A 57,671-nucleotide genomic window follows, 5' to 3' on the forward strand; every position below is an offset into this window, starting at 1 on the left:
AACTTTTGGGGGTCACTTCAATCCGCGGCTTCATTTACCCTATATGTTTTCGTCCCCAACAACACCTGCATGAGCAGGCTACCGTCCAGCCAAGGCCAAAGTTGTATCCAAATGTCCTAAGGCTACTCACCCGTTCCCTTCAACCCTTCATGAACTCCGATATCATGACTTTTCGTCCCGTCTTGGCACTCTCAAGGGCAGCCAGCACCATCGCCATGCTGTAGACGTTGTCACTGCAATCCGTCTCCGGCTTGATGCCGGCTTCGAGAGCATGAAACATATTTTCCAGGCAGCCGTGATGTCCGGTCTTCTCCATTTCGGGCAGCGTCCCTTCAATCCGTTCATACTTCCGGATAAAGTTTCCTGATTGATCCCCTTCCGCCACGATCTCCGCATAAATATCATCATGGCCGTCCCAGATTGCCGTTCCTTTCTCTCCCGTTACGCGCCATGCGGCTTCCCAGGAGGTCTGGGCGCCTTCGGCACACCAGGAACCGCGGTAATTGAACACGGAGCCGTCTGACATTTCATAGATGCATATCGCCATCGCGTTACCGGCATACCAGGAACCCGGCGGGTTAAACTCCTGGCAGTACACGGATACCGGATCGGCTCCGCTGATCATTCGAGCCTGATCGAAGGTGTGGATGGCCATATCGAGCAGCAGGGGACTGTCCATCAGGTCCCGAAACCCGCCAAAATGGGCGCCAAGAAAGAAATCCGCCCCTATGAATCCGGGTTTTCCAATCGTGCCACTGTCTATCAATCCCTTGAATGCCCTTATTCGCGGATCAAATCGGCGGTTTTGCATGACGGCATGAGTTCTGCCTGCCGACTCTGCGAGCCTCACGATATCCAAGCATTCCGTCATCGATTCCGCTAACGGTTTTTCGCTGAATACATGACACCCGTGCTTAAGTGCTGCCGTACTGATCCCATAGTGGCTGGCGGGAATGGTCACATCAAAAACGATATTCGCTTCGCTTGAAGTAAGGGCCTCCGTAATATTGGTATATAGGGGACAAGAAAGTCCATGCCGATCGCCAAAAGCCTTTGCAAACTTCTCTTGGATATCTACGAGGCCTACGATTTCAACATCCTCTCGTCCTTTTGCATAATCCGCCCATGTATTCGCCATACTGCCGCATCCTGCTATCACAACTTTAAATGTCGTGGTCATGCCGCTAACTCCCCCTGAGTACGTCTAATTGTTCTAAATCGCTTACCATTCTTCTTCCTAAACCGTTGTCATCATTCCGATATTGGCTTATTGTATATGAAGCAACTTCATTATAATGGCGAAACTCAACAATTTCTCTATACAACCTTGTGCATTACCACTCTTATCTTGCGGTCCGAGGTGATTTCGCGTGTCCAATCCGAGAGAGCTTCATGAGAATACGAGACTTGACTATAAAGCCTATCCCGTGCAGGTATTTAATAACTTCTGCTCCCATGCCAAAACGAAAGACTGTATCCTGTATCTCCACTGGCATGAGCACTTTGAGATCATTAGCATGCGGCAAGGACACGCGGTATTCCATATTGATACAACTCCGTATGAAGTAAAGGCTGGAGAAGTGATCATCATCCCCGGCGGGAGCCTGCACGTGGGATATGCCCTTGAGGATGGAGACATCCGATTTGACTGTGTTGTGGTGAATGCATCCCTCTTTAACGATTTTCTCCATGACCCGATTCATGCGCGTTATGTCGCTCCTTATATGGAAGGTCGGCTCCGTTTCCCGGTCAAGCCTGCCGAGAACCACCCTGCTGGCGCAGACTGCTACCCGCTGCTGGATGAAGTCATTGAAGAGCTTGTTGCCCGCCGTCCGGCCTATGAGCTCATTGCCAAGTCTAAGCTGTACACGCTGTTCGTTCTGCTGGCGCGCACATTCATGCCTGCACAATTCACGGAGAAAACGGCCGAGCCGTATTTTGCGAATCGGGATCGTTATAAAAAACTCATTCAACACATCGAGAGTAACATCGGTGAGAAATTGTCGGTCGAGACCGCTGCTGCGGAGGTCGGTTTGAATCCGTTTCATTTTTGCAAAATGTTCAAGCGCTTAACAGGGCGCACATTCGTGGATTACGTCAACCTGACCCGGATGAATGAAGCGGAGAAGCTGCTTCGTGAACGGTCGTTAACCATCACCGAGATTGCCGGCATCGTCGGCTGCAGCAACCCGAATTATTTTACCAAGCTGTACAAACAGTACAAGGGCATGACTCCTTCTCAGGCTAGACTGTTATAGACCCAGATTTCAGAATCAATCCTTAGCGAACCATTTCCGGCCATGATCTCTACGATAACGCTAGCTGAATCATGACCATTGTGACGAATATGCCAAAAAAAAAGGCTCAACATCCAGCAGCTGTCGCTGAAGTTGAGTCTTTTTTGAGAAATCCGGATCGATTCAGCGCCTCTAAGACTTAATATGCCTTAGGCACTTCAACCTTTCGTGTGTTCCCATCTTCATTCGTGAAATAAATATGAACCCCATGGTCCTGATCGTCCAGGAAATACGAGACGTATTTACTCTCATTCGCCCTCATAGGAACCAGGAGGGTCGCAATGCGATGGCTTGCGGCTGATTTGCTCTCAGCATGAAGATGCCACTGATTATCCAGCCCATCGATTTCTTCGGGATCGACATCAGTGAATTGATTATGCTGATTCAGCGACAAGTCGCCGGATGAACTGTACACGAATCGCCCTTCCATTTCCGCTTTGCTGCCCATCACCCGAAACGTCTGCCCCGACAGCTTCATCCGGTTCAGAGTATGAAACAACCATTCAATGCTGGCTGGCTTGGCAAGATCCACCGTATCCACGAAAACAAAATAAGATTCGTCAAAAAAATAGATTTCGCGCACATACCGCTCAAGATAAGGGACATTCTCCAGGTAGGCCTGCGTAGCGTTCATTCGGGTGTATCCATAACCCGGTGACGCATCGACTTGCTCGACCTTTCCGCTGGCTTCGATACAGAGCACCTTATCTTTTCCCGCATACTGACCATGGCCATCGATGAGAATATTGTTCGTGGAACGCGTCTGCCTCCGCCAATTCATATGCATCGTGCTTCCAAAAGCGATGTAATATCCACTCTCAATAGCGAGGGGTTCACCATACGCGTGCAGCAGGAATCCATTCTGGTCACCGTGACTGTGGCTCATGGAACCGTAACGGCTGCTCTTTGCAAGCAGCATAATGTGCTCATCCGGATCATCCATGCGGTGATGCATCGCCACCCAGTCAATATCGCGGAACCATTTGACGGCTTGGATGGTTCCATCCTTCGCTTCCGTTCCGTTATCTATAGAAAACGGAACGGTAACAGAAGGAGAAACAGCTTCCACCTGAGGGTAATCATGCCGATACAGCATATCGTCAAAGCGGAAATCCCACCAGCCGTAATTGTAAAACTTGGAGTCGGCGTCCGTATCCGCCTTAGCTACTTGTTCATAATACCACTGATATAATCCATTCCCTGTAATGCCTGCAAACTGGCGAATATTGAAAGCCGTCTTCAGAGAAACGGGTTCGCCGAGATAGGACTGGTCCCCGAAGCTGGCCCGAATCGTATCCGGGCTGCTGCAGTAGAGTGGAAAATCGCCCGTGCGCCCAAAGAAGGGCCGTCTATAGAAATCAATCGAGACGTAGTTGCGAATGAGATTAAGCGCATCGATCACAAACGCCATGCCGGTTGTCCAATAGAGCGGCCCCTCGGCCCAGCCTCCATCTTCTCCGCCCCAAGGCGAATAGAGGCAGGCGTAGTATTCCAGCGTGTAATCCAGCCATGTCTGTGCCTCAGCCTCTTCATGAAGCATGGCAATGCAGGCCGGAACAAGCACGGAGGACAACGAACGAACAGCATGGCTGTCATAAGGGACATGATGGATTTTCGAGCGCTCCATCACATGGAAGGCCACCTGCTTCGTACGCCGCAGAAGAGCTCCTCTGACGAGATCAATCTCCTCTGTGCTAAGGTAATTGTGGAGCCAGTCGTATCCCCATGCGAGTGCACCAACCATCCGAAACGCGGCTTCATCGTTATAATCTCTGGACGTTGTACCTTCCGTATCCCAACGGGCCGCGTGAAGCAGCCACGTCTTCGCTTTGGCGATCAAAACATCATCCCGCAAAATGACGCCTGCCACGCTTAAGTGCCGGATAACATATAACATTTCTTGGCAATCCATATACATTTTTCTCCATAGCTTAGCGACACGCTTATTGCCAGGATAACGTTCCGGTTCCGGAATTAACGGCTTATCCAACCACGGAAGGACCGATTTCTCGTAAAAAACGCGCCAGCCGCAGTAATCATCATCCTGACTTAAATGTTCACGGAACGCTGCAATCCCCTTCTCATCAAGCCATAACCGCGGATGCCCGGTATGCGTTCGATCATACCGCTCCTCTCGGTCAGGCAGAGGAGTCTCAGGCAGGCCCTCTGGAACATGAAACATTCGGGATTGGCTCCATGAAGAACGATTATGGGCAATGTCCCCCGTATCCTCCCCTTGTTCCCTCGTCAGCAAGGCATAGCGCCAATAATAAGTACCAGGCTCCAGAGCGTGATTCGGCGTGTATAAGTTATAGGGAATCGGTGCGATCGTCGTTGTCGCTTCCGTTTCATACGAGGGTGAGGTCGAAATCTGGAGTATATAACGGTCCTTCTCCAGCTGTCCCGGCATCCAGGTAAAACGGGGAGGATTCTCAAGCAGCTTGCTTTCTTCATCCGGTTGATATGGAACGGACAACAATCCGCTTTTCGGTTCAAACAAGGTTTTCATCGAGTACCCTCTCCTTCAACCCGTTGTTGGTCATCGTGAAGATTCTCACGGTCATTCCATCGGACACGCTGAGCCAGTTCCCATCCTTTGACCGTTTCCATTCCAATGTGAGCGGCTCGGTGCCGGTACGGTAAACGGCAATGAAGCGGGCTTGCGAATCTGACTGATGAAGCCGTAATCCCTCCATCAATCGGCTGGGATCGTCCGCAATTCCAGGAGACTCTACCTGTGAGCATTCCATACCCTCGAAGGCGATAAATGAGGTTACCGCCAGCGGCCCTGACGCATTGGCAATGTGAAGATTGAATTGCAATCCATCCTCGGGCAAGACGTGGGTGCAGCTCTCTTTTACATAGGCGTATCCATCTTCGTTTCCAAGATCCGGTATAACATGGCCCTGATCAGCAGTTGGAAGTCCGCTCAGCTTGCCCTTGCCAACGTAATGAAACCACCAATCCACAGCTGCCGGCTCTTCCAATTCCACTTCGAACCAATCCAGCAGCCAATCTTCGGTCAATATCAGGTGCCGGTCCAGGACGCCCTGTTCATAAGCCTGATCGGAACGAACCCAGAGATAGGAAAATTTCGAATCCGATTCATACCGAATGCATTTCCCCTCGGTCGCATTCTGGGAGCGTCGTCCAACCGAGACGGTATTGTGACAGACGGTATGGGGATACCACTCCTTCTTCAGAATCGAACCGTATGGTACGGTTCCACGGTCTGGCGAAAGTGGCCGGTTTCCGACATGAATCATCAAATTCAGTTTATCGAAGTGACCATGTGATCCACCATGAGGGCCAAAATCAACCAACGCCTGAAGCCCATTCGAATGCTGCGACTTCAACAGGGCAAATCCACTGTGAGGAAGAAAGACGGAAGAAGTAGACAGATTAGGGGAACCGTCCTCGTTTCGGCCTTCGATGTGACATGCTTCATTACCTTCAAGTTCATGACCTGCTTGGTTTGCATGTTCTGCATCGCCTGCTTCTTGGACTTCTCGTGTAACTCGTACTTCGATGATGTCCCCTACTTCCCATACTCCTCCCGCTGTCTCCTTATGAGAACCCTTCGTCTCAGAAGCTGCCACTCCGGATCTTCCATCCCAATGGCCTGTTCCGTATAACAGAGCTTCCAGCATGCCAACCCGGCCGGCTTCTCCATTCAATTCACGATATACATTGTCCAGCAGTCGTTGATAGCTCTTGTCTCCAAATACGGATAAACCGATTTCCGCAATCTCGGCAATTTCTCGCGCATAAGGAGCCCTGCAATAAGGACCGTCGTGAAGTGCGGGCAGGAAGCCGTTTGGGTCTGCCAATCGAACCAGTACCGTTAGCATGCCCTGCATGGATTGGCCTTGCTCTCCTCTCAGGGAAAAAAGCTCTTCACCAACCCTGGCCCCCATTTCCGCAGCAATCAGGTAAGCACGGAGTACGAATACGTGGTAATACATGCTGCCTTCGAATTCAAGCTGATCCGGCCTGACGGCAATGCTGAGATGATGCTGCAGGCCGCCTTCCTTCACGACCAGTTGCCGCAGCTTCTCCGTTTCGTCTTGTACCGCGTAGATACTGAACAGCGCGGCGATCAGCCAGGCGGTATAGTTGTTCTCGGGATTTCCGCGCTCCCGGGTCAACACATGATGATATTCCGTCATGCTGCTCTCGAGCATGTGCAGGAACCGGTCAATCTTCTCAAGATCCACCTCTTCAAACACCACGCCGGCATCCTGCAGTAGCAGGAATCCGCGAAGAAGCGTCGTTGCCCAGATGGCTTCGGTTAAAGCCTGATGGAATGCCCGCCCTTTCAGCATCCAGGGCTGGGCATCGGGATGAACCGGGTAAAGCGGAAATTGCTCCGCATAGCGGACAATCAACTTTTTTCCAAGATCGGCGTAGGTCTTCTCTCCGGTACCAGCATAGACGGCGGCAGATTGCAGGACGTATCGGGCCATGGACTGGTGCTTGAATACCAGCCACGCCCCCCTGTACGGTTCTCCTTCCACTTCGCAACCATACGGACAACGAAAAGTGCTGCAGTCCGCCTCCAGTGGATCAAACACCAGTTCTGTATGATGTTCGGGACACACGTATTGGTGCCACCAACCGCCTGGATCAACGGGAACATCCAGCCCTTGATCGATGACTTGATCGAGCTCGGCCTTCAGAATATCGATAGTGCGTTCACTCCACGGATAGAATTTGGACTTCGCGTTAACCTTCATCCAATCTCTCATCGCATGAACATGCCGCCGTTAATTTCGATCGTCTCCCCCGTCAGATAAGAAGACAGCTCCGAGACGAGGAACAGAACAGAGCCGGCAACATCGTCCGGGGTGCCCTCTCGGCCCAGTGGAATGCCCTTGATCGTTGCTACTCGCGCGTCATCCGGGGTAAAGGTGGCATGAAATGCTGTTTGTCCGATAAAGCCTGGCGATACGGCGTTTACGTTAATACCGCTTGCAGCGAGCTCCTTCGCCAGCCCTTTGGTAAAGCTCAGGACGGCAGCTTTGCTGGCTGCATAAATGCTTGCGCCGGGCCCGCCGCCGTTATGTGCCGCAACGGAGGTCATATTGACAATGCGACCTTGACCTGCGGCTTTCATACCCGGAATGACGGCTTTGCTCACGAATACCGTGCTTTTCAAATTCACATCCATGACCTTGTTATAGAGCTCCTCGTTCATTTCCGCATTTGTCAGACGCTCAACCAAATGCCCTGCATTATTAACCAGAATCGTAACCGGGCCGCCGAATGCCTTCTCTACTTCAGCTACAAGCGCCTCTGCTTGCTCCACTTGCGTAACGTCTGCTTGAAATGCATGAGCCTCACCGCCAAAACCTCGAATCTCCGCCACAGCTTTCTCAGCAGCATCCTTGCTGCTCAGATAGTTTAGGGCTACCTTTGCCCCGCTTCTTGCCAGCTTCAATGCAACTGCACGACCAATCCCTCCACTCGAACCTGTGACTAAAGCGATGTTACCCGATAAGTTAATATGCATGTTGATCCCTCCTGATTAGGTTTGCAGCTGTTTCAGTCTGCTTTTTTGTTCACGCGCTCTTTCCATTCGCGGCATCGTCATGACAATGCTCGTGCCCTGATCCGGCGAACTATGCACCGTAATCCCGTACTCTTCGCCGTAAACCATCTGAATTCGCCGATGGACATTGACGATACCGATTCCGCCCTTACGCCTAACATGTATTCCGTCATCGTCTTCGACCAGACGGTTCTCCTCGAGCCGCTTGCGCAGTTTATGAAGGTTACGTTCCGCTATACCTGCCCCGTTGTCCTCGACGATAACGAGCAAGTTGTCCTGTTCTATTCTCGTGTCGATCCGAATGTAGTGCCATGCTTCGATCCCTTCCGGAAAAGCATGCTGAAAAATATTCTCGACAATCGGCTGCAAGGAGAGCCTGACCATCTTCTCCAATAGAAGCTCGGGTGGCGTTGCCACCTCGATCTCGAAATCGCGCCCGATTCGATGCTTCAAGATCATCATGTAATGGCGTACATGATTGAGCTCGTTCGCGATCGTAATTTCCTCCAGATTCGTCTGGATGGAGTATCGAAGCATGAAAGCCATCGACTCTACCATGTCCGAGATCTCGTCGGAATCCTGAACGATCGCATAACAATTGATAGTTTCCAGCGTGTTGTAGAGAAAATGCGGATTGATCTGTAATTGTAGCGCCTGGAACTCTGCCCGCTGGCGCTCCAGTTGGATGTCCTGCAGTTCCAGCTGCGTTTTCTGATTGTGGAGCTCCGTGTCGTATACCTGCTCGATCATGTCGGACAAACGGCTGACCATGAGATTGTAGCTATGGATCAATCCGCCGATCTCGTCCTCCCGCGGCTTCACGTCAGTGATATGCGTCCAGTTTCCCTTCTCCGTCTGCCTCATCCCGTTCTTCAGATTGCGAATGGGATTCACGATTGATCTGCCGAATCGATAGGCGAGAATGAGCGCAATAATCAGTGTAACGAAGCCCACAATAATGGTGGTGGACCGGACCCCTGAAATTGGTGCCCGAAGCTCATCCAGCGGCATCATAATGACGAGGCTCCAGCCTGAATACTCCGACTGGCGCGTAATGATCATCGTTTTGTCTCCAAGCACCGGTTCAATGAATCGGTGATCCCCTTTGGCGATAATACGTGCCGGCAGGTCGGTCGATGTAATACCGTCCATATCCACGTGCTCAGGAGCATAGACGACCTCTCCTTCCCGATCCAGGATGAAGAAGAAGCCCTGCTCCCCGAGATCAACGCCGTTCCATAAACTCGACAGCTGGTCTTCATTGAACTCAACCGCGAGCACGCCTTTCACGTCGTACGAGTTCATGCCCCGGATTTTGCGCGCTACCGTAATGACGTTGTCCCGATCCTTCTCCAGCAAGCTGGTCTTCAATATGACGATCTCCCCGTTCTCCGGCGTCTTCTCCGTGAGTTCGCGAAGGCGGCCTGACGGATCAATCGACATGGCGGAGAAACTCTGATTCTGATCAAAAATCGCCCTGCCATGAAACCCGAGTATATACATCATGTGAGTCTGCGTCGGATATTGTATAAAGATTTTCTGAAAGACATCCTTGCGGATAAGATTGGTAAATCGATAATGCTCATAACTGTCGCTTGGGTCCATATCCAAAAAAAGTTTGACCGAATCCTGCAGCAAAATCGTATTGCTGATCCGCTCGAATATCTGCAGTTGGTTATCCGTTTGCCTTGCCGCGTTCGTGATGACGGTGGTCATATACTTCTCGACCTGTTCATCAATCGCTTCGGATGATTTGATATAGAAGAATACACCGACCGTAGAAAGCGAGAACAATATAACGATAAAGAAGTACAAGAAGATTTGACGAGACAGGCTCTTGCGCATCATTCGATCCCCAGCAGCTCCCGGTATTCGGAAGGGGTATAACCGGTGACCTTCTTGAAGGTCTTCGTAAAATGGGGATGATCCGCATACCCTACTTCAAACGAAATATCCGTGATTTTATAATGCGGAATGGCGAGAAGCTTCTTTGCTTTCTCCATTCTTTTCTTGATCCGGTAATGGACAAAGGTCTCATCCGTCATCTGTTTAAACAGCTGACTGAAATAGGACGGGTTGAGCCCAAGCATATCGGCAACCTCATCCAGTGAGAGATCACGGGACAAGTTTCGCTCTATATAAGCCTTCGCTTCTTCTACAGGCTCCTTGGCATTTCCTTTCCGCTTGTCGCGTATGAGCTTCACCGTCTGATCCACGGCTTGACGAAATCTCTCGAAGTAATGATGGTTCCCTCCGGGCGCAGGCCCCGAAATGCCTGTCATGCGCACGAACGAATACACATCCCGGCCGTTTAACTGCTTGATCAGTTTCGCATACATTTCATCCAGCAATTCCTGAAGCTGAATCGATTCGAGCCTGCGCTCGTTGCAGTAATCCTCGATTTCTTGCAGCTTGTTCTGGATATCGTTCATTTGTAAATGCCATACGGCCAGTTCCAGCTGCTCCAGCCAATCCTCCAGCTTGGAGAGCGGAAAATAGATCCGCTGCTTCTCCTGCATGGACTTTCGATCCGCCATCAATTTATTCATGGTGTTATGTACCACCGATTTGGTCACAGGCTTGAGCAGATACTCCTTAACCCCATACGACATGCATTTCTGGGCGTATTCGAAATCACCGTAACCGGAGATGACGACAACCGTGATATCGCCGTATTTTTCATAGAGCTGCCTGCTTAGCTCCAAGCCGTCCATCTTTGGCATTTTAATATCTGTAAAGATGAAATCCGGTCGTGTCGTCTGGATCGCTTCCAATGCTTCCATGCCGTTGCCGGCCGTTGCCGCTTGAATCATAGCCGGATCCGTCTGCGTGATCAGTTTCGCCAGGCCCATTCTTATCATAGGTTCATCATCAACGACCAGAATGCGGTACATCACCCATTCTCCTTTCGAGACAGCGAGAGTAGTTTAGTATCTCTAGCAAGATACTCCTCTGCCAGATCAAGCAGAGGAGTCATTCTTCAACACTATACTAAAACATGCTCCACTTATTCGAAAGCGTTTTCTTTATCGTTATATCGTTTCGTTGCTTCCTCGATAATCTCGTTGCCGCCTTTGGACAAGTATTCTTCCAGCACCTTATTGTAGTTATCGATAGGCTCCCTTCCGTATACCATGCGCAGGACATGTTCCAGGATCAGAGGCGGCAGTTCATCCGATTTCGGATTCAGCTCCGGATATTTCACCATTGCCTCCAGTCGCGGATCGAATTCAATTCCACGGCGACCCTCATTCGAAAGCATGTTATCAAAAGCATCGATCAGCTCTTTGCCGGAATCGGATAGCTCGGATACGCGCTTGTTGTACGTTGTATCCTGCACAAGCCACAGCCAGTAGTTCAAATACCGCATTTTATCCGCGCCGGCGGCATCCGTCGGAACCTCAAAGACCGGCTTGCCATCGGTCACTTGATAATCCTCACCTTCAATCCCGAAGCTGAAGAACAATTCCGCATCTTCACTGACCATCCAGTTGAAGAACTTCACGATATCCTCCGCCTTATCCTTCGCTTTGGCGTTAATGAAGAAAGAACGGGTAACCGGATTATAATGGGCATAGCCCCCCTTACCATCAGGTCCTACCGGAGATGGAATCAGAGCTACTTTGGCATCCGGTACATTCTCGGTGAGCTGGGTTCCCCAGATCGGAAGCTCATTCGCATTCATGGACCACATGCCAGCTTTGCCGCTCGTTACGATGGACTTGAAATCAGCGCTTTCAATGGTCGCGAATTCCTTGCTGATCAAACCTTCTTCGTGCATCGTTTTATAGATCCCAATGGCTTGCTTCATGTTTTCTTCATCGAAGAAGGTAGGCTTCACCTTCCCGTCCGGGAACACTTTGAACTGGTTCAGATAGCCCAGTACGTCATAAGCGCCGAAGAAGGTATCGGCATATTTGAAGTTCTGGCGACCGGCATAAGGCTGCTCCACCCCGGCTTCCTTGAACGCGCGCAGAACATCCATCGTCTCTTCCACCGTTTTCGGGATCTCCTTGCCTACCTTTTCCAGCAGGTCGGTCCGAATCCATGTGGCCCGTCTGGATGGATTGGAGAGAATTTCGGGAATCCCGTAAATGTTGCCTGTCTTCGAGTCCGTCATCCGCTTCCAGGCTTCCTCCGGGATAAACTTGAGCAGATCCTGCCCGTGCTCTTGCAGAAGATCGTTCAGCGGCAGAAACACTCCGTTTTCGACAGCGCCAGCCAGCTCAGGACCGCTGATTCCGCCAGTTCCCTGCACCACATCCGGTATGTCGTTCGTTGCAAACATCTGCACCATTTTATCCTGGTACTCATTATGCGGAATGAGACGGATATCAAGGTCCGTATTCGTCTTTTTTTCCAGCTCCAGCACATATTTATCCTTGTTGATATCCGCATTCTTCTCCACATAGGATACGTTGAGCGTCCGCATCGAGATGGAGAATTTTGTTGCTCCCGCTGTTTCCCCGCCTTCTGTTTTACCGCCACCGGCATGGGTCCCGGCGTCGCCTCCATTGTTACCCGCACAGCCAGCAAGCATGGTCAGAACGAGACCTGCCGTAAGCGCGCGCGTCCACCTTTTTCTCATGAATACCCCTCTTTTCAAGCTAATATAGTCGCTCATAGTAGCGCTTTCAAACTTAATATCAGTATAGAGAGCCGTCAAGGCGGGAACAAGGAATGTCTTTGGCTCGGTTTGTCGTTTTTTTAGGATCACGCTTTGGACTACTCACTGAATTATTCTTTGATCGATCCGATCATCATCCCATGAATGAAGAACCGCTGAAGAAACGGATACAGGAGAATGATGGGCACCGTGGCTACCAGAATAACGGCCATCTGGATGCCTTGCACGGACTGGGAGCTTGCTTCAAACGCAAGGTTGCCTGTATCGGTCAATCCTTCGTTCACGAGCAGCTCTCTTAACTTCACCTGAAGAGGATATTTGGCTCGATCGTTGATATAGTAGAGTGCATCCATGTATTTGTTCCAGTTGGTCACCGAGTAGAATATACCTACCGTCGCCAATGCCGGCTTCGACAGCGGAAGCACGATGCTCCATAATGTGCGGACCTCGCTGCATCCGTCAATACGGGACGAGTCGATCAGTTCATTCGGAATCTGGGTGAAGAAGGTTCGAAGCACAAACAGATTGAATGCACTGATTGCTGTTGGCAGCATCAACGACCACAGCGTGTTCACCAGATTCAGCTCACGCATCAGAATAAATTGCGGTATTAGCGGCGCCGTGAAAATCATCGTCATCAGGATGATGATCATGATCGTTTTTCTGCCTACATACTCGGGTCTGGACAGTGGATACGCCAGTGAGGCAGTAGCAGCCAGATTAATGAAGGTACCGAACACTGTAATATAAACACTGATTCCAAAAGCTCTCCAAATGGAGACGTCATTGAATACATGCTGGTAGTAAGCGAACGTAAACTCCACCGGCCAGAACATGACCTCTCCCCGGTCGATAGCACCTGGGCTGCTGAACGACTGAGCGATGACGTTGAGAAAAGGGAACAGCATGGTGAGTGCAAGAAATGTAAGGATAATATAGTTGCATACAAGAAACATTTTTCTGCCTGCACTGTCATATTTCACGTTGGATGTCACTCCCCTCTAATACAGCGACTCGCCGGTCGCTTTCTTGCTGATGGTGTTCGCTATCGAGATTAGGAACAAGCCGACAACGGATTTGAACACCCCGATGGCTGTTGCATAGCTGTACTGAAGCTGCTGCAGGCCAGCCTTGTAAATGTACGTATCCAGAATTTCGCTGGATTGAATGTTGAGCGGATTCTGGAACACAAAGACGCGTTCAAATCCATAATCCATGAAATCCCCAATCTTGAGCAGGAACAGGATCGTAATGACAGGAAGCAATGCCGGCAGCGTAATGCTGAGGGTCTGACGCCATCTGCCCGCTCCGTCAATATCGGAGGCTTCGTAGAGATCCGGGTTGATACCTGCAAGTGCCGCAAGATAGATGATGGTCCCCCATCCGACGTCTCTCCATAATCCGGAGCCCACCAGCACAGAGCGAATATAGGAATCCTCCCCAAGAAAATAGATCGGCTCCATGCCGAACCAGCCCAGCATCACATTCACGATCCCGGATGATGGAGACAGAATGCCTACAAAGATACCGCTTACAATTACCCATGACAGAAAATGCGGCGCATAGAAAATGGTCTGCACAATCTTCTTGTAAACGACTTGGCGAACCTCATTAAGGAGTAATGCCAGAACAATAGGTGCTGTAAAAGCAAACAAAATGTCGTACGTGCCCAGTAGAAGCGTATTGCGTAATATTTTCAAGAAATCGTAATGCTGGAACATCCGTTCAAAGTGCTCGAGACCCACCCATGGACTTTTGGTCACGCCGGCAAACAGATTGTAATTCTGAAATGCGATGACGGAGCCCATGAGCGGGACATACTTGAACAATCCGAAGAACAGAAGACCCGGTAGCGATATGAAATACAGTGCCCTGTATTTCCACATGAAGCCTAATATGTTTTTGCGCTTAGTATGTTTTCCCGGCAGCGCCTTGCTTACTGCTTTTGTTGGTTCGGCCATCTATGCTCACCTCTTGTTTCTCAAATTGGCCGGTGCATGATCATCTATCGGAATTTCGTCAAACTGGATGCTGATGAATTCGGGTTCACGATCAATAATACGGGACAACTCTCTTGTGAAAACATCAACGATTTCGCTCTTCTGCTCATCCGAGCGTCCCTCATACATTTTAATCGTAATTTGCGGCAACGGCTTTCGCCTCCTTATGAAATGAATGTGATGAATATCCTTATCCTATAAGTTTTCAGGTCCGAGCAGCAATGGAAGTTGATCGCTTCCCTTGTGTTTTTTTTAGGTGCTTCGAAAGGCTTGTGTTTTTTTAAGATCGACTTGTTATTTCAGTAGTTCTTAAGCTGTGAATGTAGAATTTGGCAGCATTCTATGGAACAATGGATCAAAGCAGTTGCGATAATTAGCCAAACAATGACATAAGTACAGGGAGGTTAACGATGAACGGACAACATCAGGAAACGATAACGCCTTATTCGTTATTATGGGGTCAATTAGAAAAGAAACTGTCGCGTATGACCGGACAGCTTCAGGGCAAAGTTCCTCATGCAACAAAGAACGGAATCTATGATTCCACCCGGATCGACTGGTGGACCTCCGGGTTTTGGCCGGGTATGCTCTGGATCATGTATGATATGACCAAGCAGCCGCAGTATAAGGAATGGGCTTGGGAATGGGATGTTCGGCTTGAACAAGCGCTTATCGGGGACAGTAATTTTCATCACGATGTCGGCTTTCAATTTCTCCCGACAGCTGTCATCAAATATAAACTGACCGGCGATCCGGATGCCAGGCGGAGAGGACTGTTGGCCGCTACATTGCTGGCTGGGAGGTATAACCCGGTCGGGAAATTCATACGTGCTTGGAATCAGGTGAAACCAACCTCATGGAATCATGGGAATGAAGGCTGGTCCATTATCGACTCCACCATGAACCTCTCCCTTCTATTCTGGGCTTCCGAGGAGAGTGGCGACCCGCGATTTGCACATATCGCCAGAGAGCAAGCCAATACGGTCGCCGAGTTTTTCATAAGACCGGACGGCTCCGTTCGGCACATCTGCCGATTTGATCCGTTAACGGGAGATTTTATCGAAGCGCTGGGAGGACAAGGCTATGGTCCGGAATCTGCGTGGAGCCGGGGAGCGGCCTGGGCATTGCATGGCATGGCTAACACTTATCGCTATACCCGCGATATTCAGTATCTTGAAGCCGCCAAGCGGGTTGCCCATTTCTTCATAGCTTCCCTTGAGGAGGATTCCATCCCCCGCTGGGATTTCCGTGCGGAGCGCAAGGAGATGGAACCTTCCAATCGTGAAGAGCCGGAATCATCCCTGGTGACTTCCGAACCCCGGGATACGTCAGCAGCATCCTGCGCTGCTTCCGGTCTTCTTGAAATCGCGGACCTCGTGCCTATAACCGAAAGCGCTCTGTACCGTGAAAGTGCCCTGCGCATCATCGACTCCTTGACGGCCCATTACGCCGAATGGGATGACCCCGCGTATGAAGGCATACTGAAGGAAGCCACGGGACATCTGCCAGCCGGGCAAAATATAAACGTTTCGCTAATCTATGGGGATTACTATTATGTAGAGACCGCTGCCAAGCTAATGGGATGGAAAAACCGGATCTTCTGATCCGGTTTTTGGCATGTCCATTCATCTATTCTTCCTTAGGAATCCGAATATAGAAGCAGCTGCCGCCGGCATGTTTCTCTCCGCTCTCAGCCCATACCTGACCACCATGCGCTGATACCAGCTGCTTGACGATGGCAAGCCCCATCCCGCTCCCACCACTTAAACGATTCCTTGACTTATCGCCCCGATACAGCCTTTCGAAAATATACGGCAGATCGGAGGAAGAGATCCCCTGACCTGAATCCTGTATTCGGATCAGAGCAGTTGCCCCCTCGTCCACGAGCTCGGCTAGTACGGTTCCCCCAGCTGGCGTGTAGTGCAAAGCATTACTTAACATATTGATTAGAATCTGAAGCATTCGGTCGGCATCCACCTCGGCTAGGATCGGCGAACCGCTGACATATCGCAGGTCCACCTTTTTTTCATGATACATTGCTGCCGCCAAGGTGATAGCCCTCTCCATAATGTTGCCAAGCTCCTGCTTGGATCGGGATAGCTGAAACTCAGGCGATTCCATATCGTGTAGATCCTCAAGCTCCGTTACGAGCTGAATCAATCGATCAATCTCTTCAAGGCACGTTTGAAACCGAGCTGCAGTCGGCTCCCATACCCCATCCTCTAGTGCACGGGTGTGACTCTTTAATGTGGTTAAAGGCGTTCGCAGTTCATGCGCGATATCTTGAGTCATACTCCTGCGAAGCAACTCCTGCTTCTGTAACTGCACAGCCAGTTCGTTCAGCGAAGAACCGAGTCCCGCAATTTCATCGTACCCTTTGGTTGTCACACGAATGTCCCAATTCCCCCGCGTCATCATCTCAGCTGCTCGCTTCATCTGGACGAGGGGAGCCGATATTCTCTTCGCAACATATATGCCTATTACGGAAGCAATCGCAATTGATAGGAGACATGTCAAAATGATGGATTGCATCTGCGCCTGCTCCAAATGATAATTCAGCTCAGCCATTCCATGATGCACGGATGATTGCTGCTGGAACATGGCGATATGATAATGGTTGGTCACAATATTGATCACGGTAAACATGATCAGAATCCCTGCCGTGATACTGATAATGATGGCGGCAAGCCTCAGGTCCAGCCGATGCTTCAAGCCCCATCACCTCCAAAACGGTATCCGAATCCGTAAACGGTGATGATATACTTGGGCTGTCTGGGGTCGGATTCAATCTTTTGCCTCAGATTCTTGATATGCTGATCAATAATTCGGATGTCGCCAATAAAGTCATAGCCTAACACCCGGTCGACCAGTTCTTCGCGCGAAAAAATGCGCTGGGGGTACTTGGCCAACAGAAGCAACAGTTTGTATTCGCTTGGTGTCAAGTTTACAACCTGTCCATGGCAGGTAACTTCGTGTTTCATCGAATGAATGGCCAGCGCTCCCTGGTGATACACAATAACGTCCGCCAGGAGCTTGCTGTCATCTCCCCTTCTCAAGACGGCCTTGACTCTGGCCACTACCTCCCGAGGGTCGAACGGCTTCACGATATAATCGTCGGCTCCGAGAGCAAACCCGCCAATACGGCTGCTCTGGGCCACCTTAGCCGTTAACATGATAATAGGTACCGAACTGAACGTTCGAATTTCCTGGCACACCCGCTCGCCATCCATATCTGGGAGCATGAGGTCCAGTATGACAAGATCGACGGATTGCTCTCGCAGGAAATCGAACGCTTCGGCACCGTTGGCCGCTTCCAGCGTCAGATAATGTTCTTTGTTCAGATAGGATACAAGAACTTCTCGAATATTCGGTTCATCATCCACGATTAATATAGTCTTCATTCTGGTTTCTCCTTATTGAATCCTTCATCAGTACAAGTCAACTTTAACATAAGACTCCATTGTAACTGAAACTTGTGAAGATTCGATGAGGATAGGGAGGCCAAAAGATCTTAGATCTAACGGGATGCCCCCTTTTTCTGTTAGAAGACGCTCCGTGTACGAATCGTTCCTCCCAGTCGCTGTTGCCCCCAAATTTCTTGGAATGGTTCTAAGCAAGGAAGAAATTCGGGGACAAAGGCGACCGCTCTCGCTTGTCCGGAATCGTTTCGTCCTCTCCGCTACACCGTACATGTGCTCGACTTTTTATATGCAAAGAAACGTTCTGCAGAAAGTAAGCCTGGAGGTCGGATGGCTTTACTTGCCCACAACTCGCTTAAGAAAGCGGCGGTTGAGCATAAAAACAGAAATGGCGATGCAGGAATGACTTCCCTGACACCGCCATTTCATTTTTTTTTCATAACGTGGCATGTATAAGAGCCTTCAGATAGGAGACACATTGGGGCACTTCACGCTCATACAATCCATGAAGAATAAGCGGTCCCTGGAAAAGATAAGCGCGCAGGAGCTTAATGTATGCTTCGTAGTCCAGTCCACCGGTTCCGGCTGCCTTGTACTGTAGTCCGTCTACCGTCGAATAATCCTTGGCATGGGCAATAATGACATGTTCACTGAGCAGTGACAGCGCTTGATCGATAACCTCTGTCAAGGGCCTACTCTCGGTCGGACTGAACAAATTCGCTGCATCCAAGACTACTTTTAACCGGGGAGAATCCATCGTATCCAGCAGCCGCCTGGCTTTGACCGCATCGCTGATCACATTGGCCGGCTCAGGCTCAATGGCCAGTTCAAGCTCGAACTCCTCTGCAATATTCACCAATGCCTGCATGGTGCACAGCAGGTCATCCCACGCTTCCGATGATTCGTTGTCCCGATGTTTCCTCCACATGTTGTTCTTATCCCTTGTGCCGGTGCAGAGGGTAATGACCGACGTCCCCATCGAATGGCACATGGCTGCCAATTGACGAAATCGTCGAATGTCATCCCGCACGCGCTGCCGGTCCGGGTGAATCATGTTGAAGGTTCCGGAAACTGCGGCCATATGAAGATGCCGTTTCTTACATTCTTCTCTTATATGCTCCGCGGTTTCCAGATCGATCTCGTCCGGCAGTGATGAGAGACCCGCGCAGGAAAGATTGAATTGGATCACATTCAGTCCGGTTGCTTTCACTGCGTCCAAATTTCCCTCCAACGTAGGTCGTTCAAACGTCTTGGAGAAAATGCCCAGCCTCATGCCTCATACACCTCCCGTTACGTCAGCCAGCTTCACCGTATCCCCGCTCTCCACCGATCGTGCAATCGCCGCCATGGCACGCATAGCTGCAACTCCATCCTCAAGATTGGCCCCTCTCATCGGTGCCTGCTCCAGAATCGTATCCGCAAAGGCTTCAACCTGCAGCTTGAAGAAATGCGCATCTTCCCCGAGCGGACGATGATAACAACCATCCCGTGCCGAGAATACCTCTACGTCGCTGGACTTAAAAAGCCAAGGATTATACGTCTTGCCAACAACGCTTCCGTGTTCACCGTAGATCTGAAAGCCCTCATGCCAGTCCATCCGCACGGCAACCGTGAGATCCAGATGTCCTACAGCGCCCGAAGCATACTGCACCGTGACAAACCAGTTATACGCTCCGAACTTCTGCGTGTTCCAGGCTGTAACGCTATCCATCTCTCCGCCTAAAAAGCGAGCCGTATCCACCAGATGGCTGCCATGCGTCAGCATGAAGTAACGCAGCTTATCCAGCTTTGGATTGCCTTCCGGTCTTAAGGCATTGGGACTTAGCTGCACTAGCGGCTGTACGTTCTCGGTGACCGTATACCGGTAGGTTGAGTCGCAGTACCATGCTTTCAGTGCCAGTATCTCACCCATTTCTTGATCAATAAACTGCTTGGCATACGCGATGCCCGGGTCAAAGCGCTTCATATTTCCGATTTGGACAATACATCCGGAATGCCGTGCCTTCCGCTGCAATTCTTCACACTCTTCTACGCTGACGCCTAGAGGCTTTTCAACTAGGACATGTTTGCCTGCAACTATGGCTTTAAGGGCAGCTACCACGTGGAATTGATCCGCGATACCGATGATGACAGCCTCCACCCCGGGATCGGCGAGCATTTTATCATAATCATTGTAGATCTTGGTTGGCTGGTGGATTTCGGCCATGCGGCCCAGCAAATCCTCCGCGACATCGCATATCGCGTATAGCCTGGCATTGCGCGCTCTCCGGCAAGCCTCGAAATGTCCGTACTGCGATATGGGACCGCAGCCCAGCACGCCGATATTTAACACCTTCTTAACCATCAAGACAGCACCTCCTGTAATGGATGATTATAAGAAAAACCTCTATCGATGTACTTTCTCGGAAGACAGACCGCAGTTAGAGGAAGTTTTTCTTGCGATATCAGGAAGGCCCAAGCCTCGAAGTTTATACTTCCTGATATCTAAAGAAAAACCTCTATCGATGTACTTTCTCGGAAGACAGACCGCAGTTAGAGGATGTTTTTCTTGCGATATCAGGAAGGCCCGTGCTTCGAAGTATATACTTCCTGATATCTAAAGAAAAACCTCTATCAACGTACTTTCTCGGAAGACAGACCGCAGTTAGAGGAAGTTTTTCTTGCGATATCAGGAAGGCCCAAGCCTCGAAGTTTATACTTCCTGATATCTAAAGAAAAACCTCTATCGACGTACTTTCTCAGAAGACAGACCGCGGTTATAGGATGTTTTTCTTGCGATATCAGGAAGGCCCAAGCCTCGAAGTTTATACTTCCTGATATCTAAAGAAAAACCTCTATCGACGTACTTTCTCAGAAGACAGACCGCAGTTAGAGGAAGTTTTTCTTGCGATATCAGGAATGCCCAAGCCTCGAAGTTTATACTTCCTGATATCTAAAGAAAAACCTCTATCGATGTACTTTCTCGGAAGACAGACCGCTGTTAGATGAAGTTTTTCTTGCGATATCAGGAAGGCCCAAGCCTCGAAGTTTATACTTCCTGATATCTAAAGAAAAACCTCTATCGATGTACTTTCTCGGAAGACAGACCGCTGTTAGATGAAGATTACTTGCGATATCAGGAAGGCCCAAGCCTCGAAGTTTATACTTCCTGATATGTTTACAAAAGCCGCAGGATATATATTCCAGCGGCTTCTTTTCCTTTTATTTTTTTGCCATGTATTTGCGAATGTCAAATGCGACCGCTGCTACGATAATAAGTCCTTTAATGATCAATTGCCAGTATGGACTGACGCCGATAAAGGTTAATCCGTAATTGATAACACCGAAGATAAGAACACCAGCCATTACGCCCGGAACCGTGCCGATGCCTCCTGCAGTAGATACCCCGCCAACCACGCATGCAGCAATGGCATCCAGTTCATACATGTTGCCGTAGTTGTTCGTCGCGCCCCCGGTTCTCGCAGCCTCCAATACACCGGCGATGCCGTACAACGCACCGGAAATCGCGTAGATCGCTATAAGATTACGGGCTACATTGATCCCCGATACATGCGCCGCTTGCACGTTGCCGCCGATGGCATACATATTTTTGCCGAGCCGGGTTTTGTTGAATATCACCCAGCAAATGAGCGCAACGAAGACGGCGATAATGACGATGTAGGGGAGAGAATATCCACCGCCGAAATCGATGTAGCCGCTGCCCCACACGGTAAAGTCCGGTCTCAAGCCGCCAATCGGCTGGGATTGGTTCGGCTCCATATCAAAATAGATGGAATTAACGCCGTAAATGCCGACCATCGTACCGAGTGTCGCTATGAATGGCGGCACATGCAGTTTGGCTACGATGAAACCATTGATTAAACCAACGATAAGTCCCGCTAATATACCGATAAGGATCGGCAATACAACCGATACTTGGGGCAGGTCCGGGAAGAAGCGGTTTGCGTATACATCCGTTTGCAGCATAGAAGCCGATACAACCGCCGTTAATCCGACAACGCGTCCTGCGGAGAGGTCAACCCCGCCGGTGATCAGAATGAACGCCGCACCAAGGGCGATAATTAATCGGGTGGAGGATTGCTGCAAAATATCCCGCAGCGTGGAGAAGGCCAGGAAATTGGGATCTGCGACGGCAATCCCTACAACAAGCAATATCAATACTACGAATATGGCGCGCTGCGCCAAATAATCTTTAACCTTACCGATGGTTTGCGTATTCATTGACTTCCCCTCCCGAATCAGCTGACCGCTGCTGTGCGGCAAGCCACATGATTTCCTCTTCGCTTGCTTCCTGCCCTGCGAGAATTCCCGTCAGCCGCCCTTCGCTCATCACCATGATTCGGTCGGACATTCCGAGCAGCTCGGGCATTTCGGAGGAAATCATAATAATGCTCTTTCCTTGCTTGGCTAACTGCGTAATGATCGAATAAATCTCAAACTTAGCGCCCACATCAATTCCACGTGTCGGCTCATCCAGCAGAAGGATTTCAGGCTCAGTCAGAAGCCACCTTGCCAGCAGCACCTTCTGCTGGTTGCCACCCGACAGGTTACGTATCTGGGTATGGACCGATGGCGTTTTGGTTCTCAGCTGCTCCACGTTCCTTCGCGCATCCTCAGTTCCTCTACGTTCATTTAACAGGAACGCGAAGTTCTGATACCGGCGAAGATTGGCAATGACGGTATTCTCATAGACCGACAGAACCGGGAATATGCCGGTGACTCTGCGGTCTTCCGTTAGCAGCGCCATGTTATTTTTCTTGGCGTCCGAAGGTGATTTGATCTTTACCGGCTTCCCGTTAATCGAGATGGTTCCGGAAGCCACTGGACGAAGCCCGAATATAGCTTCAATCAATTCCGTTCGCTGTGCACCGACAAGGCCGCCAATACCCAGGATCTCTCCTCGTCTTAGCTCGAAGGATACATTCTGAAACGATTTCGGATTCGTGGAACTCAATTGGTGGACCTGCATCCGGGTTTCGCCGGGAACGTTCGTCCGTTCCGGATAGCGCTCCGTCAAGTCCCGCCCCACCATGCGGGTGATAATCAAATCGGTTGTCAGCTCGCCGGCTTGCCAGGTTCCCACATATTTCCCATCGCGCATGATCGTCACGTCATCGGCTATGCGCAAAATTTCTTCCATTTTGTGCGAGATGTAGACAATCGACACCCCTTGCGAACGCAGCCTGTTCATGATGCTGAACAGATGCTCCACCTCATTCCCGGTCAGCGATGAGGTCGGTTCGTCCATGACAATCACCTTGGAGTGATAGGACACCGCTTTGACAATCTCAAGCGATTGGATCTTGGATACAGAAAGAGCTCCTGTTCTTGCTCTGGGATCAATATCGATATCAAGCTCGCGGAACAGGCGGAGCGTATCTTCCGCCATCTGTTTCTCACTCACGAATTTCAAAGGCCAGAAGCCCGTCATTGGAAATCTTCCCAACCATATATTCTCCATCACGTTGCGATGCGGCACGGGATGAAGTTCTTGATGGATCATGGATATTCCATGATTCAGTGCGTCCTTGGAACTGTTGATGGCTACCTTGCTGCCGTTCAAATAAATATCGCCTTCATCAGGCTTGTATATGCCGAATAAACATTTCATCAACGTTGATTTACCTGCCCCGTTCTCGCCCATAAGGGCATGCACGGTGCCTGGTCTCACCTTGAATGTTACGTCGTTTAGCGCCTGAACACCGGGAAACGCCTTCGATATATTCCGCATCTCCAGCACATACGGTTCCGTCACCTGGGGGTCCTCCTTCGCAAGCCGGGACGAAAAGAGCCGAATATAAAGGGACAACGCTACGAATAGCCGCTGCCCCTTCATATAAACCTGCCATTATTTCGCGTCGGCGATATTGTCCTTCGTTATTTTTTTGTAAGCGATCCATACGTATTTACCGTCGGTAATATCAAATCCGGTGTTGTCCTTGTTTGGCGTTTCTCCTTTGGATAGTGCTGCGGCAATCGCAACAGAAGCTTTGCCTTGGCTCTTGGCATCATTAAGCACGGTGCCGAGAAGCGTGCCGTCTTCCAGCGCCTGAATGGCCGGAGCTGTCGCATCTACGCCCACGACCGGCATATATTTGTCGCCACTGAAGTAACCCGCTGCTTTCAATGCTTCAATAGCGCCGAGCGCCATATCGTCATTGTTGGCCAGAACCGCTTCAATCTTGTCGCCATGGGAGGCAAGGAAGGCTTGCATCTTTTCCTGTCCCTTCACGCGGTCCCACATGGCGGTATCCACCGCAAGCGCTTCGACTTCGATCCCGGCATCTTGAATCGCCTGAACGGAGAATTTGGTCCTCAGCTCGGCATCCTGATGCCCCGGCTCACCCTGCAGCAATACATATTGCAGCTTGCCATCCCCGTTCTTGTCCGCCTTCGGATTGGCTTTCCAATAATCGACGATAAGCTGACCCGAAATCGTGCCGGATTCTTCCGCTTTCGCCCCTACGTAATACACCTTATCCCATTTGTTCATGTCTTCCGCAATCGGCTCCCGGTTCAAGAAGACCACTGGCGTATTCGCAGTTTTAGCCTTATCGATAATGACGCCGGCCGCCGTCCGATCCACCGGGTTGATAATCATGGAGCTGTATTTCTTTGAAATAAACAGATCGATTTTCTCATTTTGAGTTGGCTGCGCATTTTGGCTATCCACGATATCCAGTTTGGCTACGCCATTCGCTGCATCGGACATCGCATTCCGAACGCCTGTCATGAACGTGTCGTCAAACTTATAAATCGCCACCCCGACTTGAGGGGTGCTGCCACCCGCCGCTTCACTTCCCTTGCTATCGCTGCCGGTTGAACTGCTCCCGCCGTTATTGCATGCCGCCGTGGTCAGCATCATGCCAGCCATAAGGATTATCAGCCATTTTTTCTTCACCTGGGTTGACCTCCCTTGTTTCATTCGAATTTTCAGTGACGGGTACGGCATTTATATGCCATATCTCACTGTCTACCGCCATTATGCCGCAATGCTCCTGACATTCGAATTCAAAATCCTCATGCTTTCTAGCAAAATTCTCATCACTTTACTTCTAAGCATCGCATCTTCTTTACTTCACAAATGGAAATAGCACCTTCTGATTATCCATCCAGAACATGTTGTCGGCATCAATTACCTTGGTCTCAAGCACAATCGGCTTGTCATATTTCGAACCATCCAATACCTTCACGGCCTGTTCTACCCCCAGATAACCCGTGCTGAACCCGTTCTGTACAACGAGCTTATGAAGGATGCCATCCTGTAGAAGCTGAAGCTGCTCCAGATCGCTGCCGAAGGTGACAATCTTGATCTTTCCCTGAGCTTTCCGTCTTATGACTTCTTTCGCCGCACCCAAGGAAGCCTGAATATCGAGTGCCAGAATCCCGTCAACAGATTCCCGATCCAGCAGCTGCTTGGCTGCCTGCCAGCATGCATCTTCACGTTTGCCGCATGCAGCCCCGTCCGCTATTTGAATACGGCTTATTTCCGACAATACGCTTTTGGCGCCCTCTTCGCGGGCAATTAAGTCGGGGTCCTCCCTGTCGGAACGCAGTATGGCGACAACTCCCCGATTGCCCAGTATGTCGGCCAGCTGCTCACCCGCCTTGCGTCCGGCCACCTGATTATTGATTGCAATGGCGGACAGGACGCCGGCGGTCATTCGCTCATCATTCAAAGCAATGATGGGGACATCAGCTGCTGAGGCATGATCACCTATTTTCTGCAATACGGCTTCGGATGCGGGATCGATCAAAATCGCGGTGGAACCTTTCTCGAGCGCCTTCAATGCTGCTTGCAGCTGTTCCGCTTCATCGTCACTAGGCTCGAGCGGGATATAATCAAGCACCATTCCATATTCCTTGGCAGCTGCCTCGGCGCCTAATCGGATGGCATCCCCCTGCTCTTCGGCATGTATGGGAGCCACGAGTGCAATGTGCCGGAGTGTGGTCTCATTCTCCTCTATGATTGCGCCTGATGAACACGAAGTTAGGAGGAACAAGGATAGAATGAGTACTGTGAGAAAGCCCTTCTGTACAACAGATATCTGTACCACACGATGCATGCTAATCATTCTCCCGCTCCCCCCCTGTGTCGTGAATGACCGGAATCCGTATGCGAACGGTAGTGCCCTCTTCGAGCTCGCTCTCAAATTCCAGACCGTAACGATGCCCATAATACAATTGAATACGGTCATGAACATTTCGAACGGCTACGCCGGAGCCCGCTGTATTGATAAATGGAGTCGGATTTTGTCGCAGCGCTTCACCCTCTAATATCCTTTCAAGCACCTCGGGAGACATCCCGACTCCATTGTCCCTAACCGTCATCTCCAATAGATCGCCTTTTATAGCAGCCGTTATGCGAATATGTCCTTGATCCACCATATACTCAATGCCATGTACGATCGCATTCTCGATTAAGGGCTGAAGCACCAGCTTTAACGTGTAGCAAGACTGCGCGGCTTCATCCGCTTCGATCATAAAATCGAATTTCTGTTTATACCTCATCTGCTGGATGGTCAAATAATGCCTTGCATGCTCCAGCTCTTCCTGAACGCTTATCGATGTCTTCCCTTTACTCAAGCTCAAACGAAACAGCTTCGACAAGGAAGTAATCATCGTAATGACCTCCTCCTTCTTGCTCATGCCCACCATGCGGACCACCGAATTCAAGGTGTTATATAAAAAATGCGGGTTGATCTGGGCCTGCAAGGCTTCCAGCTCGTATCTGCGCTTCGATTCCTGCTCTTTCACAATCTGCTTCATGAGCTGCCTGATCTTATCCAGCATCAGATTGAATCGGCTGGACAGCTGTACCACTTCCAGCGGCCCCTGCATCGGGAGCTCCACGTTGAAATCGCCCCGTTCCACTGCCTTCATCGTTCTGCCCATCCGGCGAATGGGGCGGGTCAGCATAGCCGAGAGAATCAGGGAAACCACGATGGCAAGCACCAGAACCATCGCCACAACTTGAACCAGATAACGATTAACTTCTTCTCTTGTGGTCATGATTTCATCCAAATAGGAGACCCCAACGATTTTCCATCCGATATTAACGACCGACTTCACCGTATTCAGCCGCTTGACTCCATCCGATTCATCAATGTAGCTGTCCGAGGAAGTAAGTGCCCGTTCTACGCTCTCATTCCGAAGCCCCATGTATATTAACTGCTGCTGGGGATGATACACGATGTTTCCCGCTCCTTCATCGATGATGTACGCATACCCTCGCTTCCCCAGGCTGATGCGGCTGCTCAGCTCATCGATCTTCTTGAAGTTGATATCCACCAGCAGAATGACATACGTCGGCTCTCCGTTATGAACAACCGTAATTCCTTTGCTCATCGTGACCACCCATTTAAATGTATGGTCATACAAATTCTGCACATGCGGCAGTGAGAAACTCAGATGGTTGGAGACTCTCATGGCCGAGTGAAACCAGCTCTGCTCCGTCACCCGTGCGCTGGGCTTCACCGGCATGTCCGGGTGGTTCCTCAGCATATCGCCATGTTCATTAAATAAAGCGATGGAGACGATGTCATCCCGACTTCGCATGATGGTGTTCAGCTGCTGAGTCACCTGCTCATCGTCCCATTGGCCGTCCACAAGCATATTTTCCTCAATGGCCCGATACAGCTGTGCCATACCGTCCACATAATCCTCGAGATTATAGCTGACCTGATCCACGATTTGCTGGGCGTTTAGAAACACGCTTTGCTCCGCCGATCGCGAGAATTTATTGAACAACAGAACAGCTACCACAATCACAATAAGCAGAATAAATGCCGAGAAGGACCACATGATGATCGATTGAATGCTGTGTGCGCGAAATCGCCTAACCCATCGCTGAATGGTTGGTTTGATCGAGACCCGCTTGGCATACGTGATTTTCACCGAGTTCTACCCCCTCGCTTGTGTCCGGTATTCCTTGGGTGAGATGCCGACCTGCTTCTTGAAGCAGAAGCTGAAATAATTCGGATCGGAAAATCCGACACGCTCCGCGATTTCGAAAGCTTTAAGATCCGATGATCGAAGAAGCTCTTTGGCCGATTCCATCCGAAGCTGCATCAAATACTGCACGTAGGTCATTTTGACTTCTCTTTTGAACACAGCGCTAAAATAGCCTGTACTGATATGAAGCTGTACGCACAGCTTCTGCAGCGATAGCTCCGAGTCACCGTAATGCTCCCGGGTATATTGGAGTGCCTTCTCCACAATGTCTTTGTACGCATGCTGCCTGGAGCTGGCGATATGCTTGCGTATAGTTAAACAAATGTCCTGAAGCCAAGCTTTAGCCTCCTGCAATCCGGAAAACTTGAAGATCTCCGCATGCAGCTGAGATCCTGCGCCGAACAACGCCTCGATCTCAATCCCGGATTCTTGAGCCGATCGCAATACAGCCGTTACGACCTCCAGAAGGTATACCTGAACGTCCTGAATGGTACAGGAGGCACTCATGAGTTCATCAAATATGTGCAGGATTGCTTCAGTTAATTCCTCTTCCGTTCCGAGCTTTAGACTGCGGATCAGCGCTTGCTCCTTTAATTCATCCAGACGAACTCCCTCTGGTCTCGGGCGCTCGACATCATCAATGAAGATGACTTTCTCGGCACCAAGAATCAACCGATAGTCGAGCGCCAGCAGCGCATCCTGATAGGAATACTTAAGGTCGGACAGATTCCGTACCATAGAGCCCACACCAATCGTAACCGGCAGCTTCAAATAATGAAGAATGCTTTTTAACAAGCGGTCAAGTGTCACCTGCAGCTCGCTAAACCACGCTTCGTTTTCGCTCTCGTCATTCGTAATCAACAGCACAATGCTGTCCTGATATATGAATACGCTTACAAAAAATACGGGGTCCAGAAGCTCCTTCGCAATGTTCAGCATGGCATGCAGCATTAAATCCAAGTCTCCCGAATGGCGGAGGGAGGTTGAAGACGTGTGCTCCTTATCTACAGACGCGGGATATAATGCCATAACCGCAGCCAGGTAACAACCTCCATTCACAGACAATTCGTAATTTCGAGTCTTCTCCTCTATGATCGAGCGGGGCAATTTCCGGGTGAGCAGCGACGCAAGAAACGATTCCCGAAGCAAAGGCAGGCTCGTGCGGTAATGCTCCTTCAACTGGCGTACGTCCTCACGCTCCGCAACCTCCATATCGATCTTGTCTTTGATCTTCCCCAGCAGCTCCATGAAGCTTTCGGCAGAGAATGGCTTCAGCAAATACTCGTCCACGCTGAGTGTAATCGCTTGACGGGCATAATCAAATTCATCGTATCCGGTTAAGATCACGATTTTGCACAGCGGCTGAAACTCTCTGAGCCATGAAGCCAGCTGGAGCCCATCCTGAAACGGCATACTGATATCGGTAATGACGACATCCGGCTCCAATCGCTCCGCAAGCTCCATGGCCTCTCTCCCGTTCTCCGCCGTTCCCTCGATCGTAAATCCGCAAGCTTCCCACTGGATTTCCTGCACGAGTCCCTCTCTAACATCGGCTTCATCGTCCACTAACAACACTTTATACAAGGCAACCTCTCCTGTTCTAATCTGTCAAATTAGTTAAAAGAATCTAATGTGATCTTACCCCGCCGCATCCAAATTTGGAATGCATCTTTTTTCAAGCTTTATGAAGCAAAAAAAAAAGAACGAATGCATGGCTCTTAAACAACAGAATGATTTCTGTTCATTAAGGTCATGATTCGTTCTGAATTTCAATTGTGTAAAAATCCTTACGCCTGAACAGGTACGGAGACGGGTTTGGCAGGCGTGCTTAACCTCTTGATGCTCAGGTAGTAGGCGATGCCGAGCGGAATGACGGCTCCGAGCCAAGCCAGCGGATTTGCCAGGCTTGCGCCGAGGAACCCGATCTGCGCGGTCAGGAAGATGGCAGCCAATACCCGCATAATCAGTTCCATGATCCCGGCAACGGTTGGGATAAAGCTCTGCCCCAGTCCCTGCAGCGTGAAGCGGTAGATGAACAACAGCGACAGAAGCAAATAGGTGCTGCCGTTTGATAAGAAATACAGCCTGCTAAGGGACAGCAATTCTTCCTGTCCTTGACCGACAAAGAGGCTGACGGCTGCAGGACCCGCAAATATAACCAGCAAGCCCACAGCAAGGCTGAAGGATCCCGAGACCCATATGCATTGTTTAACTCCAAGCTTGATTCGGTCTATGCGATTCGCTCCGAAGTTCTGGGCAGCAAAAGTCGCCATCGTAATGCCAAAGGAACTCATGGGTTGCGTAGCGAGCATGTCAATCTTCTGGGCCGCCGTATATGCGGCTACGGCTGTTGCCCCGAGACCGTTAAGCGTAATCTGTAGTATGATGGCTCCGATCGCAATGATGGAGGCTTGAAAGCCCATCGGGAAACCGACCCACATATGCTTGCGTATAAATGTCCAATCGATGGACCAATCGGCATTCTTGAACTGCAGAAGCGGAACCTTTTTGTGAATGTATAATAAGCAGAGCAGGCAGGAGAACAGCTGCGATACCACCGTGGCAAGACCCGCTCCGGCTACTCCCATCTTGAATGCGAGAATAAATAACAGATCGAGTACGATGTTCAGAATGCTTGCGACCACCAAGAAGAGAAGCGGCGTCCGGCTGTCCCCAAGCGCTCTGAGCAGATTAGCCAGCAAGTTGAACAGAACGGCTGCGCCAACGCCCCAGTTAATGACAATCAAATACGAATAAGCATCATCCAAAATTTCGGCCGGCGTGTTCATCATGACCAGGACAGGCCTCGTGAATATAACACTCACAATGGTAAGGAACACCGTGAATATAAGACTAATCCATATACTGGTACCCACGCTTTTGCGGACGCCCGCGATATCCTTGGCGCCAAAGCGCTGCGCCGTTATGATGGACAAACCGGCCGTCAAGCCTTGGGCAAAGCCAATAACAAAAAACAAAATACTGCCCGTCGAGCCCACGGCCGCAAGTGCGTTCACACCAATGGTACGACCCACGATCAAGGTATCCGCCATATTATAAAATTGTTGAAAAATATTTCCGATCAAAAGCGGGATCGTAAACATGATGATCAGCTTGATCGGACTTCCTTGCGTCATGTCTCTCATGTAGATTCTCCTATGCCGTCATAAACGTTCCTCTATATATTTATTTGATATTATAACGCTTAAAACCGTGCCTATAGAGCATTGCATTGAAATCATTATAATGGGTGAGGGTCGTTGTATTCTTGTGTATCTTATCATGAAAGAACATAAATTTCTGCATATTTATCTTTAAAACCAAAACAAAAACAAGTCATGATGATCAGAACGATTCATCCCCTGTTTTGATCGAGGAAATAACTTTAATGAAAAAGGCCAACCGGTTAATCGGTTGACCTTTTTTCATATGATTATGGAAGCACCACCCTAAGAATCGGAAATGATTATGCTTCTTCAACAACAAGCTTATCCAAAGCCAGCTTCGCACGCGAACGCGCTTCCTCTACTTCGCCGGCGGTGGACAACGCAACTGCGATTCGTCTTCCGACCTTGGTCACCGGTTTCCCAAAAATGCGCAGCTGCGTATTCGGAACAGCCAGTGCTTGCTCGGCGCCGGTAATTGTATAATTCTCCAGCTCTCGCGCAGCCTTCAGTGGACGGCTGGCTCCCGGTGTGATCAATTCGATCTCCGGAATCGGAAACCCAAGAATGGCACGGACGTGAAGCGCGAATTCAGATAAATTTTGCGTGACCAGCGTAACCAATCCGGTATCATGCGGTCGCGGAGACACCTCGCTAAAATACACTTTATCCTCAGTCAGGAACAATTCAACCCCAAACAATCCATAACCGCCAAGCTCATCGGTAATCGTCCTTGCAATATATTTAGCTTCCTCGATCTGCTCTTCGGACATGTTGTGCGGCTGCCAGGATTCGATATAGTCCCCGCTCTCCTGAATATGTCCGATTGGCGCACAGAAGCTTGTTCCGTTGACGGAGCGAACGGTCAGAAGCGTGATCTCCGACTGGAACGTAATGAATTCTTCAATGATCACTCTTCCGTTCTGCACACGGCCGCCCTCCATGGCGATGTTCCAGCAGGACTCGATATCTTCTTCGCAGCGGCATACACTTTGGCCTTTGCCTGAAGAGCTCATCAGAGGTTTAATCACGCACGGAAACCCCATGTCCAGGACAGCCTGTTTAAACTCCTCATAAGTATCGGCAAATCGATAGCCCGCAGTAGGCAGCCCTAACTCCTCTGAAGCTAACCGGCGAATCCCTTCTCGATCCATCGTAAGCTTTGCAGCTCTGGCAGTGGGAATAACCCGGTACCCCTCTTCCTCCAGCTTAACCAGTTCCGAGGTAGCCAGCGCCTCGATCTCAGGTACGATCAGGTCCGGCTTCTCCTGCTCAATGATTGCGCGCAATTTCTCCCCATCCAGCATATCGATGACATTGCTATGATCGGCCACATGCATAGCAGGAGCGTCGGCATAACGATCGATGGCTACGGTTTCAACACCCAGTCTCTGCGCCTCAATTATGACTTCTTTTCCCAGTTCTCCCGAACCTAGCAGCAGTATTTTCTTCGTTTTTAACATCGTTGTTTTATCCCCTTTTCGTAGTTTCAGAGATTTATAGAAGCAGAAAATAATAAAGAGGTAAGGAAAATAAGCTTCCCTTACCTCTGCCCAGGCGTACGGCCGTCGTCATCTATGTGCTCCCTCATGGTCCCCCATGCTACGCCAGTCACACATAAACCTATACATTGTTATTTAAATCATACTGAATCTTCCCGTTAATTGCAATATCACCGTATGGCGACATTAGATTTAAACTTCAGCATATCGGATGACAAGATCCTCATACTATGATATGTGATAGATATCACTGATTTCTCGCCAAAACAAGATGTTTCCGTTAAAATCAATCGCTTTAAAGGATTGATGAATGGTATGTACCAACATATAATATGGATAAATTCAATCCTGCCAGAAATTTGAAAGGAGACTTGCAGTGCTGCCCTATTCCACCCCTAATCATGATTTTGCCTTTGAACAATCTGTAATCGGAATGGCAATAGTATCGCTTGATGGAACGATGCTCAAGGTCAATTCGGCACTAAGTGATCTATTGGGATATTCGCAGCAGGAGTTGACTGCCGGGGCACCGCAAGAAGAAAGCATCCGCAAGTTGCTTCATCAAGTGGTTCAGAACGCAAGAACTGCGCAAGATCATCAGCAATCCGTGACCTATTTTGAATACACATACCACCATCCGTCCGATCGTGAAGTATACCTCAGCGTACATACCAGAGTTGAGCATGATATGGAACAGTGTCCCCAGACGTACTTGGTACAATTCGAGGATCGAACGCTGTTGAGACATGTAATGAAGCAGCTTGAGCTGAACGAACAGAAGCTTCATGAGGAAGAAAATTCATATCTACAGCTTTTGGAGGGGCTTCCCCTCTCCGTGCTCATAACGAAGAAAGGCATTATCCACTATGTTAATCCTGCAACACTCAGGCTTGTTAACGCTGCCCATCCTCGGGACGTCCTGGGAATATCAACAGATGTGATTGTCGACGTGTCGTATCATAACGAGCTTTCGAAACGAAGGGCAAGGTATGTCGAGAGTGGAGAGATCGGAAGCGTCAATTACCTGATACGCTGTTTGGACGGGCAAAAGAAGATGGTGACCGGGTTCACGTTAGTCATAAATTATGAAGGCGAGAAAGCGGCTGTCAACATCTTCAAGGACATCACGGAGCAGCGTATGGAAGAGGATCGTGTGATGCAATCCGAGAAGCTGACCACCGCCGGCCAGTTAGCCGCCGGTATTGCCCATGAAATTAGGAATCCATTAACTTCGATTAATGGATTCGTGAAGTTGCTGCGATCAGCGGAACGCAGCAACGAGCTTTATTTTGAAATCATTGAATCGGAGCTCAAACGCATCGAGCTCATTGTCAATGAACTCCTGGTGCTCTCGAAACCGCAAGGCGTTCACGTCAGCGGACCCATCGACGTATTTGCCATTATGGAACAGATCATTACGCTGATGAAGGTCCAAGCTGCCCTCAAAAACATCGAAATCATCCCTCATTATCCGATGGTTCCGGTCTTCGTTCAGGGTGAAGTAAACCAGCTCAAGCAAGTATTCATCAATCTGCTAAAAAATGCCATGGAAGCGATGAATCAAGGTGGCACCATTACCTTAGACATTTTGCACAACGCTCAAGAGGTTCAAATTATCGTGCAGGATGAAGGGGTTGGAATGACGCAGGAGCAGATCCAATCCCTGGGACAGCCCTTTGTTACAACCAAAGACACCGGGACGGGACTCGGTATGATGATTACCAAGAACATTATTCATAATCATGGCGGAACGATGAACGTAGAGAGCATACCTGATCATGGGACAACCTTTACGATCCATTTACCGGCTCTATAACGCATACATATATCGGAGGAAATGGCATGGACAATCAGGATCCAAAAACACATAAACAATTTGCGATAGACTGCTTCAATCAAGTATGGGATATCTTGGAGAACAAACAGCGTTCACCGGAAGACGAAGAAAACATGATTCACATTTGTCACAGCTCGTTCTGGCACTGGACACGGGTTGAGGATCATACACAGCGCAACCTTTCCATAGGATATTGGCAGCTCTCCAGAGTGTATGCGGTAGTGGGTCAAGGCGATCAAGCGCTGCGTTATGCCAAGCGCTGCATCATTGTCGGATCATCGGCAAGCCTCGAACCATTCTATATAGGTTACGGGTATGAAGCGGAAGCCCGAGCCTATATGGTCCTGGGCAACAAGGAACAAGCGATGGCGTCCAAAGAAAACGCGACAAGGTATCTCGATAAGGTAACCGACAAGGAGAGCCATCAGATGCTTGCGAACGATCTCATGAATCTGTAATAGGACACGGCCTTCCTCTGGGCAGACCCATTATCGGAATGGTGCAACCAGTTGATAACCAATATAATAAAAGACTTCTCTGATTAAAAAAGGGACTTTGCTTCTCAGGCTCTGATACGCGCTTCGGGATGCGGGTGAAGGATTGGCTTCCAGCCCCATATCTTCTGCCATCATCATTGCCCGCTTCATATGCAGCGGGTCACTTACGATGAGATAGGAGGACAGCCGAGCTGCATCCCCTATCTCATTGGCATAATGCAGATTCTGCTCGGTGATCGTTGAAGCCGTCTCGACAAGGATATCGCTCTCTGGAACACCGTGCTCCATGGCATACTGCCTGGCAACTTCCGATTCGGCGAGTTCATCCTCCGAACTACGTCCCCCTGTAAATATCAGCTTGTCCACGTACTGTCGGTCATACAGCCAAAGTGCATGATCAATGCGTGCCTGAAAAACAGGCGAAGGCTTCCCCTCCCATACAGCAGCCCCCAGTACTATTGCTGCATCAGACGGGATATTCACTGTTCTTTGCGCATAGTTCCAAATCGTGCTGCCTACAAATATCGTATAAATCAGCAGGATTCCAATTAATCCTAGTATAACTCGAATCACGATACGCTTTCTTCTGCCCCCCGCTTCCCTCGCGGGCATATTTCGCATCATGTTGCACCTCCAACGCCCAATCTTAAATCTGCTTTGTGCATCCATTCTATCATTTTCAGCAAAAAAGCCTGCTGCTCCCTTATTGAGCGTCAGGCTTCATAGTTACGTTCGGGACTTTCATTTTTCAGCTTTAGGATGAAGGTCCCGCCACCTTCATCAACTTCCCTTATTCACAATTCACAGATTTCATAAAAAATAAGCCCAATGCACCTCATTGTTATGCGAGATACATTGGGCACAGCATGTTAAAACAACAGAACTATGAAATAGTACGCCATTCAGACTTTAGCATAGCATAGGAATACTCATCCCACCAAATATCGCCACGAGGGATACACTGTTGAAAATAGCCTTCTCTCCTCATGCCCAGCTTCTCCATCACCCGGTACGAAGGTGTATTCTCGGGCTGGCATGTCGCAATGATTCGATGCAACCCCAATACCTCGAAGCCGTGCTGAAGCAAAGCTCTGGCGGCTTCCGTGGCATACCCCCTACGGTGATAGGTCGAATTAAACACCCAGCCGATTTCATACGTATGTTCGCCGAACCATGGATGAAACACCATGTGACCAATCACATGCTGATCTTCCTGCAGCATAACCGCATAATGATGGGCTCCATTCCCCTTGTTCTGCGCAAGAAATTGTTTTACCGTTTCTTCCGTATGCACCGGCTCAGGAATATAACGCATCACCACCGGATCGGATGTATACTGCAGAACATCCTGCCAATCCCCTGGTTCAAACTCGCGAATCACTAATCTTTCGGTAACGATCTTCATTTGCCTGACTCCTCTTCAAGTTGTATTTAAGTGTCCTCATTCCTCACACTTCAATACAGGGGCAAATGCGATTCGTCGTATATGCAGATATTTATCTTTCTTGATAACGCCGGGTCACCCTCTTTCACTGTACAGCCTTCTCGAAGTATATTCGCCATAAAGTTTGAGACTCCTTCATGATATGTCAAACTTCTGGATATTTTGGCTGAGAATCGACTTCATTTTATCAAAATGCATGCCTTCATGATATAAGCAAAAGCTTAAAAATTCTTCTACCCTGGTTAACTTTAAACCTTTGGAAGTTGTATAGGGAGATGAGACCGTATCGTGCAGATGTGTTGTGTACCTGTCTTCGATCCGCTGAACCTGACCTTCAAGCAGTTCAATAAGTTCTGCCATGGAAGGCCATGGAGCACTCATCTCCCTTGGCTTAGAACCCGTCCGGAACAGCTCGGTATAATGCTCGGGAAGGTTTATGGTTTCTCCATTCACACCGAACGCAAACCTTTCCATTGTGAATAAGACATGTCCCACGTTCCACTTTACGTGATTGTTCATTCCGCTCGGAATCATCTCCGCTATATCATCCGGGGCATTCCTAACAAGATTCAAGGTTTGTGTACGCACAAATTCCAAATGTTCAAACAGGTATGCTCTCATGTAGCCCACTCCTTCTCATCTTTATCCAGCGTCCGCTTTAACCGAGTGTACTCCAAATGCTGATAAAGAAATAATACTGTTTTCACTCCGTTTCATAAAAAAAATGGATGAATCAAAGGCAAGCCTTCATCATCCATGGATATACTGATTTTTTTCGCGGATATCCGCTTGAATATAGGAAATAAAAGTATGGACTTGCGCGGGTCCCGCTTCTTGTCTTTTGATGCATACCCGAATAGGGTGCGGAAAAGTTACGCCTAACACTTCAACCTTGCCAAGTACGCCCGAAGCCAGTTCTTTCTTAATAGAAAGAGCAGGAACTAGTGCAGCCCCGTATCCCGCTTTAACCGCTTCAATGGATTCCTTCAACCCCTCTATCATTATGGAACAGCGAGGTTCGTGTGCATCCGATGCCTGAATCAGCGACAATAACTGTTTTCGCGTGTAACTTCCTTCTTCCCTCAGTACAAAGGGTTCCTCCATAAGCTCGTGGAAAGTCACTTCTCTATCGGCTAGTCGATGAAGGGCAGGTACGGCAAAAATTAATTCATCTTCCATAATCGTAAAGGACTCAATATCTTCTTCTTCAATGGGCCAGCTGCCGCATACGATGGAGATATGCACCGAATCGTCCTGTAACCGCTGCAGCGCTGTTCGGGAATTTCCTTTCAGCAGCTGCACATCCATCCTTGGATGCCGCTGCTTATATCCAACCAGCCACCCGGGCAGCAAAGTGCTCTCAGGCAGCTCCGTTGCGCATATTCGCAAACTTCCCTGCTGACCGGATTTGATAGCCTCCATCATCTCTTCCATCTCGGCTTCCATCGCAAATAACCGCTGGGAATGCCTCGCCAACGCTATACCAGCTTCAGTCAATTGAATATTGCGTCCGTTAGCCTCAATCAATTTCATGCCAAGCTCCCGCTCCAGATTGCGGATTTGGGCTGTCACGGCTGGTTGACTTAACAGCAGATTGCCGGCTGATCTCGTAATGCTTCCCGTCTTGGACACATCATTAAAAATGCGTAGTGCATGAAGATTCATAGGTCATCCCTCGATTCTTGAACTATTGACCCTGGTTGAAGCTGTTGTCATCTTTTAGATCGTTTATATCCTAAATGAAGCACATTTGTAAACCGCTGAATCTGTATATATAACACTGATTCTTTGTAAAACATGTAAAAGACCGTCCAAACGGTCGGCCCTTCTCCCTATAGATATTCTTAAACTATAGTCTGTAATCCGTGACGGAAAATCAGAAGCAATAAAGATAGAATGTTTATCGCTGAGTCAATACGAAGGGGCATATCCTTCATCATGGCTGCAAATGGCGTGTTCCTTCAGCCATATGTTATCAGATATGCGACGACTTGAGCGTGATCCGGTCGGCAACCATTTATTGTTTAATGAATTTTCATTGACACCGGTTTCATTAAGGTTATATTATAAACTTATAAAGAGGTTTACAATATAAATTCTTTATAATTGTTATGGGGATCTCCCGTATACGCCCTTATTAAGTTTAATTTATAAACTTAATGGAGCGGAGTGTTTAAAGAGGAAGGTAGTGATCGCACACAATGGAAGCACATTTGCCCAGCACGATTCGCAGGATGAACAAAGAGATTGTGCTCAACACCATTAAAGATATGGGACCTATAGCCCGGACCGACATTGCTAAAGAGACCGGGATAACCAAGGCAACCGTGTCCGATATCGTCAAGACACTCATTGAGGAGAAGTTAATTTTTGACGAGAAGGATGAAGCGGATTTAAGCAAACGCGGCACAAGACTTCATTTTGCCAAGAACGCTGCGTTCGGTATCGCCGTTGATCTTGGGGGAACCACCCTCCATTTCGGACAGTTCAATCTGGCCGGCGAATGCATCGCTAAGCATACCGTCGCTACTTATAAGCATCAGTCAAGCCGGGAATTTCTAGACCATATGGCAACCGACATCAAAGATTTCATTAAATCTACCGAGCAGCCGACCAACCGACTCGCATTCATAAGTATTGCCACTCCCGGAATCGTTGATCCATCCTGCGGCATGGTCCTTGAAGGATCTCCCAACTTGCCGGAATGGAAAAACATTGATCTAAAGAAGTACTTTAGCAACGTATTTCAGGTGCCCGTTACCGTTGAGAACGACGTCCGAGCTGCGCTTGTCGGCGAGATGTATGCCGGCGCACTCCAGGATTTAAACTCTGCCGTTCTCATTGGCATTGGAACCGGACTGGGTTCCGCTATTCTGATTGACGGCAAAGTGATACGAGGCGCAAGGAACGCTGCAGGTGAAATTGGTTACATGCTGTTTCAGCAGCATCATTTGTATACCCCATCAGACAAGGGACACTTTGAAATTATATGCTCCGGTTCCGGTTTGGAAGCTGCTGCGCTTAAGATTTTCGATAAGAAGCTTACGGCTAAAGAAGTATTTGAGATGTCTGTGGAGGGAGATATCCAGGCACGTCATTTGGTTACGAGATTCGAGGAGCATCTGGCCCTGGGCATTCTGAATATTATTTCCCTACTCAATCCGGAGAAGATCCTGCTTATGGGTGGATTGACGCAGTCCCTCTCGCTTGAAGGATTGAATGCCAAAGTGGGGCTTCACACAACGGACGTAACCGATGTTACGATCGAGATTTCAACCTTACAGCATCAATCGGCTCTGCAAGGCATAGCCATTCTTGGCCTGAAGCAAGCTTGCCCGTCACTTCAATATATGAATGACAAACAACTCTACTAACAGGAGCGTGATTATCAATGTCAGGAATCCAATTGCACCCGCATGATATTGTAGACGAAGGTATGCCGCAGATTATGTCTTTTATTCGCAAGCTGAAAGATGTCCGTTACATCTTCCCTGAAGTTAATACTATTTTCGAACGAAACCCGAACCCTGTTGGCCGTTTACCGCGAAACGCCGTGCACGAAGTTGTATTCGGTACGGGAACGATGCACGCCATCCTTCCTTCTTATCAGGACTCTGGACTTGATCAGCGAAGAGAACTCACTCTCACCCTGGATCAGGATCCCTTGATGATTATTAAAGAATCTTTGCAGGACGAAGAGTACGAGATTATCCCATGGCTGAATATTTTAAATGGTCATTTTGAAGGCCGTTTGCTCGCTAACAACCTGGTTACGGATATGAATGGACAAGTCATACCGCACTGGCTCTGTCCCAATGCCCCCGATGTCATCGGCTTCTGGGAAAAAGCATTGCTCGACTTGCGCGAACGTTACGGATATACCACTTACATGATTGATCGCATCCGGTATCCGGATTGGGGCGGCGAAGAAGTGAACCCGAAAGGATTGCTAACTTGCTTCTGTCCACACTGCGAGAAGAAAATGCTGGAACAGCATATTGATGTAAGCGCCCTCAAGGATACGCTGAGACAATGGACCTCCCTATTTGCAGAGAAAAAATTCGAGGAGGCCGTAACGTTTGCCCAAAACCATGAGCTAATACAAGAATGGATCACGTTTCGTCAACGGAGCGTAACCGGCTTCGTGGAACGTCTCATCGATCGCGTAAGGAAAGTAAACGAAGACTTTACCTTATGGCTGGACCTCTGGCCTCCTGCTTACAGCTGGATGCTCGGTCAGGATTATGCAAGCATCACGAAGTTTGCGCCCGCCTTGAAACATTTTCCGTATCATAAGCTGGGCGGCGGTGCAGACGTACAAGGGTTGATTCATTATTTAGCGGATACTGCAGAGGAACAGGAAATCGCATTCCGGGCTTTTAAAAGATTCTTTGAGCTTCCGTACGACCTGTCCTATGAAACGTTTAAGCGGGAAGGGTTCCCTATTCAATTTGTCGCTGATCAGAACAATAAGGTACGAAATCTATCCGACCCCGATACGCGTATCTATAGCGGAATTCAGATGTGGAACATCTCTCCCCAGAATCTGATCGAAGCCGTAAAGGCCGGTGAGCATAGTGCAGCAGATGAACTGCTGTACTACTGTTACGGCTGGGCTGCGGATGATCTGTTTGAAGCCATACAAACCTATCGAGAGAAAGGAATGAACTAACATGCAAAAAATACAGCGCCCCATCATTTACTTTCTCATCTTTGCTACCATGTTTGTACTCGGCGGAATTCAGAACACCAAGGGTCTTATTCTGGAGAAGGTACAGACCGATATCAATCTGGATCTCAGTCAAGTCGGCGTTATGGTATCCGTCTTTCAAGTTGGATTTTTGCTGGCAAGCCTTGTAGCCGGTATATTCGCAGACCGTAAAGGCATCAAGATCGTCATGTCTTTCGGTACCGTTCTGATGATTCTCGGTTTAATCGGGACCGGCTCCTCCTATACCGTGGCCTTCTTTCTCGGATTCTATCTGATTGTCGGTGTTGGTATCGGCTCCATGACTGTCTCAGTTGCGACGCTGATTCCCACCATTTTCAAGGAACGATCCGGCGTGGTGTTCAACCTAGCCAACGCGTTATTCGGAGTTGGAATGATTGTTACTCCGCTCATACTAAATGCAATTTTCTCTCACAACATCAGTTGGCGGATGTTCTATATCGGAGTAACCGTCGTGATTGCCCTCATACTGGCTGGACTTATGATGTTTAAACCGGAACGGAAGGTCGCCGCCGAAGGACAAGAGAAAGTCAGCTTGATGTCGGTTGCAAGATTGTTTAAGGATCGGCAAATCTTATACGTCATTCTGTTCATTCTGTTCTATGTCGCAGCAGAAGCCGGATTCCTGAATTTCTTTCCCATCTTCTATACGTCGCTGGACATAGCCGGGATGGACGCGGCGCAGAAAGCCTCAACGGCAGCGTATATCATTGCCAGCTTTGCTTTCTTATTTACCATTGGACGTTTCGTGGGCGGGTTCATCATCTACAAGCTTGGCGAAAGACGCACCTTGATCGGATTCTCCGTGTTCGCGCTTCTATCCCTGATTCTCGGGCGGATCCTGGTTGTGAACGCCAGCTATCTGATGATGCTGTTCGGACTTGCCCTGTCCGTATTGTTCCCGACAGCTCAGGGCATCGCTTCAAAACTCACGAAGCAGGCCGGGTCACTGCAAGGCGTCATCTACGTTGCCTCTGGTTTGGGGGGTGCCGTTGTTGGACTCTTGATCGGAGAAGTATCCGATTCCTTTGGCATTCAGCATGGATTCAACCTGATCTTTCTTTTTACAGCAATCATTACCGTGTTGGCCCTGCTCATTCGCACCCCTGAACGGATAAAAGCTTAATCATTCCTGCTTGACCCTTCACCTTCCCAAGATCGCCCGCAGCATCGGGCGATCTTTTTATTTTAGGACTGCCACGATGCTCATAGGAGTTTTTTTCATCATCTGTGCAACATTCGCACATCCCGTCCGTCTATGGATATATAGCAGCAAGTACATTTTACCAATCGCACATGGCTGGCTGTATCCTAACGTTTTAGGATAATCTACACTTGGAGGATACCTATCATGAAAAAAATCTACAAAGTACTAACAACCGCTACGATTCTCGCGATGGCAGCACTACCGGTAGCCGCATATGCACAGGACGTCCCTCCTGCTTCAGTCCATACGGGACAAGACAACATTGTGAACCAAGCTAAAAAGAGTGTTCCAGGAACCATAGGTTACATAACAGACTACGTAAATGATACAACGGGCAAATGGATTACGGTAACCGGCCGTGGCGTCGGAGCCACCGATCAACAAGAAATCAGGCTCTCCATATCCAAGGATACTAAAATCATCGATGCCAAAGGGAACCAAGTCCAGTTGCAAACGATTGTGGATAAAAACAAAGCGATAAAAGCTTTCTATAGCCCAAACATTACGAAGAGCCTGCCTGCACAAGGTTCGGCACTTACGATTATTGTTCAGGATAACGACTTTGCCGGTATCGATGGAACGATCACCGAGGTGAACAAACACGGCATTCTTGTAGAGGGAACCAACCTGTACAACGACAACCAAGAAACTATTCTGCTTCATTTGGATCCAAAGGCTAAGATTATCGATCAAGATGGCAACACAATAAAAGCAAGTGACCTAAAAACCGGCATGAACATCCGCTCCTTCTATGGACCTGCCGTTGCGTTAAGCATGCCGCCGCAATCGTCAACCAACTACATTCGGGTTCAAGCTCAAGCAGAAGAGCCTTTACAAGAAGAACCGGCCGGAACGAACGGAATCATTACCGATACGGCTGATAACAAAATCACCGTCATGGGTCAGGCACAGGAGTCGGGCGGCGTCAATCACGTGATTCTTACCGTTGATCAGGATACGGAAATCGTCGATGCGAATGGTAGACCGCTGACGGCTGAAGCTTTGAAAGCAGACCTCCGCGTTGAGGCCTACTACAGCCAAGTCATGACACTAATTTACCCTGCCCGTACTCATGCTGATAAGATCGTTGTTTCGGAAACGATGGCTCCTAAAATCGAAGGCACCGTTGCAGCATCCGACCGCACAACAAAAGACCAGCTGTACATCAATGTAGGTTCCGACCAATCAACGGAGAATGACGTCATTCTTAACGTCACCAAAGACACGCAAGTGATTGCGGGACTCAGCACGGAATCGGAACTGAAACCGGGTACGAAAATCGTGGCCTACCACTCCCCTATCATGACCAAGTCCATTCCAGCCATCACCTCGGCCGAAGTGATTATTGTTCAACCAGGCCAATAAGCCGTTGTTCTAAAATAAATCGCCATAAAACAACAACCATCGTACTTGAACTGCACCCCACTTGTTAGTCACCATCTAACATTTGGGAGTGCAGTTTTTCTATGGCCAAGTTTAGTTCAAACGAAAAATTACAAGCAGTTACACATTATCAAAATGGAACGGAAGCATGAAATCCATTGCAAAATCCATAGGACTTCATCGAGGTCACCATGTGAATCATAAGAAGGTGCAACGTTTGATGAATGTATTGGGATTAAAGAGCCTGGTACGCATGAAGAAATATCGTTCATATAAAGGTTTGATTGGTAAGATTGCACCCAACGTTTTAGAGCAAGATTTTCATGCTGAGACCAAATGAGAAGTGGTAATCACAAGCGAATTAAAGCAAAACTAAAAGGCATGAGTCCGGTAAAATACCGCACTCATGCCTAACAACTTGCCTAATAATATAACCTTAATTAAGATATGAATCGGTACGGACTATTCCTCAAATTCCACGTTGTGATACACCTGCTGAACATCCTCGAGGTCTTCCAGTGCATCGATCAGCTTCTCGAACTGTACCTGTCCTTCTTCCGGTAAGGTGACAAAATTCTGAGCCAACATGGTAAGCTCGGCAACGGTAAACTCCGTAATTCCAGCGGCCTTGAATGCTTCCTGAACCGCATGGAACTGGTCGGGTTCAGCATAGACGATCACAGCTTCTTCCTCTTCCAGGATGTCTCGGACATCCAGGTCGGCTTCGAGCAGCAGATCCATGACTTCCTCAGCCGACTTACCTTCAACGCCGATTACTGCTGTTGGATCAAACATATACGATACCGAACCGCTGACACCCATATTACCGCCATTCTTATTAAAGGCAGAACGTACAGCAGGCGCCGTACGATTGACGTTGTTGGTTAAAGCATCAACAATGATCATCGAACCATTCGGACCAAAACCTTCATAGCGCAGCTCTTCATAATTCTCATCCCCGCTGCCTTTGGCTTTATCCAAGGCACGGTCAATAATGGCTTTCGGCACATTGTATGTTTTGGCACGCTCAAGAACAACCTTCAGCGCACGGTTGGACTCGGGATCCGGCTCGCCTTTTTTGGCAGCAACATAGATTTCCACACCGAATTTCGCGTATACGCGACTAGTATTAGCATCCTTGGATGCTTTCTTTTCCTTAATATTATTCCATTTACGGCCCATACATTTCCGCTCTCTTTCATCATTGAATCTGTAACCGGTATTCAATAAATACCCCTGTCCATTATATCTCTATTAAGTCCCTTGAACAAGGTTTAGAGCGTAGATCCGGAAAATAGACACATCCCCGTAATCATCAATCCGTGATGATTGCCGACTAGTAAGATTACCTTTCCCCCGCCATGAATTTGAGAATGGTCCAAACCATATACAATTTCGTCTATCAAAGGCGCTTCCTGTTTATGAACAAATGCGGGAAGCGCTTTTCCATAAGTAAGGATTCAGATGAAATAAAAAAAAGCACTTGTAAATTTATAGACAAAGTAATATTATGTCTATGTATTAACCAACGGAATGCGCATTCGCTTGTTTTTTACGATATCCGATCTGTTAAGTACAGATCCCGAAAGGAGACACCTTCATTATGCTAAACAACCCCTATGTTCGAACGATTGTCTTGTCACGCGTTCTCTTGAATCTTGGCATTTGGGTTCGTAATTTTGCCATTCTGCTATACGTTACCGACTTGACTGGCAATAACCCTGTGTATGTATCCCTCATATCCGTAGCTGAATTTGCGCCGATTTTCTTGTTTGCCTTCATCGGCGGCACTTTCGCGGACCGCTGGCGACCCAAGCGTACGATGGTCAGCTCTGATGCATTGTCTGCGGTATCGGTATTTCTCGTGCTGATTGCCGTTCATAACGGGTCGTGGCAGGCATTGCTGGTACTTACGTTCTTCTCAGCCGCCTTGTCACAATTCTCTCAGCCCTCAGCGATGAAGCTGTTCAAACAGCATGTGCCCGCTGAGCAGCTGCAATCTGTGATGGCCATGTTTCAATCCATGGTTGCCTTCTTTATGGTCATCGGCCCGATCGCAGGTGCATTTGTATATCAAAGGTTCGGCATTGAAATATCGCTGATCGCAACAGGCGCGTTATTCCTGGGTTCTGGATTGATTCTGACTTTGCTGCCCCGTGATTTGCATGAAGAGACACAATCCAAACAGCAGAACCTGAAACAAGAGCTGATCGAAGGACTTCGTTATGTATGGAATAATCAAACGCTCCGAACACTGGGCGTGACCTTTGCCGCGGCTGGCTTGGCAGCCGGACTAATTCAGCCGCTCGCGATATTTGTGACGATTGAGAATCTCGGTCAGGATAAGTCATTCTTGCAATGGCTGTTAACGGTCAATGGGGCGGCGATGCTCGTCGGAGGAGGTTTCGTCATGGCATTTGCCAAGAAAATAACCCCTCAAGCCTTACTAGCGCTCGGTCTGACCGTTAGTGCTGTCGGGAACCTCGGTATCGGCTGGTCAACCAGCATCATTTTTACGCTGCTGCTTCTTGTGCTTAACGGATTCTTTTATCCCTCCATCCACATTGGAATCAACACTTTGATCCTAAACAATACGGATGGGCCATACATTGGTCGGGTGGGCGGGACCCTGACCCCGATCTTTATGGGAATGATGGTGCTGGGCATGTCGCTGGGGGGATTGCTCAAAGACCAGCTGTCCCTGTTCGCTGTTTATGCGGCCAGCGCACTCTTGTTTCTGACCGGTTCAGCGCTGCTGATCCCATTGTTTAAAAAGAAAACGAGCACCGCCGGCGTATTGGAGCAATGAACAACAATAAAAGCCGCCTCACTTATTTCAAGAGGCGGCTTTTATTCTCTTATTTTATTTTGAACTCCAGCATATGTTTCTCTACTTCTTGTTCAGATGCATACGATGCACGGGATTCAGGATATAACTTCAGTACCATCGACTCTGGCTCATCCAGCATATTGCTGCTGAACGTATACTGAGACCCATCCTCGGTTCCGGTTCCTGACAAGCTGGACAATTTATAAATTCGCCCATCGGCCGTCTTCGATTCAATTTCGAATGGTTGTACCATGTCGCTAATTAAAAGCTTGGTTTTGAAATTAATTTTTTTCCCAGGATCGTAAGCGAATCTGACTCGTGTCATGAGTGGAGAAATCTCAACCTCAGATAACACAATCTGATGATCGCCAAGCATGAAGGTTTGATTAGGTTGATATGTCTCCGTCTTGATTGAAGCAAATTTCGGATCCAAATTGAACTTAATTTTCATTCTCTCGGAGTACTTCATCTCTGACTTGACCGTTCCTGTCTTGGGATCAGACAGTTTGCCACGATCTACGGATGCAATTTGAAAATCCACTTCAATGCTGCTAGGGAAAGGTTGGTTGCGATCCAACTCTAATGTTCCACGTCCATGCCAGCTTTGACTTTCCCAACCTCCTATTTTTGAGGTAGACCCTAGAGAACGGCCTGTTTGCGCATCCTTCATTCTAACGCTATTCACATCATAGATCTCCTGGCTGGAATTCGTCTTGGCTGTATATAACAATATTAATTTGTTCTCGTCCGCTGTAACAGCGTCAATGTTAATCTGGTAAGGTCCCGACTTCGCCGACTTATTGATCATCTGAATATATTTGTTTCTTATCGCCGACTCCAATGTACTTTGATCGATATCATAGTCCATTGCCTTAAACTTCCTCAGTGCTCCCCAGTCCAACGTCTGCTCCTTGGCTGCCTGTGGAGTAACGGTGTCCTTGAACGGACTGAGCAGCCACAAACCGGCAGCCATTATTGTTATGAGTGTGATAGCAGCCACGTTCAAAGAATGATTTCGAGATTTCCCGCGCGTCCGTCCCATCGCCAACCCGCGCTGAATAGCGTATGTAGCATCGATAGCATGAAACTGCTGCCGTTGTTCCTGACGGATCTGTTCCGCATCGGCAAGCATTGCTTGTTCTTCAGGACTAGTCATCTTGCCATTCCCCCCGATTATTCATTAATTTTCGTAAATGCTCCAGCCCCTTGTATTGCCATGTCTTCACTGTTCCCTCCGGCTTGCCGAGGATCGCAGCTATCTCCTTCAGCGTCATGTCATTGTAATATTTCAATATCAGCACATGTCGGTACTTGGGCTTCACCTTTTTCAGAACGGGCCACATAGCAAGCCTGTTATGATTGAACCCGCCAATAGCTGGTTCGACAATCGCTTTTTCCAGCTCATGATCAGGCACTGGGATAGCTCGCTTGCGACGTCTCTGTTCGTCAATGCAAACATAGATCAAGATGCGGATGATCCAGGCTTTGAATGCTCTCCCTTCCTTTAACGTTGAACGCTTGACCCATGCTCTACACGTCATCTCCTGCACCGCTTCCAGGGCATCATAACGGTTGCGCAAATAACTGTAAGCTATATGGATCAGTGTGTCCTTGTGTTCCATAATAGCCTGGTAAAAATCAGTTTCTTCTTCCGTTGTTGTCAGTACCACCTTTTTCATCTCTGCTTGGGAGCCCATCATGATCTCCTCTCCTTCTCTCTCTCTATGATGCTCTATGGGTTAAGACGGACGAACTCCCCAAACGGTTTTAATTTATCTCAATCCAATGTGCAATAAACAAAACAAACCGAAGCTCTCCACAAGAAGAACTCCGGTTTATTTATAACTGTTTATAACTGAGTATCATTATGCGTGAAATTGTTGCCCGTCTAATACTTCCTTCACGTAACCGGCGCGAATAACAAAGTCACCGAAATGCTCGCCTTGCTCGCGTTCTTGTGCATATTGCTTCATGATGGGACGAAGGGAATCCAAAATCTCGGCCTCACCGATGTTTTCCTTATAAAGCTTGTTCAGTCGGTGTCCGGAGTAACCTCCACCCAGATACATGTTATATTTGCCAGGCGCCTTTCCGATAAATGCGATTTCGGCCAGCATCGGTCTGGCACATCCATTCGGGCACCCGGTCATTCGAATGACGATATCCTCTTCGCGAAGTCCGTTCTCTTCCAGAATGACATCGATTTTATCCAATAACGTTGGCAAATATCGCTCGGATTCTGCCATCGCCAATCCACATGTTGGTAGGGCTACACATGCCATGGAATTTCGTCTCAGGGCAGAATAATGATGACCGTCCGTAAGTCCGTAACGCTTGATGAGTTCTTCAATCTTTTTCTTTTTGTGGCTGCTGATATTGGCAACGATCAGATTCTGATTGGCCGTCAGACGAAAATCTCCATTATGGATTTGAGCGATTTCACGCAGACCTGTCATCAGCAGGTAATCGGCTTCGTCTTTCACACGCCCGTTTTGGATGAACAATGTAAAATGCCATTTGCCATTGCTGCCTTTAACCCAGCCGTAGCGATCACCATTATGATCAAAATGAAACGGTTTTGCCTCCTCCAGCTTCCAACCCAGACGGCTGGTGAGCTCGTTGACAAACCAATCGATTCCGCGATCATCAATCGTATATTTGAAACGAGCATGCTTGCGCACCGCACGGTCTCCGTAATCACGTTGAATCATCACCGTCTTCTCGGCCAAGTCAACGATCTGCTCGGGTTTGCAGAAACCAATGACTTTTGCCACTTGAGGATAGGTTAATGGATCACCGTGTGTCATCCCCATGCCACCGCCTACCGAAACGTTAAAGCCTTTCAATTGTCCTTCCTCAATAATTGCAATGAGGCCAAGATCTTGGGAATACACATCAACATCATTGGAAGGCGGCACAGCCATCCCGATCTTGAATTTCCGCGGCAGGTACACCGGGCCGTAGATCGGCTCCTGCCCCTCCCCCTCCTGCAGGCTGTCTACAATCTTCTCGCCGTCCAGCCAAATCTCATGATACGCACGCGAGCGCGGATCGAGATGATTGCTTAGCATACGTGCCCATTCGTATACCTCCGAATGAATTTCGGATTGATAGGGGTTCGGATTGCACATCACATTACGGTTAACGTCACCGCAAGCAGCCAATGTACTAAGCATGGCTTCATTCACTTCTTGAATGGTGCTCTTCATATTCCACTTCAATACGCCATGAAGCTGAAAAGATTGGCGTGTGGTCAAGCGAATCGTTCCGTTGGCATACTTTTGGGCTACACGGTCCATCATCAGCCATTGCTCCGGAGTTACGACACCGCCAGCAGCGCGAACACGCAGCATGAACTGGTATGCAGGCTCAAGCTTTTGCTTGTGTCGTTCGTTACGTAAATCCCGGTCATCCTGCATATAACTGCCGTGAAATTTCATCAGCCGATTATCGTCTTCGGGAATCGATGCCGTAATGCGATCCTCTAATGTCTCTACAAGACTGCCACGCAGATAGTTGCTTCGACGCTTGATGTCTTCAACATCACTATGCGGCGCACTATGGGGTGATACTAGATTATTATCAGACATGTTCCTTTTTCTCCTCTCGCAACCACAGGGATAATCTCAATACACATCCCGCTGATAACGTTTCTGTTGCTGCATGAGCGTCAAATATTCCGCAGCTTCTTCCGGACTCATCCCGCCTTCTTGCTCGAGAATAGACCCCAGGGCGGAATGCACATCATGAGCCATCTTCTTCTCGTCGCCGCAAACATAGACGCAGGCTCCTTCTTGGAGCCACTGATATAGCTCCTTGCTCTTCTCCAGCATGCGGTGCTGTACGTACACTTTTTGGTCCGTATCCCGAGAGAAAGCAACGTCCATACGCGTCAGGACTCCATCCTTCAACCAACGCTGCCATTCAATCTGATAGAGGAAGTCCGTTGAGAAATGCTGATCTCCATAGAACAACCACGATTTCCCTTCTGCCCCCGTCTCTTCCCTTTCCCCCAGAAAGGCTCTGAACGGTGCCACGCCTGTACCAGGTCCGATCATAATGATCGGAGTGTCCGGATTCTCGGGCAGCTTAAAGTTCGGGTTATGTTGAATGTATACCGGCAGCGTATCGCCAGCTTCCAGACGCTCAGCCAATTGTACGGAGCATACGCCGTCGCGGTGGCGGCCATGTGCTTCATAACGCACTGTTCGAACGGTAACATGAACTTCATCAGGGAAGGCTTTGGAGCTGCTGGCAATCGAGTACAGTCGGGCAGGAATTTTGCGCAGTATGGATACAAAATCGTTAGCCGCCAATTGCTGCAGACCATAATCCTGTACCAGATCGAGCAAATCCCGTTCCTCGATATAGGTGCGCAATTCCTGCTCATGACCTGGCTCCAGCAATGTCCGAAGTCCTTCGTTCCCTGAAATCTTAACTACTTGCTCGATCAAAGGTTTCGTGAGAACCGTAATTTCATAGTAACGGAGCAAAGCATCCCGAAGCGCTCGCGCTTCACCCTGTTTATTAATGACAACAATTTCATCAGCATTCCATCCCATAGCAGCGATGAGATCATCCACCAGCTGCGGGTGATTTTCCGGATAGATTCCTAAGCTGTCACCCGGCTCATACTGCAAATTCGAACCTTCAAGAGAAATTTCGATATGACGAGTTTCACGGTCAGATCCTCTGCCGTTCAAATTCAAATTTTCGAGGATTTCCGCTTGAAATGGATGGCTTCTCGAAAATTCCGATTCCGTACTATCGCTCAGGGCTACCGCACTCCCATTTTCAACAACGTATGATCCCGCTCCAGCCTCGTTCAACGATAGAAGAACCTGATTCATCCATTCTGCAGCCGACTCATCAAAGTCCACATCGCAATCTACTCTTGGCGTCAGCCGCTTGCCGCCCAATTCCTCGAGCCGCTGGTCGAAATCTTTACCCGTTTGGCAGAAAAATTCATACGAGGTATCCCCCAGCGCCAGTACGGAATATTGAAGATGGTCTACCTGAGGTGCCCGCTTGCTATGCAAAAATTCATAGAATGGTATTGCATTATCCGGTGGTTCACCCTCTCCATGCGTACTGACGATAATCAGGAGATTCTGTAACTTCTTCAGATTGTTCGGTTTAAAATCGCTCATAGAAGACATCGTGACCTGCAGGCCAACCTCTTCCAGCTTCTTCGATAACTTTTTCGATAATCCATGACCATTGCCTGTCTGTGATCCGTATAGGACGGTGACTTCTTTAGTTGCTGTTGCCACCGGCGCCGATACAGCGGCTAACGAGTTCGCTTGTGGTGCTGCCACAACTGCTGCTGCGGCTGCCGTTCCCTGTAATGCAGCGATAAATCCACTGAGCCAGGTCCGCTGGGATTCTGTCAGTGTGGGCAGTAGGCGGTTCAGCAGTTCCACCTGTTCCTGATTAAAAGGACTGTTCGTTACATGAAGTTCCAACAATATCCACCTCTCAAAAGCGCACATTATTAATTCCTACTATTACTATACAATTAATTTTATTTCTCCTTTGAACCTATCACAGCTTACCTGGACCGGTCAATTACAATGTTCTTATAGCATTTATCAGTTTTACTAATAAATCGATTTTCCTGGTTCAACTATAAGTGAAACCCAGCCCTGCCTGCTGTCGAGAATATCGATATCCCCGAATGGCAATGATACCAATGATAAGGAGGAAGTTATCGGATGCAGAATCATGATTGCAATTTTACGCCACTGAAAAACAAATTGAAGGAGCAGCTCACCGATATCACGAGACAGTTACAGCATATCATCGTCAATTTGGACCAGGGCAGTTCATGTCTACTGGGTGAGCTGGATCTTGTCAGAACTAAATTTTTGGAAGCTGAATCGATTTCATCAACGTATTATCTCAATTGTTTTCTCTTCCCCTTCACCAGCAAATATCAAGAAATCGCGAAATCCATATATCATCTCAGTCAAAAAAAACGGGGTGCGCTCATTGTGATTCAACGAGAAGATATTCTGGATTCGATCGTGACGCCAGGAATTCCCTTGTCTGCAGAAATCACAAGTCCCCTGCTTGAATCCATATTCGTTCCAGGCAGCCCGCTGCACGATGGAGCTGTGCTCGTACGTAAAGAGATGATTATTTCCGCCGCAAACGTGTTGCCTTTAACAGCCAAAACCTACGGCGATCGTAAGCTCGGAACGCGTCACCGTGCAGCCATTGGCCTGTCCGAAATTAGCGATGCCTTGGTACTCGTGGTATCGGAAGAGACAGGCAAAACCTCTTTCTGCATGAAAGGAATGATTTACCCCTTATCCATTAGCAGCCCCTAATTAGTCAGCATGGAGCTCGGCGTGGCCGGAATCGCTGCATCCTTCATCGTGCAAGACTTAATCGATAAATACCCTATTTATATCCATCCGATTTGTTCTCAGGAGGCGGCACGCCGATTCATTCTCTCCGCAATGCATTAGACCAAACCATGTAAAAAAGAGCCGCAGATGCTAATTCTGCGGCTCTTTTTATGGATCCATCCTATGATGGGGATTTATTCAAATGTATAGGTCCAGAAACGTTCCGTCCCGAAGCGCTGCTCCACTTCCTTGGCCTTCATCTGTTTCTTGCCCAGCAGCTCCGCTGCCTGGAATTGAGAGCGATGGGCTTGAATGGAGTTCAGCTTCTGTACCATAAACATGGATACATCTTGATAAACATCCGGTTTACCCAATTCTTGCTCACAATTGTTGGAGAATGCCAGACATTGAACGACTGGTCTATCACCGGCCGGCATCCGCTGAATCGTGCGGATTACAGCCGCGCCCGTTGCGTCATGGTCAGGGTGAACGCTATATCCAGGGTAGAACGTGAACACCAGCGATGGCTTTATCTCCTGAAGCAGCGAAGCAATCGCGCTATCCAGCTTATTTTGATCCTCGAATTCAATTGTTTTATCATGGAAACCAAGCAATCGCAAATCCTGTATACCTATTGCTTTGCAGGATTCTTCCAGCTCTGCTTTGCGAATGGTTGGAAGCGTGATACGGTTCGCAAACGGGGGAATGCCCATATTCCGGCCCATCTCCCCAAGCGTTAAGCAGGCATAGGTAACATGAGCGCCTTCCATAATATATTTTGCCAACGTTCCGGATAAACCAAATGCTTCATCATCCGGGTGCGGCAATATGACCAGTATGTTTTGCTCCATCAATCCTCGTCTCCTCTCTCTATTAAAAAGGTTCCCGGCTCAGCTGCAAAGCGACAACCAGTTTGCCCTGATTGTCATGACCTGCCATGATCAGCCGATCGGTATCACTCTGTTCGAAATGGGTGAGTCCTTCCGTATATACCCAGCCCTGACTCATTTTCAATCCAACCCGATAGGGTCCATTGCCGGATATCGAACCGTGGCTGTAACGAATGGTTGCATTCGTAATAAAGTTAGCCGCAGGGTGCTTCGTGCTGTCATAATGGGCAGCATAAGCGCCTGTTGTCATCTCAAGGTGAATATATAAATCCTGGTCCTTCAATTTATCAATCATTTGTTGTACTTCGGTTTGATTTATGAGTTCCATAATTCCCTCCAATATAAAGAATCACAACATGTAAGCAGTTGATATGATAATTCTATCATAATTATAGAGCAGGACGAAAATATATAAACGAAGACGTTTGACTTATCTCCCAATAAAAAGAGAGGCGTATTCCGGCTGTGCTGCATATACGCTAAGGTCGTGCTCTGAAATAACCGTATAACCTTCCCTGCGCAGCAGAGCCGTAGTCACGCCATAACCGGCTCTCTTCTCATCGGCAAATTCTCCATTATAAATCATGGCACTGCCGCAGGAAGGACTACTCTCTTTCAAGACGATCAGCAATGCTCCGAGCTCTTGCGCCACTCGAAGCGCTTGGTAGGCACCTTTTATATACATCTCGGTCACGTCTTTCCCGGACAATTCAACCACTCTAGCATTCCCTGCCAGTACGTCATCACCGTTTCCTCCAACGATCTCCGCAGGCTCCCGCGGAATTGAGAATCCGCCAAGAAGTTCGGGACATACGGTCACAGCTTTCTTCGCTTCGACCAGTTGCTGAATGTTCGCATCCAAACTATCCGTAGCGTTATAACGAACCTGCAAACCGGCTAAACACGAGCTTACAACAATCACAGGTGCCACCTCAAATCTCTCGTTCTTACTTACATAAAACAATACTGCCTGTGCCATTCGCCCTCATTTAAGTATCAGGAATCAGAACTCAAATGTCAACGAAATGCATAGGGCGCTAATCATCCCCATCAATTTATCGTAACATGGGAGCAACCCTTTTGAGAAAGTGATTCATTAATAATGGCAAAGAAATCAGAATCGGCGGATCATCCAGCCGGGGAACATGCAAAGTTACATGAAGAGGCGGAGTCTTAAAGTTTGGGGTAACGATAATGGGTTCCTTCGAACGGGTACGCAGCGTAGTGGACTTAGGAAGCAGGAAATCAACCGCCTGCATCCCCCATGGGACCGAAGTAGCCATCAGATAATACGTTCCGGGTCTGACGTCACCGAACCGAAACGAGCCGACGGAGGATAGCAAAGTGCCGTATAACGGTAAACCTTCGGGAATCGGCTTGGCGAACAGCCCGATCAAGATGACACCCTGAAATGGAGCCGTTGCCTCTACCGTGCCCTCAACCGTGAGATTGGGATTCACAACTGGTATGGAGTCACGCCAGCTGTTCAGTTTCTGCAGGGATAACAAATGCTCGTCCGCCTCTTCCCTCGAGTTTCGAAACTGGGAAGGGGTTACTCCTACTCTTTCTGTAAAGCGTGTCGTAAATGTACCCAGACTCTGCTGACCGATCTCCATGGCGACATCCCGGATACTCAGATGTGTATGTAATAGCAAGTCCTTCGCCTTCTCCAGACGAAGCGAGGACACATAATATAATGGAGGCAGTCCGATTCGATCCTTAAATATACGCGAAAAATGATATGGGCTATATCCTATGTAATCCGCCAGTGTCGATAACGGAAGAGGCTCATAAATATTATTGTGAATATACGCGATTACCTCATCGATTTCAGCATATCGATCAGTCATCAGGTCTGCACCATCCTTCATTCCGGATATTATGTCTAGGTCCAATCCAACTCTTCCGAGGAACAATTGTTCGCATTCATACTATCATATCCATCTAAAAAATGGAAGCTTTTATATGTTAAAAATATCACCTCACAAGTTTAAACAAGCACATAAAAAAGCCGCGCTTCACGCGCGGCTTTCTTACCATCAATCCAAGTCCGGAATATGAATCTCAACCTCTTTTTTGCTTTGGGAAGACCGCAAGATGCCATCCAGAATCGCTTGATTCCGAAGCACCTGCTCGCCCGGGATCGGTGCCGGCTTGCCTTCGCGCACAGCGCTTACGAAATCCTTGATTTTCTCCTCAAATACGTTAAGCTCATGATGGACCAGCGGTATTGCGCTTTCGGTATGATGACCTTGGATATCATGGAACAAGGAGATCGATCCTACCTTCCCATCCCACACACCGCTCCAAGGGCCTGAACCTGCCGGTGTAATCTTCATGCCCGCATCCGTTCCAAGGAACATGGTCGCCCCCAAGGTATCCATATGCATAGCCCACGAAGTTTTAAAGTTAAGCACGAGGTCTCCTTCGAATCGAATCATCGCTACGCCGAAATCCTCAACGTTAAACGCTCCGGATTCGGAGTGGTATTTAGGATTCGTGCCAAAATAATTCGATGTATACGCAGATACCGTCAACGGCTTGGGATATCCAAGTGCGTTCAGGGCCATGTCCAAGGAATAACAGCCAATGTCCGCCATGGCACCTGCCCCTGAAATCTCCTGCCGGACAAACGTGCCACCCGGCATTCCACGGCGGCGACCGCCTCCGGTTTCCACATAATAGACTTTTCCAAGCTCGCCGTTTTGAATCAGATTCTTAATGATGCCCATGTTCGGATCATAACGCGGCTGGAAGCCTACATTGAGCATATTCCCGGTCTTCTTCGCGATTTGGACCATCTCGATGGCTTCATCCAAAGTGACCGACATCGGTTTCTCGAGCATTACGTGTTTGCCCGCTGACAGTGCATCAATCGTGGTACTGTAATGAGCAACGTTTGGCGTACAGATGCTTACACCATCCAGGTCGAGATCCAACAATCTGCGGTGATCATCAAATCCGATCGCTCCCTGAAGTCCCCAGCGCTCAATAAATTGATCGGCTCTGCCGGGTAAAATATCAGCTACGGCAACAATCTGCACATCGTCAATTTGTTTATAATATTTTGCATGCTCCCCCGCAATGCCGCCGCTTCCAATAATTCCTATTCGAATGGTTTTGCCCATGGCTGATACTCCCCCTACAATTTCACATTCATTGCTCGATATGTTGATGGCGTATATCCATATCTCTTTCGAAACACGGTATGCAAATAACTTCCGCTTGAGAACCCCTCATGGATTGCGATTTTATCAATCGACCAGTTGGTATCGATCAGCTTCCTGCATACGGCTTCAAGGCGGACATGTTCCAGTATTTCGCTGAAGGATTGTCCTTCCGCTTGCTCCTTGAATATTCGCTGCAGCTGCCTGGAGCTGATATGCAGCTTCTCCGCGACGTCATCCAGTACAACCTCTCCCGAAGAGTTTGCATGAATATACTCCAGGGCCAATTGATAGCGGTAAGCCTTCATATCCCTTGAAGGCAGTTCCGCTTCCGATGGCTCGGATTCATATGCGCGTACAGCGCGCAGCAATATCTGAATAATGCACTGCTTAATCGTTGTATACAGACCCGAATACTTCTCCTGAGAAGCCTGATAAGCCTCAAGGAAATAAGGCATCGCACGATGGATATCCATCGTTGGCTTCAGCGGTAATCCCCTCAGCTTCTCCATACAGTCATCGGCTTCCGCCATTTCCCATGGATCCGAAACAGTCAGCGTCAGGCTCTCATGCTCGGATACCTCATCGCGTTGAATAATGTCCACGTGCAGACATAATTCGTCCATCGGCTCCGCTGCATCCGCCTCCTGATAATGAAGCACATTCGGACCCGTTAAATAAAACATGCCTTCCCGCAGCGCATAAGGTTCCTCTTCCATAATAACCGTCCCCTTGCCGCGGGGTATGAAATGAAACTCATACTCCGCATGCTTGTGGAAGGAAACAATCTTTCCTGGCGGGAAGGTGGTGAGATGAAACC

General features: G+C 48.7%; 48 protein-coding genes, 1 pseudogene and 1 riboswitch (1 of these 50 running past the window's edge). Of the genes and pseudogenes, 12 read left to right on the forward strand and 37 right to left on the reverse strand.

Annotated features, from left to right (window positions below):
* Nucleotides 1–139 precede the first annotated feature (139 nt).
* Nucleotides 140–1,180 carry a Gfo/Idh/MocA family protein gene (locus tag ABEW73_RS07645; protein ID WP_430163752.1) on the reverse strand — a complete coding sequence of 347 codons (1,041 nt, stop codon included), beginning with the start codon at nt 1,178–1,180 and terminating at the stop codon, nt 140–142.
* 190 nt (nt 1,181–1,370) lie between these two features.
* Between ABEW73_RS07645 and ABEW73_RS07650 the strand changes: the two genes are divergently transcribed.
* Nucleotides 1,371–2,258: an AraC family transcriptional regulator gene (locus ABEW73_RS07650; protein ID WP_430163755.1), complete on the forward strand. Its 888-nt coding sequence runs from the start codon at nt 1,371–1,373 to the stop codon at nt 2,256–2,258.
* A gap of 178 nt (nt 2,259–2,436) precedes the next feature.
* On the opposite strand, the gene ABEW73_RS07655 is transcribed toward ABEW73_RS07650, so the two are convergent.
* From ABEW73_RS07655 to ABEW73_RS07695, 9 genes are all read right to left on the reverse strand, one after another.
* The gene (locus tag ABEW73_RS07655; RefSeq protein WP_430163758.1) at nt 2,437–4,806 is read right to left on the reverse strand and encodes a DUF4962 domain-containing protein; all 2,370 of its coding nucleotides are present in this window, start codon (nt 4,804–4,806) and stop codon (nt 2,437–2,439) included.
* Entirely contained in the window at nt 4,790–7,033 is a 2,244-nt protein-coding gene (locus ABEW73_RS07660) for a heparinase II/III domain-containing protein (protein WP_430163761.1), read from the reverse strand. The genes ABEW73_RS07655 and ABEW73_RS07660 overlap by 17 nt, the downstream gene beginning before the upstream one ends.
* Nucleotides 7,034–7,041: 8 nt before the next feature.
* Entirely contained in the window at nt 7,042–7,809 is a 768-nt protein-coding gene (locus tag ABEW73_RS07665; protein ID WP_430163764.1) for an SDR family NAD(P)-dependent oxidoreductase, read from the reverse strand.
* 15 nt (nt 7,810–7,824) lie between these two features.
* Nucleotides 7,825–9,696 (reverse strand): cache domain-containing sensor histidine kinase, encoded by a 1,872-nt coding sequence (locus ABEW73_RS07670; RefSeq protein ID WP_430163767.1) that lies wholly within the window; start codon nt 9,694–9,696, stop codon nt 7,825–7,827.
* The gene (locus ABEW73_RS07675; protein WP_430163770.1) at nt 9,693–10,742 is read right to left on the reverse strand and encodes a response regulator transcription factor; all 1,050 of its coding nucleotides are present in this window, start codon (nt 10,740–10,742) and stop codon (nt 9,693–9,695) included. Before ABEW73_RS07675 ends, ABEW73_RS07670 begins: the two co-directional genes overlap by 4 nt.
* Nucleotides 10,743–10,855: 113 nt before the next feature.
* Nucleotides 10,856–12,436, reverse strand: coding sequence for an extracellular solute-binding protein (locus ABEW73_RS07680; RefSeq protein WP_430163772.1), 1,581 nt, complete (start codon nt 12,434–12,436; stop codon nt 10,856–10,858).
* A gap of 149 nt (nt 12,437–12,585) precedes the next feature.
* Nucleotides 12,586–13,458 carry a carbohydrate ABC transporter permease gene (locus ABEW73_RS07685; protein ID WP_006210545.1) on the reverse strand — a complete coding sequence of 291 codons (873 nt, stop codon included), beginning with the start codon at nt 13,456–13,458 and terminating at the stop codon, nt 12,586–12,588.
* Nucleotides 13,459–13,476: 18 nt separating this feature from the next.
* The gene (locus ABEW73_RS07690; RefSeq protein ID WP_063480617.1) at nt 13,477–14,436 is read right to left on the reverse strand and encodes an ABC transporter permease; all 960 of its coding nucleotides are present in this window, start codon (nt 14,434–14,436) and stop codon (nt 13,477–13,479) included.
* Nucleotides 14,437–14,442: 6 nt separating this feature from the next.
* Nucleotides 14,443–14,625 (reverse strand): tautomerase family protein, encoded by a 183-nt coding sequence (locus ABEW73_RS07695; RefSeq protein WP_340462183.1) that lies wholly within the window; start codon nt 14,623–14,625, stop codon nt 14,443–14,445.
* A 260-nt stretch (nt 14,626–14,885) separates the two neighbouring features.
* Between ABEW73_RS07695 and ABEW73_RS07700 the strand changes: the two genes are divergently transcribed.
* Nucleotides 14,886–16,079, forward strand: a complete 1,194-nt coding sequence (locus ABEW73_RS07700) for a glycoside hydrolase family 88 protein (protein WP_430163776.1) — start codon at nt 14,886–14,888, stop codon at nt 16,077–16,079.
* 25 nt (nt 16,080–16,104) lie between these two features.
* Here ABEW73_RS07700 and ABEW73_RS07705 read toward each other — a convergent pair whose 3' ends face one another.
* The 12 genes from ABEW73_RS07705 to purT all read right to left on the reverse strand — a co-directional run bounded on the left by ABEW73_RS07705 (nt 16,105) and on the right by purT (nt 32,475).
* A complete protein-coding gene (locus tag ABEW73_RS07705; RefSeq protein ID WP_430163779.1) occupies nt 16,105–17,187 on the reverse strand; it encodes a sensor histidine kinase in 1,083 nt (360 codons plus the stop codon).
* Nucleotides 17,184–17,876 carry a response regulator transcription factor gene (locus ABEW73_RS07710; RefSeq protein ID WP_430163782.1) on the reverse strand — a complete coding sequence of 231 codons (693 nt, stop codon included), beginning with the start codon at nt 17,874–17,876 and terminating at the stop codon, nt 17,184–17,186. The genes ABEW73_RS07705 and ABEW73_RS07710 overlap by 4 nt, the downstream gene beginning before the upstream one ends.
* A 454-nt stretch (nt 17,877–18,330) precedes the next feature.
* Nucleotides 18,331–19,167, reverse strand: a complete 837-nt coding sequence (locus ABEW73_RS07715; RefSeq protein ID WP_430163784.1) for a sugar phosphate isomerase/epimerase family protein — start codon at nt 19,165–19,167, stop codon at nt 18,331–18,333.
* Between the two features lie 3 nt (nt 19,168–19,170).
* On the reverse strand, nt 19,171–20,238 hold the full coding sequence (locus ABEW73_RS07720; RefSeq protein WP_430164952.1) for a Gfo/Idh/MocA family oxidoreductase: 1,068 nt from the start codon (nt 20,236–20,238) through the stop codon (nt 19,171–19,173).
* Between the two features lie 857 nt (nt 20,239–21,095).
* Entirely contained in the window at nt 21,096–22,115 is a 1,020-nt protein-coding gene (gene mglC / locus ABEW73_RS07725) for a galactose/methyl galactoside ABC transporter permease MglC (protein WP_430163786.1), read from the reverse strand.
* Nucleotides 22,093–23,649, reverse strand: a complete 1,557-nt coding sequence (locus ABEW73_RS07730) for a sugar ABC transporter ATP-binding protein (protein ID WP_430163789.1) — start codon at nt 23,647–23,649, stop codon at nt 22,093–22,095. Before ABEW73_RS07730 ends, mglC begins: the two co-directional genes overlap by 23 nt.
* A gap of 93 nt (nt 23,650–23,742) precedes the next feature.
* Nucleotides 23,743–24,768, reverse strand: a complete 1,026-nt coding sequence (locus tag ABEW73_RS07735; protein ID WP_372238789.1) for a galactose ABC transporter substrate-binding protein — start codon at nt 24,766–24,768, stop codon at nt 23,743–23,745.
* A 199-nt stretch (nt 24,769–24,967) separates the two neighbouring features.
* Nucleotides 24,968–25,969: a substrate-binding domain-containing protein gene (locus ABEW73_RS07740; protein WP_430163793.1), complete on the reverse strand. Its 1,002-nt coding sequence runs from the start codon at nt 25,967–25,969 to the stop codon at nt 24,968–24,970.
* Entirely contained in the window at nt 25,962–27,791 is a 1,830-nt protein-coding gene (locus ABEW73_RS07745) for a cache domain-containing sensor histidine kinase (RefSeq protein ID WP_430163796.1), read from the reverse strand. Before ABEW73_RS07745 ends, ABEW73_RS07740 begins: the two co-directional genes overlap by 8 nt.
* 6 nt (nt 27,792–27,797) lie before the next feature.
* Nucleotides 27,798–29,432, reverse strand: coding sequence for a response regulator (locus tag ABEW73_RS07750; protein WP_430163798.1), 1,635 nt, complete (start codon nt 29,430–29,432; stop codon nt 27,798–27,800).
* Nucleotides 29,433–29,635: 203 nt separating this feature from the next.
* Complete coding sequence (locus ABEW73_RS07755; protein WP_430163801.1) at nt 29,636–30,994, reverse strand: MATE family efflux transporter; 1,359 nt, start codon at nt 30,992–30,994, stop codon at nt 29,636–29,638.
* Nucleotides 30,995–31,314: 320 nt separating this feature from the next.
* On the reverse strand, nt 31,315–32,475 hold the full coding sequence (gene purT, locus ABEW73_RS07760; RefSeq protein ID WP_430163804.1) for a phosphoribosylglycinamide formyltransferase 2: 1,161 nt from the start codon (nt 32,473–32,475) through the stop codon (nt 31,315–31,317).
* Between the two features lie 81 nt (nt 32,476–32,556).
* A riboswitch (ZMP/ZTP riboswitch) is annotated at nt 32,557–32,637 on the reverse strand.
* 253 nt (nt 32,638–32,890) lie between these two features.
* Between purT and ABEW73_RS07765 the strand changes: the two genes are divergently transcribed.
* Nucleotides 32,891–34,330: an ATP-binding protein gene (locus tag ABEW73_RS07765; RefSeq protein WP_430163808.1), complete on the forward strand. Its 1,440-nt coding sequence runs from the start codon at nt 32,891–32,893 to the stop codon at nt 34,328–34,330.
* 26 nt (nt 34,331–34,356) lie between these two features.
* Nucleotides 34,357–34,809 (forward strand): hypothetical protein, encoded by a 453-nt coding sequence (locus ABEW73_RS07770; RefSeq protein ID WP_430163811.1) that lies wholly within the window; start codon nt 34,357–34,359, stop codon nt 34,807–34,809.
* A 30-nt stretch (nt 34,810–34,839) separates the two neighbouring features.
* Here the strand turns inward: ABEW73_RS07770 and ABEW73_RS07775 are convergent, their stop codons facing one another.
* From ABEW73_RS07775 to ABEW73_RS07790, 4 genes are all read right to left on the reverse strand, one after another.
* A complete protein-coding gene (locus tag ABEW73_RS07775) occupies nt 34,840–35,472 on the reverse strand; it encodes a YdcF family protein (RefSeq protein ID WP_430163814.1) in 633 nt (210 codons plus the stop codon).
* A gap of 259 nt (nt 35,473–35,731) precedes the next feature.
* Nucleotides 35,732–36,253, reverse strand: coding sequence for a GNAT family N-acetyltransferase (locus ABEW73_RS07780; RefSeq protein ID WP_430163817.1), 522 nt, complete (start codon nt 36,251–36,253; stop codon nt 35,732–35,734).
* A gap of 174 nt (nt 36,254–36,427) precedes the next feature.
* Entirely contained in the window at nt 36,428–36,913 is a 486-nt protein-coding gene (locus ABEW73_RS07785; protein WP_430163820.1) for a DinB family protein, read from the reverse strand.
* A 129-nt stretch (nt 36,914–37,042) separates the two neighbouring features.
* Nucleotides 37,043–37,957, reverse strand: coding sequence for a LysR family transcriptional regulator (locus ABEW73_RS07790; RefSeq protein ID WP_430163823.1), 915 nt, complete (start codon nt 37,955–37,957; stop codon nt 37,043–37,045).
* Nucleotides 37,958–38,493: 536 nt separating this feature from the next.
* Between ABEW73_RS07790 and ABEW73_RS07795 the strand changes: the two genes are divergently transcribed.
* The 6 genes and pseudogenes from ABEW73_RS07795 to ABEW73_RS07820 all read left to right on the forward strand — a co-directional run bounded on the left by ABEW73_RS07795 (nt 38,494) and on the right by ABEW73_RS07820 (nt 44,025).
* Nucleotides 38,494–39,666, forward strand: a complete 1,173-nt coding sequence (locus ABEW73_RS07795) for an ROK family transcriptional regulator (protein ID WP_430163826.1) — start codon at nt 38,494–38,496, stop codon at nt 39,664–39,666.
* Between the two features lie 17 nt (nt 39,667–39,683).
* Nucleotides 39,684–40,964, forward strand: coding sequence for a hypothetical protein (locus ABEW73_RS07800; protein ID WP_430163828.1), 1,281 nt, complete (start codon nt 39,684–39,686; stop codon nt 40,962–40,964).
* 1 nt (nt 40,965) lies between these two features.
* Nucleotides 40,966–42,147, forward strand: a complete 1,182-nt coding sequence (locus tag ABEW73_RS07805; protein ID WP_430163831.1) for an MFS transporter — start codon at nt 40,966–40,968, stop codon at nt 42,145–42,147.
* A 225-nt stretch (nt 42,148–42,372) separates the two neighbouring features.
* Nucleotides 42,373–43,593: a peptidase gene (locus tag ABEW73_RS07810; RefSeq protein WP_430163833.1), complete on the forward strand. Its 1,221-nt coding sequence runs from the start codon at nt 42,373–42,375 to the stop codon at nt 43,591–43,593.
* 202 nt (nt 43,594–43,795) lie between these two features.
* Nucleotides 43,796–43,958: pseudogene (locus tag ABEW73_RS07815) on the forward strand (IS3 family transposase); the annotation flags it as partial.
* Nucleotides 43,948–44,025: an IS3 family transposase gene (locus ABEW73_RS07820; RefSeq protein ID WP_430164955.1), complete on the forward strand. Its 78-nt coding sequence runs from the start codon at nt 43,948–43,950 to the stop codon at nt 44,023–44,025. The pseudogene ABEW73_RS07815 and the gene ABEW73_RS07820, both read left to right, overlap by 11 nt.
* A 48-nt stretch (nt 44,026–44,073) precedes the next feature.
* On the opposite strand, the gene ABEW73_RS07825 is transcribed toward ABEW73_RS07820, so the two are convergent.
* A complete protein-coding gene (locus ABEW73_RS07825; protein ID WP_076321809.1) occupies nt 44,074–44,793 on the reverse strand; it encodes a YebC/PmpR family DNA-binding transcriptional regulator in 720 nt (239 codons plus the stop codon).
* 421 nt (nt 44,794–45,214) lie between these two features.
* Here ABEW73_RS07825 and ABEW73_RS07830 point away from each other — a divergent pair, with 421 nt between their 5' ends.
* On the forward strand, nt 45,215–46,420 hold the full coding sequence (locus tag ABEW73_RS07830; RefSeq protein WP_430163836.1) for an MFS transporter: 1,206 nt from the start codon (nt 45,215–45,217) through the stop codon (nt 46,418–46,420).
* Nucleotides 46,421–46,469: 49 nt separating this feature from the next.
* On the opposite strand, the gene ABEW73_RS07835 is transcribed toward ABEW73_RS07830, so the two are convergent.
* From ABEW73_RS07835 to ABEW73_RS07850, 4 genes are all read right to left on the reverse strand, one after another.
* Nucleotides 46,470–47,597 (reverse strand): DUF4179 domain-containing protein, encoded by a 1,128-nt coding sequence (locus tag ABEW73_RS07835; protein ID WP_430163838.1) that lies wholly within the window; start codon nt 47,595–47,597, stop codon nt 46,470–46,472.
* A complete protein-coding gene (locus ABEW73_RS07840; protein WP_430163841.1) occupies nt 47,590–48,141 on the reverse strand; it encodes an RNA polymerase sigma factor in 552 nt (183 codons plus the stop codon). The genes ABEW73_RS07835 and ABEW73_RS07840 overlap by 8 nt, the downstream gene beginning before the upstream one ends.
* Nucleotides 48,142–48,306: 165 nt before the next feature.
* On the reverse strand, nt 48,307–50,031 hold the full coding sequence (cysI, locus tag ABEW73_RS07845; protein ID WP_430163844.1) for an assimilatory sulfite reductase (NADPH) hemoprotein subunit: 1,725 nt from the start codon (nt 50,029–50,031) through the stop codon (nt 48,307–48,309).
* A 36-nt stretch (nt 50,032–50,067) separates the two neighbouring features.
* Nucleotides 50,068–51,906: an assimilatory sulfite reductase (NADPH) flavoprotein subunit gene (locus ABEW73_RS07850; RefSeq protein ID WP_430163847.1), complete on the reverse strand. Its 1,839-nt coding sequence runs from the start codon at nt 51,904–51,906 to the stop codon at nt 50,068–50,070.
* Between the two features lie 249 nt (nt 51,907–52,155).
* On the opposite strand from ABEW73_RS07850, the gene cdaS reads away from it, so the two are divergent.
* Nucleotides 52,156–52,773, forward strand: a complete 618-nt coding sequence (gene cdaS, locus ABEW73_RS07855) for a sporulation-specific diadenylate cyclase CdaS (protein ID WP_430163849.1) — start codon at nt 52,156–52,158, stop codon at nt 52,771–52,773.
* Nucleotides 52,774–52,988: 215 nt separating this feature from the next.
* Here cdaS and bshB2 read toward each other — a convergent pair whose 3' ends face one another.
* The 6 genes from bshB2 to ABEW73_RS07885 all read right to left on the reverse strand — a co-directional run.
* A complete protein-coding gene (gene bshB2 / locus ABEW73_RS07860; RefSeq protein WP_076321817.1) occupies nt 52,989–53,645 on the reverse strand; it encodes a bacillithiol biosynthesis deacetylase BshB2 in 657 nt (218 codons plus the stop codon).
* A gap of 22 nt (nt 53,646–53,667) precedes the next feature.
* Complete coding sequence (locus tag ABEW73_RS07865) at nt 53,668–54,012, reverse strand: YojF family protein (RefSeq protein ID WP_430163851.1); 345 nt, start codon at nt 54,010–54,012, stop codon at nt 53,668–53,670.
* Nucleotides 54,013–54,114: 102 nt separating this feature from the next.
* On the reverse strand, nt 54,115–54,606 hold the full coding sequence (locus ABEW73_RS07870; RefSeq protein ID WP_430164958.1) for a DUF523 domain-containing protein: 492 nt from the start codon (nt 54,604–54,606) through the stop codon (nt 54,115–54,117).
* A gap of 133 nt (nt 54,607–54,739) precedes the next feature.
* Nucleotides 54,740–55,534 (reverse strand): helix-turn-helix transcriptional regulator, encoded by a 795-nt coding sequence (locus ABEW73_RS07875; RefSeq protein ID WP_430163854.1) that lies wholly within the window; start codon nt 55,532–55,534, stop codon nt 54,740–54,742.
* Between the two features lie 189 nt (nt 55,535–55,723).
* Complete coding sequence (locus ABEW73_RS07880) at nt 55,724–56,812, reverse strand: Gfo/Idh/MocA family protein (RefSeq protein ID WP_430163856.1); 1,089 nt, start codon at nt 56,810–56,812, stop codon at nt 55,724–55,726.
* Between the two features lie 14 nt (nt 56,813–56,826).
* Nucleotides 56,827–57,671, reverse strand: partial view of an AraC family transcriptional regulator gene (locus ABEW73_RS07885; protein WP_430163859.1) — the 3' portion only. Its footprint extends 103 nt past the window's final position; the window shows 845 of its 948 coding nt (coding positions 104–948); its start codon lies beyond the right edge, outside the window; it ends in the stop codon at nt 56,827–56,829.

The sequence above is a fragment of the Paenibacillus lautus genome (assembly GCF_050482385.1).
Taxonomy (GTDB): domain Bacteria; phylum Bacillota; class Bacilli; order Paenibacillales; family Paenibacillaceae; genus Paenibacillus_AQ; species Paenibacillus_AQ lautus_B.

Excerpts from the sequence above, each read along its gene's own strand:
- ABEW73_RS07755 (WP_430163801.1), bottom strand. The coding sequence starts at position 30,994 with ATGAGAGACATGACGCAAGGAAGTCCGATCAAGCTGATCATCATGTTT.
- ABEW73_RS07720 (WP_430164952.1), bottom strand. The coding sequence starts at position 20,238 with ATGGTTAAGAAGGTGTTAAATATCGGCGTGCTGGGCTGCGGTCCCATA.
- ABEW73_RS07865 (WP_430163851.1), bottom strand. The coding sequence starts at position 54,012 with ATGGAACTCATAAATCAAACCGAAGTACAACAAATGATTGATAAATTG.
- ABEW73_RS07840 (WP_430163841.1), bottom strand. The coding sequence starts at position 48,141 with ATGATGGGCTCCCAAGCAGAGATGAAAAAGGTGGTACTGACAACAACG.
- ABEW73_RS07875 (WP_430163854.1), bottom strand. The coding sequence starts at position 55,534 with ATGACTGATCGATATGCTGAAATCGATGAGGTAATCGCGTATATTCAC.
- ABEW73_RS07810 (WP_430163833.1), top strand. The coding sequence starts at position 42,373 with ATGAAAAAAATCTACAAAGTACTAACAACCGCTACGATTCTCGCGATG.
- bshB2 (WP_076321817.1), bottom strand. The coding sequence starts at position 53,645 with ATGGAGCAAAACATACTGGTCATATTGCCGCACCCGGATGATGAAGCA.
- ABEW73_RS07770 (WP_430163811.1), top strand. The coding sequence starts at position 34,357 with ATGGACAATCAGGATCCAAAAACACATAAACAATTTGCGATAGACTGC.
- ABEW73_RS07715 (WP_430163784.1), bottom strand. The coding sequence starts at position 19,167 with ATGAGGCTGGGCATTTTCTCCAAGACGTTTGAACGACCTACGTTGGAG.
- ABEW73_RS07665 (WP_430163764.1), bottom strand. The coding sequence starts at position 7,809 with ATGCATATTAACTTATCGGGTAACATCGCTTTAGTCACAGGTTCGAGT.
- ABEW73_RS07660 (WP_430163761.1), bottom strand. The coding sequence starts at position 7,033 with ATGAAGGTTAACGCGAAGTCCAAATTCTATCCGTGGAGTGAACGCACT.
- ABEW73_RS07805 (WP_430163831.1), top strand. The coding sequence starts at position 40,966 with ATGCAAAAAATACAGCGCCCCATCATTTACTTTCTCATCTTTGCTACC.
- cdaS (WP_430163849.1), top strand. The coding sequence starts at position 52,156 with ATGCAGAATCATGATTGCAATTTTACGCCACTGAAAAACAAATTGAAG.
- ABEW73_RS07740 (WP_430163793.1), bottom strand. The coding sequence starts at position 25,969 with ATGATTAGCATGCATCGTGTGGTACAGATATCTGTTGTACAGAAGGGC.
- ABEW73_RS07700 (WP_430163776.1), top strand. The coding sequence starts at position 14,886 with ATGAACGGACAACATCAGGAAACGATAACGCCTTATTCGTTATTATGG.
- purT (WP_430163804.1), bottom strand. The coding sequence starts at position 32,475 with ATGTTAAAAACGAAGAAAATACTGCTGCTAGGTTCGGGAGAACTGGGA.
- ABEW73_RS07835 (WP_430163838.1), bottom strand. The coding sequence starts at position 47,597 with ATGACTAGTCCTGAAGAACAAGCAATGCTTGCCGATGCGGAACAGATC.
- ABEW73_RS07655 (WP_430163758.1), bottom strand. The coding sequence starts at position 4,806 with ATGAAAACCTTGTTTGAACCGAAAAGCGGATTGTTGTCCGTTCCATAT.
- ABEW73_RS07880 (WP_430163856.1), bottom strand. The coding sequence starts at position 56,812 with ATGGGCAAAACCATTCGAATAGGAATTATTGGAAGCGGCGGCATTGCG.
- ABEW73_RS07710 (WP_430163782.1), bottom strand. The coding sequence starts at position 17,876 with ATGAAGACTATATTAATCGTGGATGATGAACCGAATATTCGAGAAGTT.
- ABEW73_RS07735 (WP_372238789.1), bottom strand. The coding sequence starts at position 24,768 with ATGGCTGGCATGATGCTGACCACGGCGGCATGCAATAACGGCGGGAGC.
- ABEW73_RS07690 (WP_063480617.1), bottom strand. The coding sequence starts at position 14,436 with ATGGCCGAACCAACAAAAGCAGTAAGCAAGGCGCTGCCGGGAAAACAT.
- ABEW73_RS07775 (WP_430163814.1), bottom strand. The coding sequence starts at position 35,472 with ATGATGCGAAATATGCCCGCGAGGGAAGCGGGGGGCAGAAGAAAGCGT.
- cysI (WP_430163844.1), bottom strand. The coding sequence starts at position 50,031 with ATGTCTGATAATAATCTAGTATCACCCCATAGTGCGCCGCATAGTGAT.
- ABEW73_RS07680 (WP_430163772.1), bottom strand. The coding sequence starts at position 12,436 with ATGAGAAAAAGGTGGACGCGCGCGCTTACGGCAGGTCTCGTTCTGACC.
- ABEW73_RS07790 (WP_430163823.1), bottom strand. The coding sequence starts at position 37,957 with ATGAATCTTCATGCACTACGCATTTTTAATGATGTGTCCAAGACGGGA.
- ABEW73_RS07785 (WP_430163820.1), bottom strand. The coding sequence starts at position 36,913 with ATGAGAGCATACCTGTTTGAACATTTGGAATTTGTGCGTACACAAACC.
- ABEW73_RS07645 (WP_430163752.1), bottom strand. The coding sequence starts at position 1,180 with ATGACCACGACATTTAAAGTTGTGATAGCAGGATGCGGCAGTATGGCG.
- ABEW73_RS07825 (WP_076321809.1), bottom strand. The coding sequence starts at position 44,793 with ATGGGCCGTAAATGGAATAATATTAAGGAAAAGAAAGCATCCAAGGAT.
- ABEW73_RS07795 (WP_430163826.1), top strand. The coding sequence starts at position 38,494 with ATGGAAGCACATTTGCCCAGCACGATTCGCAGGATGAACAAAGAGATT.
- ABEW73_RS07830 (WP_430163836.1), top strand. The coding sequence starts at position 45,215 with ATGCTAAACAACCCCTATGTTCGAACGATTGTCTTGTCACGCGTTCTC.
- ABEW73_RS07800 (WP_430163828.1), top strand. The coding sequence starts at position 39,684 with ATGTCAGGAATCCAATTGCACCCGCATGATATTGTAGACGAAGGTATG.
- mglC (WP_430163786.1), bottom strand. The coding sequence starts at position 22,115 with ATGAATACGCAAACCATCGGTAAGGTTAAAGATTATTTGGCGCAGCGC.
- ABEW73_RS07820 (WP_430164955.1), top strand. The coding sequence starts at position 43,948 with ATGAGAAGTGGTAATCACAAGCGAATTAAAGCAAAACTAAAAGGCATG.
- ABEW73_RS07670 (WP_430163767.1), bottom strand. The coding sequence starts at position 9,696 with ATGATGCGCAAGAGCCTGTCTCGTCAAATCTTCTTGTACTTCTTTATC.
- ABEW73_RS07675 (WP_430163770.1), bottom strand. The coding sequence starts at position 10,742 with ATGTACCGCATTCTGGTCGTTGATGATGAACCTATGATAAGAATGGGC.
- ABEW73_RS07780 (WP_430163817.1), bottom strand. The coding sequence starts at position 36,253 with ATGAAGATCGTTACCGAAAGATTAGTGATTCGCGAGTTTGAACCAGGG.